Annotated in this window: 47 protein-coding genes and 1 riboswitch (1 of these 48 running past the window's edge); of the genes, 28 read left to right on the top strand and 19 right to left on the bottom strand. The window is 38.1% G+C overall.

Features of this window, described 5'->3' with window-relative positions:
- The 4 genes from MMG00_RS00235 to MMG00_RS00220 form a co-directional block, all read left to right on the top strand.
- Positions 1-342, top strand: the final stretch of a protein-coding gene (locus tag MMG00_RS00235; protein ID WP_242149768.1) for a DMT family transporter. 507 nt of this gene lie to the left of the window's left edge; 342 of the gene's 849 nt are visible here — the last part of the coding sequence; its start codon lies beyond the left edge, outside the window; its stop codon occupies positions 340-342.
- A 23-nt stretch (positions 343-365) separates the two neighbouring features.
- Entirely contained in the window at positions 366-779 is a 414-nt protein-coding gene (locus tag MMG00_RS00230; RefSeq protein ID WP_242149765.1) for a hypothetical protein, read from the top strand.
- Positions 780-936: 157 nt separating this feature from the next.
- Entirely contained in the window at positions 937-2,022 is a 1,086-nt protein-coding gene (locus MMG00_RS00225; RefSeq protein ID WP_242149762.1) for a hypothetical protein, read from the top strand.
- On the top strand, positions 2,015-3,112 hold the full coding sequence (locus MMG00_RS00220; protein ID WP_242149759.1) for a DUF1266 domain-containing protein: 1,098 nt from the start codon (positions 2,015-2,017) through the stop codon (positions 3,110-3,112). The genes MMG00_RS00225 and MMG00_RS00220 overlap by 8 nt, the downstream gene beginning before the upstream one ends.
- A 33-nt stretch (positions 3,113-3,145) precedes the next feature.
- Here the strand turns inward: MMG00_RS00220 and rhlE are convergent, their stop codons facing one another.
- Positions 3,146-4,672 carry an ATP-dependent RNA helicase RhlE gene (gene rhlE, locus MMG00_RS00215; RefSeq protein WP_242149756.1) on the bottom strand — a complete coding sequence of 509 codons (1,527 nt, stop codon included), beginning with the start codon at positions 4,670-4,672 and terminating at the stop codon, positions 3,146-3,148.
- A gap of 393 nt (positions 4,673-5,065) precedes the next feature.
- On the opposite strand from rhlE, the gene MMG00_RS00210 reads away from it, so the two are divergent.
- Positions 5,066-5,650 (top strand): YcxB family protein, encoded by a 585-nt coding sequence (locus MMG00_RS00210; protein ID WP_242149753.1) that lies wholly within the window; start codon positions 5,066-5,068, stop codon positions 5,648-5,650.
- Between the two features lie 182 nt (positions 5,651-5,832).
- Here the strand turns inward: MMG00_RS00210 and MMG00_RS00205 are convergent, their stop codons facing one another.
- Positions 5,833-6,732, bottom strand: a complete 900-nt coding sequence (locus MMG00_RS00205; RefSeq protein ID WP_270049317.1) for a LysR family transcriptional regulator — start codon at positions 6,730-6,732, stop codon at positions 5,833-5,835.
- A gap of 120 nt (positions 6,733-6,852) precedes the next feature.
- Here MMG00_RS00205 and MMG00_RS00200 point away from each other — a divergent pair, with 120 nt between their 5' ends.
- From MMG00_RS00200 to MMG00_RS00190, 3 genes are all read left to right on the top strand, one after another.
- Entirely contained in the window at positions 6,853-8,217 is a 1,365-nt protein-coding gene (locus MMG00_RS00200; protein WP_242153172.1) for an MFS transporter, read from the top strand.
- Positions 8,218-8,226: 9 nt separating this feature from the next.
- On the top strand, positions 8,227-8,631 hold the full coding sequence (locus MMG00_RS00195; protein ID WP_242149750.1) for a nuclear transport factor 2 family protein: 405 nt from the start codon (positions 8,227-8,229) through the stop codon (positions 8,629-8,631).
- Positions 8,632-8,695: 64 nt separating this feature from the next.
- Complete coding sequence (locus MMG00_RS00190; protein WP_242149747.1) at positions 8,696-9,154, top strand: GNAT family N-acetyltransferase; 459 nt, start codon at positions 8,696-8,698, stop codon at positions 9,152-9,154.
- On the opposite strand, the gene MMG00_RS00185 is transcribed toward MMG00_RS00190, so the two are convergent.
- Together MMG00_RS00185 and MMG00_RS00180 are read right to left on the bottom strand one after the other, a co-directional pair.
- Entirely contained in the window at positions 9,135-10,193 is a 1,059-nt protein-coding gene (locus tag MMG00_RS00185; RefSeq protein WP_242149745.1) for an endonuclease NucS domain-containing protein, read from the bottom strand. The genes MMG00_RS00190 and MMG00_RS00185 overlap by 20 nt on opposite strands.
- An 87-nt stretch (positions 10,194-10,280) precedes the next feature.
- Entirely contained in the window at positions 10,281-11,264 is a 984-nt protein-coding gene (locus MMG00_RS00180) for a CorA family divalent cation transporter (protein ID WP_242149743.1), read from the bottom strand.
- 253 nt (positions 11,265-11,517) lie between these two features.
- On the opposite strand from MMG00_RS00180, the gene MMG00_RS00175 reads away from it, so the two are divergent.
- The 4 genes from MMG00_RS00175 (at position 11,518) to MMG00_RS00160 (ending at position 15,849) form a co-directional block, all read left to right on the top strand.
- Positions 11,518-12,315, top strand: coding sequence for a hypothetical protein (locus MMG00_RS00175; RefSeq protein ID WP_242149740.1), 798 nt, complete (start codon positions 11,518-11,520; stop codon positions 12,313-12,315).
- 225 nt (positions 12,316-12,540) lie between these two features.
- The gene (gene brnQ / locus MMG00_RS00170; RefSeq protein WP_242149736.1) at positions 12,541-13,881 is read left to right on the top strand and encodes a branched-chain amino acid transport system II carrier protein; all 1,341 of its coding nucleotides are present in this window, start codon (positions 12,541-12,543) and stop codon (positions 13,879-13,881) included.
- A gap of 297 nt (positions 13,882-14,178) precedes the next feature.
- Positions 14,179-15,444 (top strand): NAD(P)/FAD-dependent oxidoreductase, encoded by a 1,266-nt coding sequence (locus MMG00_RS00165; protein WP_349775519.1) that lies wholly within the window; start codon positions 14,179-14,181, stop codon positions 15,442-15,444.
- Positions 15,445-15,489: 45 nt separating this feature from the next.
- Positions 15,490-15,849: a hypothetical protein gene (locus tag MMG00_RS00160; protein ID WP_242149733.1), complete on the top strand. Its 360-nt coding sequence runs from the start codon at positions 15,490-15,492 to the stop codon at positions 15,847-15,849.
- A gap of 57 nt (positions 15,850-15,906) precedes the next feature.
- Here the strand turns inward: MMG00_RS00160 and thiC are convergent, their stop codons facing one another.
- From thiC to MMG00_RS00140, 4 genes are all read right to left on the bottom strand, one after another.
- Complete coding sequence (gene thiC / locus MMG00_RS00155; protein ID WP_242149728.1) at positions 15,907-17,694, bottom strand: phosphomethylpyrimidine synthase ThiC; 1,788 nt, start codon at positions 17,692-17,694, stop codon at positions 15,907-15,909.
- Between the two features lie 156 nt (positions 17,695-17,850).
- Positions 17,851-17,962, bottom strand: a riboswitch (TPP riboswitch).
- Between the two features lie 96 nt (positions 17,963-18,058).
- A complete protein-coding gene (locus MMG00_RS00150) occupies positions 18,059-18,679 on the bottom strand; it encodes a glutathione S-transferase family protein (RefSeq protein WP_242149726.1) in 621 nt (206 codons plus the stop codon).
- Positions 18,680-18,726: 47 nt separating this feature from the next.
- Positions 18,727-19,557 carry a dihydrodipicolinate synthase family protein gene (locus MMG00_RS00145; RefSeq protein ID WP_242149721.1) on the bottom strand — a complete coding sequence of 277 codons (831 nt, stop codon included), beginning with the start codon at positions 19,555-19,557 and terminating at the stop codon, positions 18,727-18,729.
- Positions 19,558-19,729: 172 nt separating this feature from the next.
- Positions 19,730-20,149, bottom strand: a complete 420-nt coding sequence (locus MMG00_RS00140) for a DoxX family protein (protein WP_242149718.1) — start codon at positions 20,147-20,149, stop codon at positions 19,730-19,732.
- A gap of 206 nt (positions 20,150-20,355) precedes the next feature.
- Between MMG00_RS00140 and MMG00_RS00135 the strand changes: the two genes are divergently transcribed.
- The 3 genes from MMG00_RS00135 to MMG00_RS00125 all read left to right on the top strand — a co-directional run bounded on the left by MMG00_RS00135 (position 20,356) and on the right by MMG00_RS00125 (position 22,886).
- Positions 20,356-21,267 (top strand): LysR family transcriptional regulator, encoded by a 912-nt coding sequence (locus MMG00_RS00135; protein ID WP_242149715.1) that lies wholly within the window; start codon positions 20,356-20,358, stop codon positions 21,265-21,267.
- Positions 21,268-21,548: 281 nt separating this feature from the next.
- On the top strand, positions 21,549-22,022 hold the full coding sequence (locus tag MMG00_RS00130; RefSeq protein ID WP_242149712.1) for a Rid family hydrolase: 474 nt from the start codon (positions 21,549-21,551) through the stop codon (positions 22,020-22,022).
- A 480-nt stretch (positions 22,023-22,502) separates the two neighbouring features.
- Positions 22,503-22,886: a pyrimidine dimer DNA glycosylase/endonuclease V gene (locus MMG00_RS00125; protein WP_242149709.1), complete on the top strand. Its 384-nt coding sequence runs from the start codon at positions 22,503-22,505 to the stop codon at positions 22,884-22,886.
- 729 nt (positions 22,887-23,615) lie between these two features.
- On the opposite strand, the gene MMG00_RS00120 is transcribed toward MMG00_RS00125, so the two are convergent.
- Positions 23,616-26,447, bottom strand: a complete 2,832-nt coding sequence (locus tag MMG00_RS00120; RefSeq protein ID WP_242149706.1) for an FAD-binding and (Fe-S)-binding domain-containing protein — start codon at positions 26,445-26,447, stop codon at positions 23,616-23,618.
- Positions 26,448-27,261: 814 nt separating this feature from the next.
- On the opposite strand from MMG00_RS00120, the gene lon reads away from it, so the two are divergent.
- Positions 27,262-29,649 carry an endopeptidase La gene (gene lon / locus MMG00_RS00115; RefSeq protein WP_242149702.1) on the top strand — a complete coding sequence of 796 codons (2,388 nt, stop codon included), beginning with the start codon at positions 27,262-27,264 and terminating at the stop codon, positions 29,647-29,649.
- 393 nt (positions 29,650-30,042) lie between these two features.
- Here the strand turns inward: lon and MMG00_RS00110 are convergent, their stop codons facing one another.
- Positions 30,043-31,173, bottom strand: coding sequence for a YkvI family membrane protein (locus MMG00_RS00110; RefSeq protein ID WP_242149699.1), 1,131 nt, complete (start codon positions 31,171-31,173; stop codon positions 30,043-30,045).
- Between the two features lie 495 nt (positions 31,174-31,668).
- Here MMG00_RS00110 and amaB point away from each other — a divergent pair, with 495 nt between their 5' ends.
- The 3 genes from amaB (at position 31,669) to amaA (ending at position 35,833) form a co-directional block, all read left to right on the top strand.
- Positions 31,669-33,177 carry an L-piperidine-6-carboxylate dehydrogenase gene (gene amaB / locus MMG00_RS00105; RefSeq protein ID WP_242149696.1) on the top strand — a complete coding sequence of 503 codons (1,509 nt, stop codon included), beginning with the start codon at positions 31,669-31,671 and terminating at the stop codon, positions 33,175-33,177.
- Between the two features lie 290 nt (positions 33,178-33,467).
- A complete protein-coding gene (locus MMG00_RS00100) occupies positions 33,468-34,478 on the top strand; it encodes an Ldh family oxidoreductase (protein WP_242149692.1) in 1,011 nt (336 codons plus the stop codon).
- Positions 34,479-34,525: 47 nt separating this feature from the next.
- The gene (amaA, locus tag MMG00_RS00095) at positions 34,526-35,833 is read left to right on the top strand and encodes an L-pipecolate oxidase (RefSeq protein WP_242149689.1); all 1,308 of its coding nucleotides are present in this window, start codon (positions 34,526-34,528) and stop codon (positions 35,831-35,833) included.
- Positions 35,834-36,008: 175 nt separating this feature from the next.
- Here the strand turns inward: amaA and sodC are convergent, their stop codons facing one another.
- The 3 genes from sodC to MMG00_RS00080 form a co-directional block, all read right to left on the bottom strand.
- A complete protein-coding gene (gene sodC, locus MMG00_RS00090; protein WP_270049315.1) occupies positions 36,009-36,530 on the bottom strand; it encodes a superoxide dismutase [Cu-Zn] SodC in 522 nt (173 codons plus the stop codon).
- A gap of 463 nt (positions 36,531-36,993) precedes the next feature.
- Positions 36,994-38,658 (bottom strand): thiamine pyrophosphate-binding protein, encoded by a 1,665-nt coding sequence (locus MMG00_RS00085; RefSeq protein ID WP_242149685.1) that lies wholly within the window; start codon positions 38,656-38,658, stop codon positions 36,994-36,996.
- A 219-nt stretch (positions 38,659-38,877) separates the two neighbouring features.
- A complete protein-coding gene (locus tag MMG00_RS00080; RefSeq protein WP_242149681.1) occupies positions 38,878-39,786 on the bottom strand; it encodes a LysR substrate-binding domain-containing protein in 909 nt (302 codons plus the stop codon).
- A gap of 647 nt (positions 39,787-40,433) precedes the next feature.
- Between MMG00_RS00080 and MMG00_RS00075 the strand changes: the two genes are divergently transcribed.
- From MMG00_RS00075 to MMG00_RS00055, 5 genes are all read left to right on the top strand, one after another.
- Positions 40,434-41,510: a porin gene (locus MMG00_RS00075; protein ID WP_242149678.1), complete on the top strand. Its 1,077-nt coding sequence runs from the start codon at positions 40,434-40,436 to the stop codon at positions 41,508-41,510.
- A gap of 410 nt (positions 41,511-41,920) precedes the next feature.
- The gene (locus MMG00_RS00070; protein ID WP_242149675.1) at positions 41,921-43,057 is read left to right on the top strand and encodes a porin; all 1,137 of its coding nucleotides are present in this window, start codon (positions 41,921-41,923) and stop codon (positions 43,055-43,057) included.
- Between the two features lie 147 nt (positions 43,058-43,204).
- Entirely contained in the window at positions 43,205-43,561 is a 357-nt protein-coding gene (locus tag MMG00_RS00065) for a hypothetical protein (protein ID WP_242149671.1), read from the top strand.
- A gap of 437 nt (positions 43,562-43,998) precedes the next feature.
- Positions 43,999-45,270, top strand: a complete 1,272-nt coding sequence (locus MMG00_RS00060; protein WP_242149667.1) for a porin — start codon at positions 43,999-44,001, stop codon at positions 45,268-45,270.
- Positions 45,271-45,555: 285 nt separating this feature from the next.
- Entirely contained in the window at positions 45,556-46,548 is a 993-nt protein-coding gene (locus MMG00_RS00055; RefSeq protein ID WP_242149664.1) for an NAD(P)H-dependent glycerol-3-phosphate dehydrogenase, read from the top strand.
- 112 nt (positions 46,549-46,660) lie between these two features.
- On the opposite strand, the gene MMG00_RS00050 is transcribed toward MMG00_RS00055, so the two are convergent.
- Positions 46,661-46,843, bottom strand: coding sequence for a hypothetical protein (locus MMG00_RS00050; RefSeq protein ID WP_242149660.1), 183 nt, complete (start codon positions 46,841-46,843; stop codon positions 46,661-46,663).
- A gap of 266 nt (positions 46,844-47,109) precedes the next feature.
- On the opposite strand from MMG00_RS00050, the gene MMG00_RS00045 reads away from it, so the two are divergent.
- From MMG00_RS00045 to MMG00_RS00035, 3 genes are all read left to right on the top strand, one after another.
- A complete protein-coding gene (locus MMG00_RS00045; RefSeq protein ID WP_242149657.1) occupies positions 47,110-48,567 on the top strand; it encodes a potassium transporter TrkG in 1,458 nt (485 codons plus the stop codon).
- 287 nt (positions 48,568-48,854) lie between these two features.
- A complete protein-coding gene (locus tag MMG00_RS00040) occupies positions 48,855-49,562 on the top strand; it encodes a response regulator (protein ID WP_242149653.1) in 708 nt (235 codons plus the stop codon).
- 83 nt (positions 49,563-49,645) lie between these two features.
- A complete protein-coding gene (locus MMG00_RS00035) occupies positions 49,646-51,013 on the top strand; it encodes an ATP-binding protein (protein ID WP_242149650.1) in 1,368 nt (455 codons plus the stop codon).
- Positions 51,014-51,227: 214 nt separating this feature from the next.
- Here MMG00_RS00035 and MMG00_RS00030 read toward each other — a convergent pair whose 3' ends face one another.
- From MMG00_RS00030 to rsmI, 4 genes are all read right to left on the bottom strand, one after another.
- Positions 51,228-52,124, bottom strand: coding sequence for a phosphodiester glycosidase family protein (locus MMG00_RS00030; protein ID WP_242149647.1), 897 nt, complete (start codon positions 52,122-52,124; stop codon positions 51,228-51,230).
- 38 nt (positions 52,125-52,162) lie between these two features.
- Positions 52,163-52,933 (bottom strand): inositol monophosphatase family protein, encoded by a 771-nt coding sequence (locus MMG00_RS00025; protein ID WP_242149644.1) that lies wholly within the window; start codon positions 52,931-52,933, stop codon positions 52,163-52,165.
- A 224-nt stretch (positions 52,934-53,157) separates the two neighbouring features.
- Entirely contained in the window at positions 53,158-54,489 is a 1,332-nt protein-coding gene (locus MMG00_RS00020) for an MFS transporter (protein WP_242149641.1), read from the bottom strand.
- Between the two features lie 5 nt (positions 54,490-54,494).
- Positions 54,495-55,340 (bottom strand): 16S rRNA (cytidine(1402)-2'-O)-methyltransferase, encoded by an 846-nt coding sequence (gene rsmI / locus MMG00_RS00015; RefSeq protein WP_242149637.1) that lies wholly within the window; start codon positions 55,338-55,340, stop codon positions 54,495-54,497.
- Between the two features lie 54 nt (positions 55,341-55,394).
- Between rsmI and MMG00_RS00010 the strand changes: the two genes are divergently transcribed.
- The gene (locus MMG00_RS00010; protein WP_242149634.1) at positions 55,395-55,742 is read left to right on the top strand and encodes a YraN family protein; all 348 of its coding nucleotides are present in this window, start codon (positions 55,395-55,397) and stop codon (positions 55,740-55,742) included.
- 525 nt (positions 55,743-56,267) lie between these two features.
- On the opposite strand, the gene dnaA is transcribed toward MMG00_RS00010, so the two are convergent.
- A complete protein-coding gene (gene dnaA / locus MMG00_RS00005; RefSeq protein ID WP_242149630.1) occupies positions 56,268-57,632 on the bottom strand; it encodes a chromosomal replication initiator protein DnaA in 1,365 nt (454 codons plus the stop codon).
- Positions 57,633-57,671 lie beyond the last annotated feature (39 nt).

Raw genomic sequence — 57,671 nt, 5'->3', positions numbered from 1 at the left:
AGTAGAGTCGCTGGTGGCGCTGAAATTGTATTTTATTTCTCTATCACAGGAATTATCTTCTCATTTGGGATGGCGCCTTTTACCGGTTTTTCACTTCCAAGTGATCTCACCATTTGGGGTGTGGTACTGTTAATGGGATTATTTGGCTCTATTGGCCAGGTTTGGATTACCAAAGCCAATCAACTCACCGATGCTTCCGTACTTGCGCCTTTTTACTATCTTAATGCTGTCTTTGGCGCCATTCTCTCTCATTTCTTCTGGAATGAAACACTCGGTATTTGGGGATGGTTTGGAGCAGCCTTAGTCATCGGTGCGGGTCTTTTCTTAATTGTGAAAAAGTAATATTTCAAGGAGGAAATTAATTCATGAATTCTACACAAAAATATCAGATAACAGATCGCTTTATACGTCCTTTGCTCTTTTTAATCCTCTTAATAGGATCTATAGCTCAACTAATAAAAGCTGAAACAGAAGAAGTGCTGTTAATTAATTATTATGAAACGCCCCTACAAGCGGTATTAACAGAAAATGCCTTTGCCGAGCACCTAGAGCTTGCAACGATCTCTCTTTCACAAATATTAAACCGTGTTGAAAGCCCAGATGAAGCCACAATTACCCTTATCCAATCTGGTTTTCTAGATGACTCTATTGAAGGAACTAAAGAGATCTACCAATTGAAATTAATGCCAGAAGGCTGGGTCATTCATAGCAAAGAGATCTATATTAAATGCTATCGAGGTCCTAATACAGAGGATTATGTCGAACAGATCTGCCTGTAATGGTTAAAAAAACCTATCGAAAAAGATTAACGCAACAGGCTCCTAAAACATCTTGACCATAATCATTATGGGATAATTTATTCAATAATATTGACACTTTTAAAGGCTATAATGCCGCCATTTTATCAGTCATATATTTATAGCTACGGGGGCTTTCTTGAGTTATCTCTATAAAATTATTCGATTACAGAGTATTCGCTTTATCATCCTTGGCGCTATCTGTTTGCTCTTATTTGGTGCTGTAGCTATTTATGTAAGCCCTGCTATTATTGCAAAGTTTTTCAAGGTGCCTGAGATAAGTCTTAGTGATCTTAAAATAGATGAAAAATACCAGCTCAACTTCGATAGCCAAAATAGCAATCGCCCCTATCAGCTTCAATTTTCAAACATTCAACCGATCGGGAAAAACGAAGCGCTAGCAATTCAATATTGGCTGGGAGAAATAGAGACTTCACCCAATCAAGATCTTAAGGCAAACGCCTCAAGCGCGATTATTATTCAGGCAGATCTCTCAGAAACATTGCATCAAAACACGCCATTTATTGGCTATATTCAGCCTAAAGATTTCATGCTGATAACAAGTAACGAAGAACAATCACTGACAGAACTTACCAAGCAATTAACACAACAAGCAATACCATTTAACCCCAACTGGATTATCATCACTGAAAATCAATCTGATGCTTTTGGCTTTGCCATTTTTGTGCTTATCCTTGCCCTAATCCCACTCCTATTACTCCTTCATGGCGGTAAACTCTTTTTAATGCCGGATCGAGCACGAGAACTTCGTTATCAGCGAAAGCATTACTATGAGGATATCAGAGCGCTATCACAAGATTTTGATTTTGAGATTGCGCACAAAATGGCGATTAAGCTCAAAAACGCTGTGATTTTTCAAGATTTTATTGTGGTTGAGGAAGCCTTTCGTTTTTATCTTATCCCCTTACAATCTCTTTGCATGCTCTACCCTACTCGTAAATTTGTATTCTATAGCCTACTTTGGTTTATTCCTAAAACAGGAATTAATGTTTATGAAGAGGAACGCGCTTACTTTGTAAAATTGCCGGCAAAGAGCATTCAAAAAATCATGGCTCATCTACAAAGGGAATATCCCTATATTGAGCGGCAAAAAAGCAAGCAACACTTACGCCATGCCAAAAACCCAGAAGCCGTTTGGCAAGCCTTAAAAACTCGCAAAGCAGAATATGAAAAATCTGAGAAAAAGGATCACTACTATGCATAAACAACGATATGGTAATCCCGTTTTTCTCCAAAATCATCCCAAACAACTAGAATTCCCGATTAAAAAGCTCAATACCCAAGAGGATTATAAAACCACTAGTCCACTCTCAATGCTTTTAGTCGGCGCTTTTCTCATCACCGTGATTGCTTCGATCATCATGCTGATCTTTTGGGGGATATTAAAATTCACAGATCTTTTAGAATGGGAGATACTCAGCTTTTATACCATTGCAAAACCCATCTGGTGGGCCGCTCTCATCTCCTTTATTTTACTATTTATTCAAGTTGCAATAAGCCCAGATCAAGCCGTGAAAGAGCAGAAGCGATATTATAAGCTCACCAATACCACGTGGCTTCCTAGAGAGAAACGCGAAGGTCTTCGCCTTGATCTTTTCCCGATCTATGATGATGCCTTTTGGAGTGAAACCTTAGAATATTTTCCCCTTAAATCTCGCATTGAAGCGATAGATCCTAAAGCGCTCTCACACTTTAAAGTCTTAAAACTTGCAAAGACAGAGACGTATATCAATCATCTAAAAGAGTGGTGGGATGTTACCAATGCCAGTTCGCTTAAATTTACGCTCGAAAAACTCCTTAAAGGCTTACACGCACCTGAATTTGCCAATAGTGCCCATCACTATCCTTATCTATTACAAGGGCTTGCAAATCAAACGGGTTTTTCACTAACAGGCATTGAGCAAACCTTACAACCTCAAGGAGATTACCCGCCAGAGCTTCTATGGGGATTTGATCTATCACGAGCAGTCTCCGTGGCTAGACATGGCTATATGGCACAATATTTAACAGAGGAAGAAGCGTGGCACTATATCTTAAGAGCTAAAGATAAAGCTTATGAGATCTTCCAAAGTGAGCAGGATTTCTTTAATAACTATCTATTAGGTTATGCCTATTGGCAATCTAATGCCGAGCTGATTAAAGAGCAAGTAACGGCTTTACACCGATATCAATCTGAATGTGATTGGCCCATGAAAAGGCTTCGCTGGAATCATCGTTACTATCTCAAGCCCGATGCACTTTCTCACGCTATCGCTAATACAAAAAGCACCCATATTTCGGACTTGGTTCGTTAACATTAGCGCCAATCATGCTCTTATGAAGATCCATTATCCACGATCACGTGGCGCTCTTTGACGGCGACGCTTTGGCTTTTCTGAAGCGCCTTCATTACTTGGTCGATTAGTTGTTTGATTGCCGGTAGCTTTTACTTGTCCACCTTTGCCCTCATGACGTTTAGGTTTATTACTTGCAGATTGATCATTTTTAGACTGCGAATTTCTTGGTTTTTTATGGCTAGATCCTTCTGGCGATTTTCCGGCATCTGTATTATTACCAGCGCGAGAACTTCTTCTGCTTCTGTTGCTACTATTGCCGGCTCCTTCACTATTTCGAGGGGACGATTGCCCACGACTATGACTATTACGGCTATTACGACTATTGCCTCTACCTCGACTATTACGGCCATTTTCAATCGGCTCTGCTTTGATCGATGGATCAGGTTCAAATCCTGCCATCTCAACCCTTGGAATCTCCGTTTTCAATAAGCGCTCGATATCTTTTAAGAGCTTGTGCTCATCAACACAGACAAGTGAAACCGCCTTTCCTGTTGATTCAGCTCGTCCTGTTCGCCCAATTCTATGAACATAATCTTCAGGAACACTTGGAAGATCAAAGTTCACCACAAAAGGTAATTCCGCAATATCAATCCCACGCGCAGCGATATCGGTCGCCACTAAAACACGGATATCCCCTGTTTTAAAATCCGCTAAGGCGCGAGTTCTTGCCCCTTGACTTTTATTGCCATGAATGGCAGAGGCGCTAATCCCTCGCTCATTTAAATATTCCGTTAAACGGTTTGCCCCATGTTTTGTCCGACAAAAGACTAATACCTGTTGCCAATTCTCGCCTTCAATCAGATGCGATAGCAATTCACGCTTACGATTTTTATCAACAAAATAGAGCGCTTGCGTCACTTGTGCCGATGAGGTTTGATGTCTTTCAATCTCCACACTTGCAGGATTATGAAGGAGCTTTGTTGCAAGCTCTGTAATCTCTTTAGAAAAAGTTGCTGAGAATAGAAGATTTTGACGTTTTGCCGGAATTTTGGCAATCACGCGGCGAATATCATGAATAAAGCCCATGTCTAACATGCGATCTGCTTCATCTAAGACAAGATACTCCACTTGTGAAAGATCTACCGCATTTTGCTTCTCTAAATCGAGTAATCGACCAGGCGTTGCCACTAAAATATCAACGCCTCCACGAAGCTTCATCATTTGTGGGTTAATACTGACGCCACCAAAAATGACTAAGGTACGAAGCTTTAGATATTTATTGTAAGCCACTAAATTCTCATGAATTTGCGCAGCTAATTCTCTTGTTGGTGAGAGGATTAAGGCTCTTACTGGTCGGCGACCTGTTTTTTTACTACTTTGTTTTTGACTTAAAAGTTGTAAAAGCGGCAAGGTAAAACCAGCCGTTTTCCCCGTTCCTGTTTGCGCACAAGCCATTAAATCTCGGCCTTGTAATACAACGGGAATCGCTTGCTGCTGAATGGGGGTTGGCTCAGTATATCCAGCTTCACTAATCGCCGTTAAAATTTCATCACGCAAACCAAGAGTATTAAAAGACATCAAAAGCTATACCTATTCAAAAGAAAGAAGCACTATACACGAATTTTGAAGAAGTTATCGTAATCTATAATCAATCGCTATGATCTTTTTATTGATCTTTTCTTTTTGAATTAAGACCCTATTTATGATCGTAAGCAACCGTTTAATATTACAAAACCTATATAATGATATCATGATCACTCTTTACGACTTGAAAGATCAAACGCTTCTCACTAATCAATAATGATGATTGCTTGGTAAATCCGCTCAAAGGTTTTATTGATGCCTATTATGTAGCTATTATGGCATAGGCTAAGCTTTCAATTCGGACAATGACTTTTGATTATCCTCTATACTGTATTCTAACTTTTGCATAACTTCCTCATAGATATCGTTTATTAGGAAAAGGCTAAAATGAAAATCGAATATCAACTAACAGAAACACAGCTTTTAAAGTCAATGGATTTCGTCTCTCGAAAACTTTCAAAGCGAGGTAGGCGATTTATTCTTTTAAATAATATTGTTGCGACAATTTTTATACTTCTCATAATATTTATGTTCATTGAAGCAAAACCCAGTAATGTAACGCTTTTTTCTAGCATTTATTGGCACTATTTTTTCCAAGACCTTCTCATTCCATTATCCATTTTGATATTCGCAGTTATTAGTGCCGCACTATTTCGTAATGCTTATAGATATCCCGGTGACTTTCTGAAAAAATGGATTAAAACTCCCATTAATCAAATCATCTTACTTAAGAAAACAATGACATTGGATAATAACGGGATTCACACAATAGATACGCTAGGTAATGAATCAACACTTAGCTGGCTAACTTTTGGGCGCGTGCTACAAACCGATGACTTTTTCCTCTTAGAGACTCAAGAGGATCGTTTTGTCACAATACCTAAAGAACAATTATCTACTAAAGAGATCGATTATATTGATAACATCTTACTTAAATACCTACCAACCTCTTATATCGCCGATTCGGTTTAAGAAACTCTATTTTAAAAGTAAAATAGTGCAGCGTGTGAATCAAACCCGCTTGCATAATACCGAATAGAACTATTCTTGCGCTTCTCATAACCGATGTGCCGGCAATCTGATTCAGTCTCTTTTAAATCGATTTTACGATATTAGATAGTAGAAACCCTCATAACTTATAGCGTCTAGCAAGGCTATATCTTAAAATGATCCTTCAACCAATCTATCGCTAATCTAATCTTTTGCGGCAAGGGGTTTTGATCTAAAAAAAGGAGATGGATATCTTGCGGCGGTAGATGATACTGCGGCAATACCTCTACTAATCGTCCTCTCTTCAAATCTTCTTGTACTAGCCATAAAGGGCAAATCGTGAGCCCTAATCCTGCTAATGCCATCTGCCTTGTTAATTCTGCAGCATTACTTTGATATTTACCAAGGGGAACTAAAAAGAGAAACTCTTGCCCTTCTCTTTGATGCTTCACCGCTTTCTTACTCAAAACAAAGCTCTTTTGCTCCCATTGATTTTGAGTAATCCATGGAATATTCATAATATCGCTAGGTTGAGTTATAGGATGTTTAGCTAAAAAAGCAGGTGCTGCAATTAATCCAATCTCATATTGTCCAAGCTTTCGGCTCTTTAAAGCACTATCTGGTAGATTTCCCAAACGAATCACAAGATCTAAGCGATCAGCAATTAGATCATTAATGGAGGAGTTTACGTCATATTGCATGACTAAGTTTGGATGCTGTTGACAAAATGGCATCATTAAAGGGGCGATAAATATCATCCCAAATTCATAAGTGAAACCTAAGCGTAAAGTCCCACTTAACATCGTTTCACTTTGCTGAATTTTCTCTACTGCTTCCTCATAACTTTGTTTGATTTTCCGGCAATCTTGATAAAAGGACTTGCCGGCATCTGTTAATGCCACTTGCCGAGTATTTCGATTAAATAAAATAACACCTAATTGTGCTTCAAGCTGCTTAATATGAATACTCACCATAGATCGACTCAAAGAGAGGATCTCCGCAGCTTTAGTAAAAGAACCAACTTCTGCTACCTGCAAAAAAGTCTGTATCTGTTTAAAATCCATCAAAATATCACACCTATGTTTAATATTATTCAACAATAAGTTTAATCCTGTTATATCGACAGTACAAGCTTCTCCCCTTAAGCTATGCCTCTTTTACTCCATTGCACGAATCTATTTATGATCTCTTATCGTTATCGCTTAGCCACGATTTTTCTTTTAGCCTTTTTTCTAGATTGCTTAAATATCTTTATGTCCACAATGGCATTGCCGGCAATCTCGCTAGAAATGGGATTATCTACCAATGAAACGACGTGGATTAGCCATGCCTATATCTTAGGATTAACACTGATCATGCCACTAAGCTTATGGTTTGGGGAGCTTTTAGGCGCTCGCAAGTTATTAACCCTTTCCATGGCTTTATTTGCGCTCGCAAGCCTTCTTAGTGGATTCTCAACACAATTTTCGGCATTAGTGATGGCCCGCTTATTTCAAGGTATTACCGGAGGATTGATGATTCCTGTGGGGCAAGCTATTGTATTTGCTGAATTCCCCAAAACAGAGCGCAGTAAAATCTCCACAATGATCATGGTCATAGCTCTTATTGCCCCGGCATTTTCCCCAAGCTTAGGCGGCATTATTTTAGATTATGCCTCTTGGCAGTGGATCTATTTCTCCAATATTCCTCTCGCCCTTATCACCAGCTTTCTTGCTTGGGCTTGGATTAAAAATGCCTCTTTCTCCAAGCAGAAATCTATCGCACAAAAACCTGATTGGATTGGCTTAACCCTTATTTCCTTCAGCTTATTCTTACTCTTAACTGCCCTTACTCAATATGGGCAAGCGCATCAAAATATCTGGCTCTCTCATCTCTATTTTGGGATAGGTATTCTACTTTTTGTCAGCTATTACCGCTATTCAAAAAAACAGAGTAATGTACTAGTTGATCTATCACTTCTTACTAATATTCGTTTACGGGCTTCTATTGCTGTCTATTACGCTGTTCCCGGCATTTTTACCGGCATTAATTTTTTAATGATCTTTTATCTACAAAAAATACTAGGATTCACCGCAACCCAAACGGGTCAACTGATGATGCTCTATGCTTTTGGTGCATTTATCACCATGATGGTCAGTGGTTATTTTTATAATCGTATTGGCCCTAAATATTTACTCTTTTTAGGCGTTATTCTACATAGCTTCGGCATTGCGCTTCTTTATAGTGTTGATGAATCATTAACATATCTTCTCTTAATACCGGCATATCTCTTAATGGGGATTGGTGGGGGATTAGCTGCGAATGTCGCTCAAACCAATGCCATGATTGATTTTCAAAATGAAACTCTTTTAAAAAGCAGCGTTCTCTGGAATATTAACCGCCAAATCACCTTTTGTGTCGGAATTGCGGTGCTAACGTTAATCTTCTCCCTTTACCAAGCTTTCCTACCATTAATGCAAGCGTATCAAGTCACTTTTATCACAGCATCTCTATTAGGACTGTTAAGCCTCTTCTTTATCCAAAAATTACCCGTTCACACTATCTCTTGAGGAATTTTTATGACACAGAAACAAACAGCGATTCAAAGCGTGATCGACATTCATGATTTAATCGAACAAGTATTTACAACCAATCACTCTCAAGCGCTACAATCCCTAATAGCTTCTTTTCATCCCGATTTTAAAATGATTGCGATGAATGGCACAAAGGTTTCTCTTACCGATGTAGCGCAACTATTCACCCAAAAACAGGACTCAAGACCCTCTCTTAAAATCACGATTCAAGATATTGAGGTCATCTCTAAGTGCGAAAATATCGTTTGGCTTCGCTATCAAGAGAATCACTATGAAAATGGCGATCTAAAAAGCGCTCCACATCAGCGTCTATCAACTGCCGGCATTATTGTTGAAGGCACAAAATGGCAATGGCTCTACTTACATGAAACAGAGATTCAAAAATGTTAATCATTGCGCCATTTCTAAGCCTCTTCTATGATGGTTTTATTGTTTCTATTTAAAGATATGGAAGATGAAATTAATACTATTTAACCCATCTCATGAAGTCGCTATTAAAAATTATCAGTTAGATGATTTAACATTCTCAAGCTTACCTGAAACGGTGATTATGAACCGCCAAGCGCATTACAATCCAATTCTAGGAATGGTTGAGGGAAAGCTCGTCTGCTTTTTTATACTAGATGAAGGTGAAGATAGGCAGTACTATTCCCAAACCCCCAACAGCTTACTACTTAGAGCCTTCTCCTCCGATTCACGAGAAGTTAGAAAAGGATATGCGCTTCAAAGCCTACAGCTATTACCTGACTTCATCAAAGTTCACTTTCCGCATATTGATAAGGTTGTACTTGGCGTTAACGAGCGAAATGAACCTGCCGCTAATCTCTATCTAAAGGCAGGTTTTATAGATACGAAAAGAAAATATTTAGGCCCGAAAGGTTATCAAAGAATTTTTAGCCTTTCGTTAAGTTAAGCCCTGACTTACTCTTATTACGGATTGTAATAACTTCAGACTTATACAAGTCATGGACTTTATCAATAAAATTATCAATGTTTCCTATTCCCCATTGACTGCAAACTAATCCTATCTCACCACTACCTAAATGGATCAGGTCATCTTCTTGATTAAAATAACGTTTATAGCCTTTATTATTAATTTCAGTAGCAGAATCTAAATCAACAATGACATCTAAAGAGCTTTGTAAGGAGCTAGGAAAAAGCTGTTGCAACTCAATTAAAGAAAGATGAGGATGCTGTTGAATATAATCTTTCATTACTTCAAGCACTAATCTTCCTTTTCCGTACTCTTGCCCTTTAAATTCATACTTAGTGTAATCTTTCTGGCTATTGACAGATCTTATGAAGTCTTGTTGAGTATCTTCTTTCTTCTGCGTTGAAATTAAATAATCTTCCGCTTCTTTTAATGGAATAATGACATCACTATCTATATAGGTTGATGATGTATTCTTATCGTAATAATGCTCTAACTTGACACATTTAATATCAATATTCTTTGACCGTAACCACAAGGAGACCGCTGTGATTTCCTTAGAAAACTCATTACTAACTAAGATAATCCGAATATCTTTTGCAAACTCTGTTATTTCTTCATTAAATCCTGTAATAAACTTATTAATCTCATCTCTTGCGTCTCTTTCTAGCGCTGTTTTTTGTAAAAATGCCTGATAAGTTGCTACGGCATCTTCATAACTCATCTGAGATAACATTGCGGCATAACGGATTGCTTGTAGATCCATGTGAAACCCATGATCACGTTTTATTTCAATAACAACTAGATTCCCTGCCCTATCTAATGCTAAGAGATCTATGCGCTTTCGACTCTCATTCCACTCACAATACTCTTCTGAAAAAATCAAAAGATCTTCGCCTAAAATTTCTGGCTTATGCAAAATAAGCTTCTGTAAATCCTGCTCTAAAATTTGATTACTAGAAAAGGCTGTTGCTTTAATCTCTTCTAGAGAATGATCTGATTGTAATTTATATAACGCCATAAATAATCCTTTTCAATATTCAAATCACTATTAATAATAGTGAGAATAAGCTATTTCTAAATGTATTTTGCTCACTTTAAATACTACTTAATCCCAAAATCCCCGCTTCTTAATATAGAGCAGAGATCCTATTAAGATCGTGAGTGATAAGCCTATGACATAGAGATAACCGTGCTTAAAGCTAAGCTCCGGCATTCCTTCAAAGTTCATGCCGTACCAACCAACGATTAAGGTGAGCGGTAAGAAGATTGCCGAGAGAATGGTGAAGGTTTTCATCGTTTTATTGAGGTTTAAATCTATCTGAGCCCTGTAGCGATCATTCACTTGCGAGACATATTCACTAAGCATCACACTATATTTATAGAGCCGATTGAGCTTATTGGTGAGTCGATGGTAATTAAGGTCTGCATCTTTAGGGAGAAGATCTTCGTAATCTTCTGTCATATCTTCAAAGAGATCAATCAAGGTGGAATAGTAATGCTTATAGTTAGAGAGCGTTTTGCGTAAGCTTAAAATAGTATTTTGAGGATTCTTTAACTGCGTTGTAAAAGATATCTCTAAATCTAATGTGGTATTTTCAATAGTTCGTAAGAAACTCCGATCGGTTAAAAGATCATAACGAATAAGCGCGTAAGGAATTAAGAGGTTAGGAAGAGATATCTCTGAGAGCTGGCTAAAAATCGTATTAATATTGGTGATATGCGTTTCTACGGTAGAACGCGCATCATCATAAAAGAGTAATGAATAATCTTGATATAAAATCATTACGATCGATTCATTTTTTGCAGAATCCTCATGATTAATAAGGGTTAAACTTAAAAGCGTGTAATCTGAGTAATGTCCGATATAGGGATCATTTTGTGAATTTAAAATCTTATCGGCAAGTAGCGCTAAATGGATCTCTTTTTTAAAATATTGCGAAAGCTCTGTTTGCAAATCCTCAGCAATCAAATCACCGTTATTTAACCGACTTTTCCATGCTCTAACATCAGAAAAAGAGAGGCAATGCAAAGATGCTTTCTCTTTAGTCGATGGGATAAATTTTTTATTTTCAAAACAGTAACTCGCCATTTCTTCCTCTTACCAAGCTCAAAATAGCACTTCTATAATTGTACTGATCCTTTTAATAAAAACCTAAAAGAATCCTATCCTCTTTTAGAGCTTCCCAAATAATGATCTATCTCGCTTATAAAGAGATCTTATGCGGAATAAATTTTAAGTAATCTATTCTCCAGATATACTATCTATCATTATGATTAACTAGAGATATTTGTTTTCATTATTAATAATGAAATATTATTATGATAACCGGATAAAAGGCCTGATGAACTATAAGAAAATTGTAAAACTTACCAATATCATTGGGATATTTGCCGTATTTTGTCTTATCTACTGGATATTTATCTCTATTGCGATTACAGCCTTTGATCTGAAAGTCTTTAGGCAAGGGATTACTGATCTCTTCTTTATGAGTATTGGTGCGATTATCGTCTTAATGGCAAGTGCGCTCATGCTCAATATTATGATTAACCTCACGCGCATTGCCGAGCGGGATCATCAATTTTCAAAAACGACCCAAAGCCTTAAAAAGCAGCGTCTTAAATTCATTGCATTTATCGCAAGCTTCCCAATTATTCTAGCGGGTCTTGGTCTTGGGCATTTTTATACGATAGAAAAACGCCGGGATTACTTAGAAACAACCGCAGCACAAATTCTCGCCAAGAATCAACAAATATTTAATCACTTTGTGCAATACCAATTTGATGAAACATGGATCAAAAATACCGCTGATGCATTACAGATCTTATCGAAATATGATTCAAATATGCCAACGGTAAAGATCATTTTACAAGACGCAATTAATGATCAAAATGTCTATCTTGCATTTAGCAACTATTCTAAGCTTAATGAGAACGATAAAGCACTTAATAAAATCAATTACCTTTTTGATACCACGAAAAACCAACGTGAATATTTAGATCAAGTCTTTCATCAACAAACCCAGCAGAACTTATATGAAAAAGAGGGTAGCCGATATCGCCTCTTTGTTCCGTATGAATATCAAGGTCAGAAAATTATTCTCTATATCAGCGACTATTACGCTTATGGTAAATCCTCATAGAATATCTCGTAAGGCAATCCCAAAAATAGATTAAGCTACTGAATTTAAATAAAAATACCCTAACATTAATTCTTCCACAATTAAAAGACAGACCATTGATCCCACGCTCTTTACAAAAAGATCAGCAAAACCTGCTCATTTCTAGTAAAGTCAGAAACGTTTAAGTGAATACCTACAGGTATATTTTTGTCCCCAAAAGGGACTAAAGCAATTTACGAGATATCAATGAACAACAAGCTCTCTCTATCAGCCTATATCACCATTGGCTCGATGTTATTTGGATTATTTTTTGGTGCCGGCAACCTTATTTTTCCGGTTCATATGGGGCAAGAAGCAGGAAGCAGTGTTTCACTTGCCACTTTAGGCTTTATTATTACCGGCGTTGGTTTACCCTTTTTAGGGATTGTCGCCATCGGTTTCTCTAAAAGTAATGGATTATATGATCTAGCGAGCCGAATTTCTCCCAAATATGGGCTGATCTTCACCATGATGCTCTACTTAACCATTGGCCCTTTCTTCGCCCTTCCTAGAACGGCAACGGTCTCTTTTGAAATTGGTTTAACGCCTTTTGTCACTGCTGAATATCTCACCATCAGCTTATTGGCTTTTACCCTCCTCTTCTTCTTTCTGGCATGGGTTTTATCGCTCAATCCTTCTAAGATTATGGTGTGGATTGGAAAAGTCTTAAACCCGCTCTTCCTTCTCTTTTTAGCTTTCCTCATCATCAGCGCCTTTATCAAACCGATGGGCGAGATTAGCGATCTTGCAATTCAAGAGAGCTATCAAGTAGGTCCTGTCTTTAAGGGGTTTACTGAAGGCTATAACACAATGGATGTGCTTGCTTCCCTTGCGTTTGGGATTATTGTTGTCAATACCATCAAAAGCCTTGGTGTTAAAAATACTACCGATATCGCCAAAGATACCTTTAAAGCAGGGTTTATCAGCTTAATATTAATGAGTATTATCTACGGTAGCCTTGCTTATCTTGGGGCAACTAGTCTTAATCAATTCCCCCTTTCTGAAAATGGCGGCATCGCGCTAGCGCAGATCTCGACCTACTACTTTGGCTCACTTGGATCGATTTTATTAGCTATTATCGTCACGCTTGCCTGCTTAAAAACAGCAATCGGCTTAATTTGCGCTTGCTCTGAGATGTTTAACGAGCTTTTCCCAAAGATCTCTTACAGAAATTTTGTTCACATCTTTAGCCTAATTAGCATGCTTATTGCGAATGTGGGCTTAACCTCGATTATTCAGATCTCCATTCCGGTCTTAATGTTCCTCTATCCGCTAGCTATAACGCTTGTGATCTTAGCGTTTTTATCACCTCTTTTTCATCACAAAAAAATCGTCTATCAATTTACGACAGGATTTACGCTCATTATTGCTATTGTTGAAGGCTTCAAATCAAGCGCCGATATTGTCAGTAAAAATCCGGTAATCTATCAAATTACCTCCTTTTTTGATCAGATCTTACCGCTCTCAAGTGTAAATATGGGCTGGATTGTGCCGGCAATTATGGGATTAGTTATTGGCTGGGCATTGAGCTTAAAAAAGGCATTATAAAAAGATGAATATCTACTTATAATCTAATCTTCAAAAAAGAAGTTCAAAACCAACAAAAGGCTGCAGTAAATTGATTGCAGCCTTTTATTTACCCCACTATAAAAATGTTTTTTCATTAAAAAGGTAAAGTTTCTGATTTTTTTTACCCTAATTGAATAATCGCTCAAATCCCAACAATTCGCTCTCCTCATGCCTATACGAACACTCACAAATCATAAAAATTAAATTATTTCAATATGTTACTAAAAATACCATAAAGTATAATGAGTGAATAAATATCGCAAAAGGAGATAAACGATAACTCTCAATAAACAAGATGTAATTGTATTAGGTGGAGGGGTTGCAGGTATTGAATTTATCACAAGAGCTGCGCGTAAAGATAAAAACAAACAGTTTAACTTTATCTTGATAGATAAAAATCCTTTACACATTTGGAAGCCGATGCTTCATACTTTTGCTGCCGGTAGTCAATTCCCATCAGAACAGAGTATTCCTCTACTTACACAAGCTAAACGCTACGGCTATCTCTACCAGCCGGGGGAAGTAAATGATATTAATCCATTAGAAAAAAAGATCACACTTGCACCCTATCGTGATGCACAAAATACGGAGATTCTTCCTGAGCGCACATTACATTATGATTACTTAGTAGTCGCCATTGGTAGTAAAAGTAATGATTTTAATACCAAAGGAGTAAAAGAGTTCTCATATACGATTGACGATCTTCCTGCGGCAATGAGGTTTAATCGTGAATTCACAGATAGCATCATCCAATCTGCTATTTTACAAAAAAAGCATCATCTAGTCATTGTCGGTGCCGGAGCTGCTGGAGTTGAATTAAGCGGAGAAATTATCAATCAAATACTCACCGCCTCTAACTATAGCAATGATAATTTTATGGATTACATTGATGTCACTATCATTCAAGCAGATGATCGAGTCGTTCCTACTTTTAAAGATTCTATTAGCGAAGCTGTAAAACATGCCATGGAAAAAATTGGAATACGGATTCGCCTCTCAACTCGAGTTTCAGAAGTCACTAAAGATAGTGTTATTCTAGAAAATGGAGAAACCCTTAAAGCCGATCAAGTCGTTTGGACGGCGGGAGTAAAAGCTCCCGAAGTATTGAGCAAAATTAAAGATTTAGCACTTTCACCAACATCTCAATTGATTGTCAATGAGCATTTTCAAGCTATCGATGACCCTTCAATTTTTGCCATAGGTGATTGTGCTTATGTACAAGATTCCCCTCTATCAACAACAGCACAAGCAGCATCTCAACAAGCTATCTATTTAGGGAATCATTTCTTTAAAATGATGATACAACAAACCAATATCCCCTCCTTTAAATATGTAGACAAAGGATCTCTTGTAAGTATTGGAACATACGCATCTTTTGGTATGTTTGGTCGCAACACTATATTTAGAGGCTTGGAGTTTAGAGGTCTATCGGCAAAAATCGCACATATTTCCCTTTACAGGCAACATCAAATGCGACTCTTAGGTTTCTTTAAAGGGTTATCTGCCTGGATCTCTGACCGCTTTAGAAAATGGTCTAGATAAAAATACAACAACTATCAAAAAATAATCTCTCCTGAGGATAAGTTCATGAAAAAATTACAAATGCTATTATTTAGTACTATTTTTTTAGCAGCAGGATTAAGCTTTGCACAAGATTCACCAGAAGGAAGCTGGTTAAAAGTATCTCCGGATCAAAGTTGGGTTATCTACAGCTTTGCACAAGATGGCACATTTAGCCGAGCCAATAATAAAGCACCGAACGCGCAAGCATTAGGTCGCTACATTATCAAAAAAGATATGATCTCTTTTATCGATAACCCCGATGATTATCAACCTGTTGGTTTTGAGATTAAAACAGGGGAGTGCAACGGCTATGAAGGCCCGCATCTAACCTTATATAACCCTGTCTCTAAAGTTGATTTTGGCTGCTTTGTTAAAATCAATTAACATCTCCCATAAAAACTCTCCTGTCGATAAGACAAGAGAGCTCTTTAAAATAGAGAATTAGCTATAAATCTGCTGTCCTTGCTCTTTAAACTCTGCAGATTTTTGTTGCATACCTTCTAAGGCAACTCTAACCTCTTTTGGAGCATCTGCGAGATTTTGGGCTTGCGCTTCTCTACGAATATCTTGAGAGATACGCATTGAGCAGAACTTTGGTCCACACATAGAGCAAAAGTGCGCAACTTTAGCAGCTTCTTGCGGCAATGTTTCATCGTGATACTCACGCGCAAGCTCTGGATCTAAACCTAGATTAAACTGATCTTCCCAGCGGAACTCAAAACGAGCTTTAGAAAGCGCATTGTCACGCTCTTGCGCTCTTGGATGTCCTTTAGCGATATCAGCTGCGTGCGCTGCAAGCTTATAGGTAATCACGCCAGCTCGAACATCATCACGATTTGGCAGACCTAAATGCTCTTTCGGCGTGACATAACAGAGCATTGCCGTGCCATACCAAGCGATCTGCGCTGCGCCAATTGCCGAGGTAATATGATCATATCCCGGTGCGATATCTGTCGTTAATGGGCCAAGCGTGTAGAAAGGTGCATCATGACAATGCTTCTCTTGCATCACCATATTCTCTTTAATCTTATTCATTGGTACATGACCTGGGCCTTCGATCATTGTTTGAACGTCATGCTTCCACGCAATTTTTGTCAGCTCGCCTAATGTTTTAAGCTCTGCAAACTGCGCTTCATCATTCGCATCAGCAATTGACCCCGGGCGAAGTCCATCACCAAGTGAGAAAGAGATATCATACTGCTTCATGATCTTGCAGATCTCTTCGAAGTTCTCATAGATAAAGTTCTCTTTATGATGCGCTAAGCACCACTGCGCCATGATTGAACCCCCACGAGAAACAATGCCAGTGACACGATTTGCTGTTAAAGGAATATATCGGAGCAAAACGCCGGCGTGAATCGTAAAGTAATCAACCCCCTGCTCTGCTTGCTCAATTAAGGTATCTCGAAAGACTTCCCAGTTAAGATCTTCGGCAATGCCGTTCACTTTTTCAAGGGCTTGATAAATCGGTACAGTTCCGATCGGCACAGCAGAATTTCGAATAATCCATTCACGAGTTTTATGAATATCTTTACCTGTGGAGAGATCCATAACGTTATCAGCCCCCCAACGAGTTGCCCAAGTCATCTTCTCCACTTCTTCTTCGATATTAGACGTGATTGCCGAATTCCCGATATTGGCATTAATCTTCACTTGGAAGTTTTTCCCAATAATCATCGGCTCAGCTTCTGGGTGGTTGATGTTTGAAGGAATGATCGCGCGCCCAATTGCTACCTCATCACGCACAAATTCAGGATCAAAACCTTCACGAATCGCAATAAATTCCATCTCCGGCGTAATAATGCCTTTACGAGCGTAATGCATCTGCGTGACATTCATGCCATATTTCGCACGAAGAGGTTGACGTTTTAATCCCGGAAATACCCCTTCATTAATGCGAGGATCATCTTCTCGCTTATAACCATCGTCACGGGCATTTTTAATGCGCCCCTCATATTCCTCAACATCGCCGCGCTCTATCACCCAATTGCGCTTTAATGCTGGTAAACCTTGTTTTAAATTGACCGTGTAATTCTCATCAGTGTAAGGGCCACTCGTATCATAAACCCGAAACGGGGCATTTTTCTCGATCACTTCTCCCTTTGGGCCGAGTGTATCTGAAAGCTCAATTTCACGAAATGGCACTAAGAGATCCGGACGACTTCCTTCCACATAAACCTTACGGCTCTTAGGAAACTGCTTCATTAACGTGATTGATTGTTGTGACATAAAAACCTCTCCTTTATTATCCTAAAAATAAAAGACGAGATTCTGGCATGGGCGTAAATAGGTACAAAAAAGCCCGAGCATCCGCGATTCATATCACGTTTAACTCAGGCCTAATCGACACGATAAATATCAAGATTCATCCATCAAATTGATATTTAACATAGATTTTTACTTCCCTACGCTGGTACTAGCCAGATCAGGTCCTGAGGGTTTAAGCATATTCATGCTAATCTCAGCCCAACTCTATTGGGCACCCCTAGTGAAAATAGACACCTTTGGTATCAGAGGATAGTTATAGCGTGTTTACTCGCAGAAAGCAAAACCACTGACAAATTTTGACAAGACAATTCCCTATTTTTAAGGCTTATATGATCTCAAGCTTAGCGCCTACAAGCCACTCTTTCATTGCTGGCAAGGATAATATTAAATCAATCCAATCTTGGCATCTTTGATTTACCGGCAAGCTATAACGACTGATACGAATAGCAATAGGCGCAAAAAAGGCATCCACAATCGTAAATTGATCCCCTGCTAAAAAAGGCCCTGAAAACTTGTAAAAGCCTGTTTCCCATAATTGATTAATACGCTCTAAATCCTTTGCTAAGGCTGAATCAATCTCTGTAAGTGGTGATTGCATCTCACAATTCATCGGGCATTGACTTCTTAAAGCTAAAAATCCTGAATGCATTTCAGAAGTTGCAGATCGCGCCCAAGCTCTTGCGGCCTTGTCTTTAGGCCACGCTTTGGAATGGCTCTCTGCAATATATTCACAAATAGCTAAAGAATCCCAAATCGTAATATCCCCATCTTGTAAACAAGGGACTAACCCTGTGGGTGAAAACTTTTGAAATTTTTTAAAAGTACTCCCATCTTTCTCGAAGCGCTCTAACCTCTCCTCAAAAGGAATATTGAGCATTTTGAGTAAAAGCCAAGGTCGAAGTGACCAAGATGATAGATTTTTATCAGCAATATAGAGCGTTAACATAATGATCCCTTTTTTAAAATGATAATCTGGTCAATTAATACCTAAAACTAGTTTCCTAAAGGCGTACGACAAATCCCAATATCAATACCCTGCTCATTTAAATATTTTTTAATCTCTACTAAAAGTGTTCCTTGAGAAAAGGGTTCCATTAAGACTAGAAGCTTTTGGTACTCCGCTTCTGCACTCGAATGATCTTTTGCCATTACTGCATTTAGTATTGCCGTCACTGTTTTAGGAAAAAGATTCCCGCGAACTGAAGAGAGCCCATTATAGCCCCAGTTAAACTTAGGTAACATATCGACCTCACCGCCAGCTAAATAGAGAAAAGGTCGCTCAATCTGACTTGTTAGAATCTTCATTTTCGCTTCATCGCCGGCATCTTTAATTCCTTCAACTAAAGGATGCTTACTAAGTGCAATAATATTATCAATAGAGAGATCAAATCCCGTTCTTAATGGATTGTTATAAAGGATCGTGGGTTTTCCGGCAGTTTCGATAATATCGATGGCGTAACGGTAGGCTTCCTCTTGAGATGGGCGAATGTAAGGAGAAAAGGCTAATAAGATTCCGTTAATTGAAGCGCTCTTTGCAACCTTTTCCGCTAAAGTAACGGCTTCTTTTTGGCGAATGGAAGCAACACCAAATTGAATTTGAGGCTGGTCCAATACCTCTAAAGCATCGAGCAATTCCATCTTTTCACTTAAAGAGAGAGAATGTTGCTCCCCTGTGGATCCACAAACCAAAAATGAATCACATGCTTGCCCCATTAAATGATGAATATGCGCTAAAGTGCCAGCAATGTTAAGGCTTTCATCCCAATAAAATGCCGTAGGAACAGCAATATTAAAGTTTTTTAATCGTAAAGGTGGGGTTTTCATGATCTTCTCTCTTTTAGATACTACGCTATTTTTAGCGTCACACTATAAGTGTGTAACACGTTGAACCCCTTTGGTAAACCACTTTTAAAGACATTTTTTTAAATAAAGAAAGACCACTTATCTTTCACAGACAAGTGGTCAAAAACCATTCGCTAATAGTTAATTTTAGAAATTACTTTTTTTCTAAAAAATGATCTAAACTCAAGCGCCCAGCACCATAAACAACGAGATAAATAAATCCGCCAGCAAGACCGATATTTTTCATAAAATTTGTCGCATCATCAGCAGCGCCATGAAACATAAAGGCTGTCAAAATATTAAATAACACTAAAAAGAGCGCCACAACTCGCGTTTGAAAACCTAATAAAATAGCAAGTCCGCCCCCGAGTTCTAATAAAATAACGAGGATTAATAAATTCCCCGGCAATCCTTTAGATTCCATATAAGCAGCAGTTCCAGCATATCCCCCAATTTTACCCCAACCCGCTATAATAAAGAGATACGAGAGGAAGGCTCTTCCTACTAAGGAGAAAGTGGCTTGTGAACCTGCTTGTGAAAATATATTTTTAACCCAAAGATTGGGATTGATCATGATAACTGACTCCTACTTGTAATAATAAAAAACGCCCTTAAAAACAATTCATACATGTTTTAAATGCTTTGAAAATCTAAAAGTAGTATAAAATAGATCACTAACTCGTTAATATAGAATGAAAGAAAATCTTTATTTCCAAATTAGAAATAAGCCTTTCAAAAACAGAAGTATTACCCAAATTCCCCCAGCAATAGAAGTAGATTATGAGCCCATTTGAAAAAGTTGATTTAGAAGATATCCATGTTTTTTGCAAAACTGCTGAATGTAAAAGTTTTACTGAAGCTGCAATCTTAATAGGCACAACGCCACCTTCAATCAGTAAAGCCATTGCTCGTCTTGAAAAAAAACTCTCCTTAAAGCTTTTCATCCGCTCCACTCGCGCGATGAGATTAACAGAAGATGGTCTTAGCTACTATGAAGTCTGTAAGGAAGCTATTAGGAATATTCAAAATATTGAAAGACAACTAACTAAAAGTGAAAAGCCTCGCGGTATTTTAAAAATCACAGCTCCAGATAGCTATGGCATGACTATTTTACAGCCCCATCTTAAAAAGTTTTATGAACAGCATAAACAGACATTACAACTAGAAATTGCGCTTGGAAATCATTTTGTAAATTTCACAAAAGAAGCCTTTGACCTTGCCATTAGAATCGGTGATTTAGAGGACTCTCGTGTTGTCGCTAAATACTTACACGATGTTCATATGAAACTTGTGGCATCACCACAATATATTAAAGAGCATGGAATGCCAAAAACGCCAGAGGATCTGCATAATCACCAATGTATCGCGATTAAATTTCCTAATAAAAATATGATAAGCCCATGGGAATTTGGGCCAAACAGAACAGAGATCCCTCTCAATTTTGCAGTCGTACATAGCCATTCTCTAGGAGCTTTAGATCTTGCCGTAAAAGGTTATGGTATTGCACGGATGCTTGATTGCACAATGCAATCAGAAATCGATAAAGGGAGTGTTATTGAGGTATTACCAAACACAGCGCCACCACCAATGCCGGTGCACCTTGTCTACCCAAGTGGGCGTTACATTCCTTCTAGGATTCGTCTTTTTATAGAGTACTTTCAAAAAGAGATTCTTCCTACGATTCAACGATAATTTCAAAGCGAAAAACTGTATAAAATATTATCAATCAACCGTAAGAATTAAGTTCTTCTACCTCTTTTTAATAAGATAAAAGATCCATAAAACTAAATGAAAAACAAGAACTTCAAAACATAAACCGTTGATATTTATTATGAATTGATCAGGAAAATAATTCATGCAGAAGATGAGGAGTTTCTAGGCGCAACACAAAAATCTCTTTCAACAAAGCTTCTTTCCTCATATAATGACTTAAATCAATTTGTTAAATCATGATAAAACAGAAGGAAAGATTTATGAAAAAATTAACCGCTATCTTACTCGCAGCTGGTATTTCAATGAGTGGCGCTATGGCTGCTGAAATCGAAAGAACGCCTGCAGGAAACGGCTTCCCAATCTCAACTGTTGTATCAGTACCAAGCGATGCTAAAACTGTTTACTTAAGCGGTGTTGTTCCACCAGCATTAGAAGATGGAACATTTGCAAAAACAACAGAAGAGCAAACTGTTGGAATCCTTAATACCATCAAAGCAACGCTTGAATCACAAGGTCTTACAATGGCTGACGTTGTGAAAATGCAAGTATACTTAGTAGCAGATCCTGAACTTGGTAAAATGGACTTTGCAGGCTTCATGAAAGGCTATACACAGTTTTACGGTGAAGCAGAAGGCGCTGAAAAAATCGTACCTGCTCGCTCAGCATTTGAAGTAAAAGGACTTGCATTCCCAGAGTGGTTAATTGAAATTGAAGTAATTGCTGCTAAAAAATAATATTTTAGTCAGGCTTCATTCAATAGATATCAAAGCTAAAAGTGATCATCACTTTTAGCTTTTTTATTATAAAAATATTCTCAAAAAATGATCTTACCCGAAGAATCCTATACTTATAATAAAATCAGTTTAAAAGTGACTCCATCAGATTGCCGGCGCATCGGCTATTAATAATAAGAAAGATGTTCTATTTAGCATCTTGCAAACAGTGTTTAATACGTATCTTTATAGATTTATGCAAGGCTCAAGGGAATGTTTCGTATTCTTTCTAAAACCGCGAGCCAGCTGTTTAAGACTTGCCCTCCCTCAGATAGACTCTGTTAAACCCAAGATGCTCTAAAATCTCCTATTGTAATAAGTATTACTAATCCTCCCCATCTTAAAGACCACTTAGATTACACTCCTTAAAATTGTTATCATGGGTCTTGTTATCATGAGTAAAGATGTGGACCTTTTAATTTTTAATAAGATTTTACGATCATGACTCGAATCAATATTATTGACCCTCGCGATCTTTGCGATCAACACCTATTAGCAGAACATCGAGAGCTAACTAGAATCCCTAATGATATTGTTAAAAGAGAGGGAAATGTTCCTCTTTCAAAGGAAAAAGCGTATCTACTCGGTCAAGGGCATGTGACTTTTTTTCGCGATAAGCTCCTGTTTCTCAAAAATCGTTACGATGCGTTACATGAAGAATGTTTAAAAAGAGGGTTTAATGTGAGTTATCGTTGGCCTGAGGATGCGATTAACTTTCCTAAGCTCTGGAATGATTATGATGTCACGGATCAAGATATTGCCCTCAACCAAGAAAGAATCAATGAGAGAATGCCGGTTAATCCAAGGTTTACCAAGCATCTTTAAAATCTCATTTTTTAACAATAAAAAGATGACTTACAAAAAGCAACATTAAGAAAACTACAAATAACTTTTATAAAAAAAGAAAAGCCACCCATGAGGCAACATGGATGGCTTTATAACGATCAGAGGAAGCCCTGATTTCTCAGGTGAATACCCCATCACGCAGAGTTATAATGCCGTAAATAAGACAACTTCTCAAATATTTTTAAAAAACCAACAAATGATCTTTTTTTAACACTTTAAATTTATTTTTAACATCTCGATTTTTGTTGTTTTTTTATTATTCATATTGAAAACCTTATCTAAATTTCTTAAAGCGGTTCAATAACAATTAGCTTAACAAAACACAATACAACAAGCGCATCAAACTCGCTTGCATGACACAGGATAATAACGCTTTTGCGCTACTTATAGCTGATATTGCCGTAATCTAATTGCCATAATCTAATTGCCAACACATCGATTATGAAAAGCACAAGCCTAATTCTATCCGGCAGCGTGCAAGCTAATTTGACACACTCCATACCCTTAAATACTTTTAAAATAGCGTTTCTCAAACTAAATCGTCTATAAATTGGGGATACAAGATAGGTCTTTTTAAACCGAAGATCCTATAAGCATCCTTCATAATTTAAAATCTGTTAGCTCATAAAAAAACGCAATTCAAAAGAATTGCGTTTCATCAATATTAAATAATGCCGGAGTAATTAACAAAAAAGGCTTTAGCGAGCGCTATAATGCACACTCATCTAACAATGCTTCAATACTCTTAAACTGTAGACCTGTGTGAGTTGTTAAACCTAACTGACAAGTCTTACTCATTGAAACGCCCATCTCATAACGTTGCTTACTATCTTTGGGTAATCTTTTAAGACTATTTTCGTTAATCTCAGGAACCGTAAATCCTTTTACCCCACCAAAACCACAACATTCAATATTTGTCGATTCCACATGGGTTGCACATTTTTCTGCAAGCTTTAAAAGCATCTCTGCCCCACCATCTTTGGCAACAGAACAAGGAGTATGCAGTAAAAGCTTCTCAATTTTACTCTTCATCGTTAAACGAGGAACTACTTCATTTAAGAGAAATTCAGAAGCGTTATAGAGAATAAGGCGCTCATCAAGCAATCCTTTTTTCTGTAACTCATGAACCTGTAATGTACAAGGAGCATTATCAACATAAATCGGAATCTCCCCATAACGAGAGGCTTTAAGCAGCGTATCATTAAGATTTTTTGCTGTGCTTTCTGCTTCCATCGACGCTTTTGCCGAAACAAAGGGTTGCCCACAACAAGCGCCGGCTAATTTATCTGGGAAAAATGGCGTAAATCCTGCTTTATGTAAAAGGCTAATCACATGGTCAAAGGTATTTTTAGTAGCTTTATCCCGCCCATTTTTGAGCTCTTGTAAATTACGATTCACACAAGTTGAGAAATAAACCACTGAGTTTTCAATCTTACTTGGCACCGGCAAACTAGGAAGCGGTGTTGCAACCTCCGGCATTGCTGTTGGAATGACAGGAATCCCTTTAAATGTTTTATGCAGAGAATGGGTGAGTTTATTCATTCGTTCAATACCAAGCTTATGCGCCGTATTTACTGAAAATCTAATCCCTTTTTCTGCAAAAATAAAGTGATTGCCGGCAAGCTTCATCATCGATTTAGTATTTACAGGACGAATAGACTTAATAAATTCCCCCGTGTTAATCCCTACAGGACAACGCAATGCACACATGCCTGTCTCAGCACATGTCTCAATCCCGGCATATTGATACGCTTTATTGAGCTTAGCGAAAAGCTTACCACTCTCCCCTGTTCTTGGAAGTGCTTGCATATTACGGTAAACCGCAATTCGTTGTCTTGGTGTTAATGAGAGCCCATCCGATGGACAAGCAGGCTCACAAAAGCCACACTCAATACAATCATGTATTAATTTGTCGGCAACAGGAATGCTCTTAAACGAAGTAATATGTAAGGCTTTATTATCGGTAATAATGACATCTGGGTTAAAAATCTTATGCGGATCAAATAGCGATTTAATATCTCGCATCACCTGATAGATCTCAGCGCCCCACTCAGCTTCTACAAAGGGAGCGATATTTCGCCCTGTGCCATGCTCACCTTTTAAAGACCCACCATATTTAACGGCAACCACTTCTGCAAGTTCATCCATAAACTTATCAAACTGCTTTACCTTCTTTTTAGAAGTCATATCAGGCGCTAATAGGAAGTGAAGATTTCCTTCTAAGGCATGCCCCATAATAGTAGCTTCCGGAAATTTATGTTTATCAAAAAGATCCGTTAAAGCTTGCACCCCTTCCACTAGATGCTCCATTGGGAAAACCACATCTTCAGGAATAATACTCGCACCACTTTTTCGCCCTTTTGCCACGATGGGCAATAAGCCTTTTCGAGTGTCCCAATAGCTCTTCGTAATCACAGGATCTGTCTGAAATCCAGTTTGCTCAACGATATCAAAACGCTGAAAAACACTCTCTATCTTGGTGATTTTTGCTTGTAATTCTTCTGCGGTTTCACCCATTGTTTCAATCAGCAAACAAGCACTATCACGATTTAATGGACGATAGAAAAATGCCGGCAAATGCGCAATCGCTTCCCCAACTAAGTGTAATGTACGACCATCAAATAACTCAACAGCTTCAACAGGCGCTTCTTTACGAAGAGCCTTCACTGTTTCACAACACTCTGCTAATGAGGTGAAGTAGATAAATGCCGATGCTTTATGTTCATATTCTGGGACCGTTTTGTACACAACCTCACTAACAAAACCGAGCGTACCTTCTGAACCCACAATGAGATGTTTTAAAATCTCAATGGGATCTTCAAAATCAATCAAAGCATTAACACCATAACCGGTCGTATTTTTAAGACGATACTTTACAGCAACCTTCTCTTTTAAAATCGGGTTTGAAATAATGCGCTCTCGAAGATCTGTCAATTCTTTTAAAAACTGGGCATGACTTTGGCGAAAAGCCATCACATTCTCTTCATCACGCGTATCTAGAACGGTACCATCATTTAAAACAAGGCGAATATCTTCTATGGTGTGATAGCTATTATTTTTAGTCCCACAACACATGCCGCTACTATTATTAGCAACAATTCCGCCAATACGCGCCACACTTATAGAAGCAGGATCGGGTCCAATTTTACGGTTAAATGGCTTTAAGGCTTTATTAACACTTGCGCCAATCACCATTGGCCCAACGGTGACTTGATCGCCTTGTGCTTGAATTTTAAGATTTAAAAACTTCTGACCCAACATCACAAGTACCGATTCACTAGAAGTTTGCCCAGAAAGAGAGGTTCCTGATGCTCTAAATGTCAGCGCAACACCGCACTCTTTGGCAGCTTTAATCAATGAAATCACTTCCGCTTCACAGTTTGCCCTAACAACGACCTGAGGAATATAGCGATATAGACTTGCATCGGTACCATAGGCAAATCTATAAAAATAATCAGTATAGACTGATTTTTTTCCAACAATCTCATTTGCTATTTGGGCAAATTTTTGATGCGCAGCATCTAACGGCATCTCTTTCATATGACTTCTTTCTCCAGTTTCAAGCTCTGCTCAAGCTCACATAAGACAATGCTTTAACACTGTCTTTTAATCTTTGAAAATCCAATCAGGGTTGGTTTCTATTTTTTTATATACGGTCATCACGCTTCAAAATTTGATCTAAAATCTCAATTGCCCCTCAATAATCATGGCGCATTCGAGGGTTTCCGACATTAAAGAGGATCATTTCATCGCTGATATGCCATCAAACCCCTGATTATATGATATTTTATTTGTAGGATGATACCGATAGTTTCCCACAACAGACAACATAATATTTTTAAGATATTTCTAATAAATAGATATTAAATCCTAAATCCATTATGTAGATTAATTCCCCTGTCGTTCTTTATGCCACTTTTTCGCTAAAATTTCAATAGAAATCCCCATTCTTACGGCATTTTTCATAACATCCCCAAAAACAGTAAACTTAAATTTCAGTGCCGACTATTCTCTATAAAATAATCAATCCTCATCATTATCTAGCCCTATTTTAAAATAGCCCCCCCCAATTATCCCAAACTTTTAACATCGTTACACACATAGTTATCCACAGGATAGAACGCTTTAAACCCTCTCTTTTTTATACGCTTTTATCTCTGTTTTTTAACGCGCTTTCTTTTAGTCAAAATCTGAAGATAAATCCCTAAAAAGGTTGATATTATAAAAAAGAACCCCATTGTCCTATCAGTTTCCTAAGATACTCCATCAATGTCATGAGAAAGTCTTAGTAAAAAAATGATAAAAGCCACCTACAGTTCGCTGTAGCGTTGCATAAAATTGATTAAGGAATCCTATGAGTGAGAATAAAAAAACGACACTGCCAGCCGTTGACAGCGATGTTAAAGGGCATAACGAGGTCATTATCGAAGGAGATACGGTTTCAAATATCATCCATATCCTTCCACTCAGTGACCGACCATTTTTTCCACCACAAATTGCGCCTCTTCTTTTAAATGAAGAGCCATGGCTGACAACCCTCGATTCCATTATGGATAATCGAACACGAGTCATTGGGCTTGTTTTAACCAAAAAAGAGCGCCATAGCGATCTAAAAACTGATGATTTCTATGAATACGGGACGCTAGTTCACATTCATCATCCTCATAGAGAAGATGGGAAAGTGCAATTTATTGCCCAAGGAACACAGCGCTTTCGTATTAAAAAATGGATCTCTAAAGAGATCCCCTTTGTCGCACAAGTTGAATATTTTGATGAGTCTATGGTTGATAAATCAGAAGAAGTGCGGGCTTATTCAATGGCGGTTGTTAATGCGCTTAAAGAGCTTATTCCGTTTAATCCTCTTTTCTCTGAAGAGCTAAAGCACTTCTTAACACGCTTTAATAGTAATGATCCATCGCCATTTGCCGACTTTTCAGCAAGTATGACAACCGGCTCAAAAGAGGAACTGCAAGATGTTCTCTCAACGGTTCCGCTCGTTCCAAGATTACGCAAAGTCCTTGCGATCGTCCAAAAAGAGATTCAAATTGCGAAACTTCACAACTCTATTCGTGAAGAGGTTGATGATCAATTATCAGATCAGCAAAGACAATACTTCTTGCGTGAGCAGCTTAAAGTCATTCAACAAGAGCTTGGGCTTGCGAAAGATGATAAAGCGGCCGATATTGATAAGTTTGTAGAGCGTTTATTTGATAAAACCATTCCAATTGCGGCCCAAGAGCGTATTGATGATGAGTTTGAAAAACTCCAAGTATTAGAAACAGGATCTCCTGAATATGGCGTTACTCGTAACTATCTTGATATCATCACCGATCTTCCTTGGGGTAATAAGACAGAGGATAACTTTAACCTTAAAAATGCCCGCCGTATTTTAGATCGAGATCACTTTGGATTAGAAGATGTGAAAGATCGTATTATTGAAACGCTTGCGGTGGGTAAACGTAAAGGAGAGATCAAAGGTACGATCATTCTTTTAGTAGGTCCTCCGGGCGTGGGTAAAACATCAATTGGGCGCTCCGTTGCCGATAGCCTTGGCCGTAAATTTTATCGCTTTAGCTTAGGTGGCGCTCGTGATGAAGCGGAGATTAAAGGGCATCGCCGTACCTATATTGGAGCAATGCCGGGTAAACTGATCCAAGCACTAAAAGAGACAAAGGCAGATAACCCTGTCATCATGCTCGATGAGATCGATAAAATGGGGCAATCCTTCCAAGGAGACCCAGGATCTGCTTTACTTGAAGTATTAGATCCCGCGCAAAATGGGGAGTTCTTAGATCACTATTTAGATGTTCGCTATGATCTCTCAAATGTTCTCTTTATCTGTACCGCAAATACGCTCGATTCTATTCCGCCGGCGCTTTTAGACCGAATGGATGTAATTAGACTTTCTGGCTATATTTTAGAAGAAAAAAGTAAAATTGCCCGTCAATACCTCTGGCCTCGTCAATTAGAAAAGGCAGGTTTTGATAAGAAAGAACTTCGTATCACAGCGGGAGCGATCGAAAAGATTATTGATGATTATGCGCGAGAAGCAGGTGTTCGCCAACTTGAAAAGCAACTAGCAAAAATTGTTCGTAAAGCGGCTGTTAAATTTGAAACAGAAGCGCTAGAAAACTTCTCTGTTGGCGTTAATGATATTGTGCCATTCCTTGGTAATCCATACTTTAACAGGGATAAACCTGTGAAAAATGTTGGCGTTATCACAGGACTTGCCTGGACATCGCTCGGCGGCGTGACTCTTCCTGTGGAAGCTGTAAAAATCCATGATCTACAGCGGGGGATTAAAATTACAGGGCAGCTTGGAGAAGTAATGCAAGAATCTGCCAATATTGCCTATAGCTATATTATGGCAAATGCAGCGACGCTTGGATTACAAGAGAGTTTCTTTGAAAAAGCCTTTATTCATATTCACGCGCCAGAAGGAGCAACGCCTAAAGATGGACCAAGTGCCGGCATTACACTGGCCTCTTGCTTAATGTCACTAGCACTTAATAAGGCACCCAAAAATATTGCCATGACAGGAGAACTCACCCTTATTGGACAAGTACTACCTATCGGTGGTGTTAAAGAGAAGCTAATTGCGGCAAAACGTGTGGGAATTAAAGAAATTATCTTCCCTAAAGGCAATAAAAAAGATGCCGATGAATTGCCTGATTATCTGCGTGATGGCTTAACACTGCACTTTGTCGAAGACTTTAAGGAAGTAGCAAAACTGCTCTTTTAATCTCAAAAAATACTATCACTAATAGTAATAGAGGGATAACCCCATAAGCAAAAAGAGATACCATTTAGGTATCTCTTTTTTATTCCGGCAATTTAAAATTTAAGCCGAAAGAAATGTAATCGATGTAAACGCTATAAATAGTAGCGATAATGCCAGCTTTTTAACAAGTATCTTGTTAAGTTTTATGGCCATATATCCTCCTCAGGAATATCCACTTTTTTATCTAAGGCCTTTAATTAAAAGCCTCTTTGTCAATAATGACCCACTCCTTATGATCTGGTCAAGCAATATCTCTCAATTTCTAGAATCATTGTCGTGACGTTTTAAACTTTATTATTAAAAAAGCCATGAATAATCATGGCTCCCTTACTGATAATTATGATCTTTTAATCTCTATCGAAAACTAGGCACTACAGGAATTGGCGCAAGTTCCCCTGATTTTTCTAACTTACGAATCTTAAAAGGACCATAGAAAATCATACCAATCAATACAATACCGATATAGCCTGCGATCGGGTAAAAGTATCCCATCAGCTGAACAAACCCGATAAAGCTAATGCCAAAACCAACCCCTAAAGTGATTAAGATATAGATTCTTGATTTCGGCGTTTCCATCTCTACATAGCGAGAGATAAAAACATAGAACATACTCACCGCTGTACTATAAATCATCGCTAATGCTGTTAATGTTAATAAAGGACTTAAGCTAGGCGCATAAGTATTCATAATCTGTAAAGATGGCATTGAAGCGAGCGTTTCCACGGTTGGCGCAATAACTTTAATCTGCGCAAAAAGTGCAAAGTGCCCCATCGATAAAACGCCTCCAATAATTAAACCTCCAAGCGCTCCGCCCCATTTAGCAACTTTTGGATCCTTCTCTTCACCTCCAATCACAAGCGACATTCCAACACCCGCCACTGTCATCATCGCAACATGATTAAGCGCGGCAACCCACCAATTAGGTAAGGTATCAGGAAGCGTATTTCCAACTGCAATCACATAATCATTTACTGCAGAAAAACTCTCTGTCTGATTAGAAAGAGATTGATACACCATAATTGATAATAGACCGATTAAGATAGGGGTAATCATCCCAATTACCAGAATAATTTTACGAAGACGAAGCATCAACGTAATCACAACCAGCACTGTCATCAAAAGCCCACCTTGCCAAAGTGGCATACCATATTGCTGCTTAAAGAGCGCGGCACTTCCCGAGAGCATAATGATGCCTGTTCCTAACATCATAAAGATAATTAGATAATCAATAAAACGCCCAACAACCTTCCCTCCCACAAGATAGGTTGCTTCCTTATAATTTTTAGATTTTAAACGTTGCCCTAAACCTGTAACAAAATAACCTACTATTCCATAAAGTACTGTGGCTAAAAGCACACCTATAGTGCCATCCATACCAAATGATGTGTAATAAAAAAACGGTTCCATCCCTGATGCATTGCCGGCACCAACAACGACGCTGGCATAGGCAAATGCAATAATTAAAACTTCTAAGACCTTCTTCATATAATCCTCCTGAGTGATTAAATCTCCCAGATATTTTTAAGCTTACTTCTTATTATTTTGGTAAATAGGGAGATAGACAGCCTATTTAGATTGATCTTTTCTATTTCAAAATCCCTTTAAAAACAGATAGTTTGAAATGTTTTTTATCGACAAATAAATATCCGAGGTTCTTTCGATACTCTCTGTTTTCAGCAAGAAGTGTCAAAAGATATGAATTCAGTAGTTGATGAATTTTTTTCGTGACAGGCAGACAACAAGCATTATCAAGGCTTAGCACACTTATTCCTTAAAGGAATGAAGCTGTGCATTTAGTTCGTTTGTATCACTACGTATGCAACATGTAGGATCAAATTATCCCTTAGCAATAAAAGCTCCCGAGCAAACTTATTGCGATAAGGTTTCCATTTAATAACTCTAATAACAAAAATCACAACGTGAGTAAGCAATCTAGATACCTTTAGCTTCTCCCCAATTTATTTAACGAGGATTACGAAGATGAGCATTTCTGTATTACAAAAATTAGGACTCTCTAATGAAACATTATTAGCTGGCAATAATGAGATCTATAGCCCTATTGACGGAGCTGTTATTGCAAAACTTCACTTTGTGGGGGAAGCAGAAACTAAGGCTATTGTAGATAAAGCACATCAAGCATTTTTAGATTGGAGAACCGTGCCGGCGCCTATTCGTGGCGAACTTGTTCGTGTTTTAGGAGAATTACTTCGTGAACACAAAGAAGATCTTGCAACGGTTATTACCTTAGAAGCTGGAAAAATCCAATCAGAGGCCCTCGGCGAAGTCCAAGAGATGATTGATATCTGTGATTTCGCGGTGGGTCTTTCACGTCAACTTTATGGATTAACGATCGCATCAGAACGACCGGGTCACCATATGCGTGAAACATGGCATCCTCTTGGGGTTGTGGGTGTTATTACAGCATTTAACTTCCCAATGGCTGTTTGGTCATGGAATACTGCGCTAGCACTAATCTGTGGTAATAGTGTTGTCTGGAAACCTTCAGAAAAAACACCATTAACAGCGCTTGCATGCCAGGCTGTTTTTGAAAAAGCACTCGTTCGCTTTGCACAAAACAATCCTCACACTGCGCCTGAAAACCTATCACAAGTAGTCATTGGGGAGAGGGATGCCGGCAATGCATTAGTTGAAAATAGTAAAGTTCCCCTCATCAGCGCAACAGGCAGTACACGCATGGGCCGTGAAGTTGGGCCTAAAGTCGCTGCCCGTTTTGGACGTTCAATCCTTGAACTAGGCGGAAATAACGCCATGATTCTTACTGAATCTGCAGATCTTGAACTTGCTGTTCGTGCCATTCTCTTTAGTGCCGTTGGAACAGCAGGACAAAGATGCACCACTCTTCGCCGCTTAATCATTCATAAATCAGTCAAAGCGCAAGTCTTAGAGCGCCTTAAAGCTTCTTATAAAACAATCCCTGTTGGCTCACCACTTGATACAAATAATCTTGTAGGACCGCTCATTGATAAAGATTCCTTTGATGCAATGCAAGCCTCTCTCAATGCCGCAAAAGCAAGTGGTGGAATCATCACTGGTGGCGAGCGAGTCCTTGCAGATAAAAATCCTAATGCTTATTACGTCAAACCTGCCATTGTTGAGATGCCTGTTCAAAATGAAGTGGTTGAACATGAAACCTTTGCACCTATTCTTTATGTCATGGAGTATGAGGATTTTGCAGATGCAATGGCGATGAATAACGATGTGCCACAAGGTTTATCATCATGCATCTTCACAAATGATGTTCGTGAAGCTGAGTTTTTCCAAAGTGCAGCAGGCAGTGATTGCGGAATTGCTAACGTCAATATTGGTACAAGTGGCGCTGAAATCGGCGGTGCCTTTGGTGGCGAAAAAGAAACTGGTGGCGGCCGTGAATCTGGATCTGATTCCTGGAAAGGTTATATGCGCCGTCAAACCAATACAATCAACTACTCGCGTGAATTACCACTTGCGCAAGGCGTGAAGTTCGATTAAATCAAGTAAGAGGAGATGATAGAGCGTAACGGCCTACTGTCTCCTCTTTATGAATAAGCTTAAAAGTATTGTCTATTGCCATGCGTCAATACCTAAAGCTAAATTGCCACATAGTAATTACTCAATAATAGATAGGTTGATTTCTACTAACATCAACCTAACAAACTAGAAAACCTCGTTACCTGTAATAAAAATTAAAAAGTTTCCCAATATATTGGGAATTTCTCAAAGCTAGTAACGAATATAAAAAATAAAGAACGGCAAATGACCATTCAAATGAGGAGGGAGAGATGAAAATCTCAATCGATCAATTACAAAATCTGATTGAAAAGATTTTAGATCACTATGGCTTTAGCAAGCCACATCGGGATGCTGTTGTTAAAAACTTGATGACAGCCCAAATCGCAGATTGCCAATCACATGGCATTTGGCGCATTTTAGAACTGATCAAAAACTTAGATAAAGGGATGCTCAATCCCAAAGCAACTCCAAAAGTTACAGAAAGTCGTGGTGCGATTATTCGCCTTGACTGCCAAATGACCTCCGCACAATATGGTCATGATATTGGCATGCCACTACTAATTAACAAAGCAAAAGAGCTCGGGATTGCACTTCTTGCGATTAATCACTCTATTCATTTCTCAGCACTTTGGGTTGAGCTTGAAACTCTTGTTAAGCAAGGACTTGTAGGTTTATGTATGACCACAAGCCATTCATGGGTTGCGCCTTGCGGCGGAAAAGCGCCTTTACTTGGGACCAATCCTTTTGCCTTTGCTTGGCCAAGAGTTGATCCCTCACGCCCTTATATTTTTGACTTTGCGACAAGCGCAACCGCTCGCGGGGAGATCCAGCTTCATGCTCGTGAGCATAAAATACTCCCCGAAGGATTAGCCATTGATGCAAAAGGTAATCCAACTACAGATCCTGAAAAAGCCTTACAAGGCGCAATGCTGACATTTGGTGGTTATAAAGGTACGGCTATCTCCACCATGATTGAGCTATTAGCAGGGCCCTTAATCAATGATCTCACCAGCCAAGAATCCCAAATTGCCGCTAAAGATGGGGCATCGTTGCCTTATGGTGGAGAACTGATTATTGCCATTGATCCAAAGATGATTTTAGGGGATAGCTTTGATGAAGCGCAGATTCGCGCTGAAAACTATCTTCATCAATTTAGCAAGATGGGCGTCAGACTTCCTTCAGAGCGAAGGTTTAATGCAAGAGATGAAAACTTAAAAAATGGTGAGCTTACTATTTCAGAGTCTCTCATTGCAGATCTTAACGCATTAATAGATCTATAAAACTTTCCCTTTAATTACCTAAAATAGCCCGATGAAGGATCTCTATTATGTCCAATACAACGTTAAAATATGAAAACCTTTGGCACTCACTTGTTGCTGATAAAGTAAAATTTTCAGCAATAGACCAAGACCAAATTTGTGATGTTTGCATAGTTGGCGCTGGATTTACCGGTTTATCCGCTGCAATCCACCTAGCTGAGCAAGGAAAATCTGTAGTATTGCTAGAAGCGCACCATATCGCTTATGGGGGAAGTGGCCGAAATGTAGGGCTTGTTAATGCTGGGACTTGGAATAAGCCTGACTTTATGGTGGATATCTTAGGAAAAGAGATGGGAGAAAGCCTGATCTCTGCATTAGGAGAGGCTCCGGCGCTAGTTTTCTCCTTAATTCATAAATATCAAATAGATGCCCAACAAATGCAAGTAGGCACACTCCATATGGCGCATAGTGAAAAAGGGATCCCTGAATTAGAAGATCGCTACGAACAGCTCACAAGACGAGGCGTTAATGTTGAGCTCCTCAAGGGGGCGGAAATAGAGGAATACTCGGGAAGTAAACAGATTCCCGCAGCGCTACTAGATCATCGTGCTGGGACTGTTAATCCGTATGCATATGCAACAGGTTTAGCGAAAGCCGCGGCTACGCTTGGCGTTAAAGTTTATGAAAAAAGTCCTGTCTCCTCAGTCAATTGTCTTAAAAAAGGAGAGTGGGAAATATCAGTACTACAGCATAAAATTAAAGCTGAAAAAGTTATTATTGCGACAAATGCTTATGCAGAAGGTGATTTAGAGAGCTATCGCCAATCTGTTTATAGTGGCGGATATTATCAGGTGGCCTCTAAACCATTAACAGATGATGCTGGGAAAACCGTTCTCCCTTATAAACAAGGATCTTGGGATACACGCATGGTCTTAAGTAGTATTCGTCTTGATAAAGAAAATCGCTTAGTTTTGGGAAGCATGGGATTTGCTCACAATAAACCTGCTTGGTATCTAAAATCATGGGCTGATCGCATTCAGCAGCATTACTTTCCGCAACTAGGCAAAAAAGTCGAGTGGGAATATAGTTGGTGTGGGCGAATTGGCTTTACTGATAATCATACCCCAAAAATCATCGAGCCTGCTGAAGGTCTGATTGCCGCAATTGGCTATAATGGTAGAGGTATCACGACAGGAACAATGATTGGCAAGCTCTTTGCAGATTATTTTACAGCAGACACGCCACCTGAAATTCCAATTCCTTTCTTCTCATCCATTGATGCATCGAAATGTAACTATCGCCAAGGAAAATCCCTCTTTATAGAAACAGGATTTACCCTCTACCATTTAGGGCAATGCTTAAAAGTAATTCGTTAGCCCTATTTGATAATAATCTTCATTGAAAACCATCTCTTAACAAGTAGTGGGCAATCTTCTTTCAAGAAAAAAATTAAAGCATCGGTACCGTTCAATTCACCGATGCTTTTTTTATTTCTATTTATTCACTTATTAACTTTTGGTGAAGGGATTAACGTCCCTTCCTAAAATATTGCTATTGAATAATACCACAAGCCATTCGAGCACCACCGCCCCCAAGCGCTGCTGGGGTATCAGAATGATTATCGCCTCCAACATGAATCATTAAAGCACGACCTTTAATCTCATCGAGTTGCTTAATTTTTGGAGCTAATACAGGCTGAGTGACATTCCCGTCTTGATCGACATAAAGTGCCGGAAGATCCCCTAAATGCCCATCATCACTCCAAGGTGTTCCGTGATTACCACTGCCCTTAGGATCAAAATGCCCACCAGCTTTCATCGCAGCGCCTTTTTCTGTCATATCGCAATCAGGATTTTCATGAACATGAAAGCCATGAATTCCGGGTGTAAGACCTGTTAATTTAGGGGTAAAAACTAACCCATAAGTACTTTCGGTAATTTCGATCACTCCCAAAGAGTTTCCTACTCCTTCAGCACTAACCGCATTTACTTCTATTTCCATAGTGTTTGCTGTTGCGATAGATGTTGCGATAGATGTTGCTAATAATGCTGCAATACTTAATGTTTTGATCATTTGATTTTTCTCCAATCATTTTTCATAAAAACTTCTCACTCACTTTAAGATAACTCATTTCTAATGATAAACTAAATAGTTGTTTTATAATGTAATTATTATAATGATTTTATTTAAAAAATTACTATATGCCACAATGATATAAGTCATTATGAATAATATGTATATCTAGAACGAAAAGATAAGCAAAAATCCAAGAGAAGCATCTGGTAAAAAAGGAATCATAAAATCCTTAATCCTCTAGATAAAAAAATGCCGAAAAGATCTCTTTATCTCTTCGGCAAAATAACAACTTTTAAAAACAAGAAACCAACATAGGCAAGTTAGGAGCCAAACCTATATTGATAAACAACCGGTTACAACTAATAAATCACCTCCTTTTATCTGATCAAAACATTGTGAAGTTGCTAGGAATCACATCATAAATTGCTCGTTATAATCATTGACGCAAATAACGCTTTAATCACAATTTTTGAGAAATCTCTGTTAAGGTTTTATTGGGCGTCATTGCTTCTGGATCTAAAATACAATGAATAATGGTAGGTTTTTCTTGAGCTATAGCCTGCTCCCATGCATTAAAAAACTCACCTGTTGTTTCAACATGAAAACCAAGACCGCCAAAGGCTTTTGCATAAGCTGCAAAATCTGGGTTATTTAAGGAAGTTCCGATAGCTCGCTTCGGATAATGCATCTCTTGATGCATTCGAATCGTTCCAAACATCGAGTTATCTAAGATAATCACGATAATCGGAATCTCATATTGCACCGCTGTTGCAAATTCTTCTCCTGTCATCATAAAATCACCATCTCCGGCAAAACAGATCACCATTTTATCGGGATAAAGCTGTTTTGCCGCAATTGCCGCCGGAACGCCATATCCCATCGTCCCGGATGTCGGTGCTAATTGAGTGCCAAACGCTCTAAAATGATAAAAACGATGTACCCAAGTTGCAAAGTTTCCAGCACCATTTGTTAAAATAGCGTCAGATGATAATGATTGACTTAAAAATGCCATCACTTCCCCAAGCTGTAATTTCCCTGGAAGCTTAATATCCCGAGTATCACGCCATGCTAAATAGGCCGCTCGATCTTTTTGAACAATGCAGGGCCAAGTATTTTTCACCTTCAAGAGTAAAAGCGCTTTCGTGAATGCCTCAGGATCGGCATTAATGGCTAAATCCGGTTGATAAACGCGATTTAGCTCATTAATATCGGCATGAATATGAATTAAAGTTTGCTTAGAGACAGGCACATTCAGTAATTGATATCCTTGAGAGGGGGTTTCAGAAAAGCGCCCTCCTAATAAGATCACTAGATCGGCCTTTTTAATGCGATCTTCTAAGTAAGGGTTAATTCCTAACCCAACATCTCCCACAAAGGTCTCATGTTCGGTCGAAAAAAGCATTTGCCGGCGGAGCTCAACGGCTACTGGCAACATATTTTTCGCCGCAAACTTTTCAACTCTAGAGACACTCTCAGCGCTCCAATTCCCTCCTCCTAAAATCATAATAGGATTACTAGCACTACTTAATAGATGCTCAAAGCGCACCATATCATTTAGGGAGGGAGAAATTGCAACGGGTAAAATTTTATTAGCATCCAATACCTGAGCGTTGGTAATTAACATATCCTCAGGTAACGCTATTACAACAGGACCTGGTCTTCCTGACATGGCGATATGAAATGCTCGCCCTATTATTTCAGGAATACGTTCTGCATTATCAATTTCCGTGACCCATTTCACATGATCACTTAATAACGCTCTATAATTAATCTCCTGAAATGCTTCTCTCTCTCGCATTTGCGTATTAATTTGCCCAACAAAAACAATCAAGGGCGTAGAATCTTGCATCGCAATATGAATACCACTCATCGCATTGACAAGACCTGGGCCTCTTGTGACAAAACAGATCCCTGGCTTATTCATTAACTTGCCATAGGCTTCTGCCATCATAGATGCCCCACCTTCATGCCTGCAGGTAATTAATTCAATACCTGTATCAAAAAGTGCATCTAAAACTGCTAAATAACTTTCACCAGGTACACAATAACCTCGATCAACTCCCTGCAAAACAAGCTGATCTACCAATATTTGTCCACCGGTTCTCATTTTTTTCTCATCTACCATAGACGCTCCATGATTTATCACTGCGATAACAGCGATCATCGCTCTTTATTACATGTTTCTAGTAAAAGATGGTGCATGATTCTACTTTCTTACTAACAACAGATAATCCCTTCAATTTCAGTATGAATTGAGCGGCTTAGAAAGAAAAACGAAATTAATCGATGAGTTGATGAGTTATTTTCGCAAAGCGCTTATAAGCTTAAAGAGATCTAAAGCAACCTAGCTCACGACATACTCTTTGTTTAAGTATGAGAGAATCCAATCTCGCACCATTTTTACTTTTGGCTCTGCTGAATGGCTCTTTAGATAGGTCATATAATATGATCCTAACCCATTTAGCCGGTGACTAGATGCAGGCACTAAAGTTCCATTTGCAAGTTCAGCCTCTACTAAAATCTTGGGAACCAATGCCAAACCACAACCTGTTTTTGCAGCGCTAATACATGAAGACCAACGCTCAAAGAGTAAAGAGCGATACCCATCGGGGTAGATTTGATTAAATCGCTCAAAAAACTGATCCCAAGTATTTAATCTCGACCGACACTCTATTAACCTTGTTGTAAAATAGATATCGATCTCTTCCTGACAAGCATTTTCCGCTAAAATATCAGGATGACAAACAGGAATCATCTCTTCATCAAAGAGTTCTACAGCCTCCATATCATGCCATCCTCCGTAGCCATAGACAAAAGCGACATCAACATCCACTTCTGTAGGATCATACGGCATAATCTGTTCATAAAAGGCGAGCTGAATATCTCCATAATGAGCGGTAAAACCTTTTAACGCTTGTACTAACCAAGAAGAGCATAAAGAAGGATGAGAAGCGATTTTTATCACCTCTTCAAATGCACCATAAGAGAGCATCTCCTTTGATGTCTCTTCTATTTTTCGTAAAATTAAATTCACATGCGATAAATAAGTGCTTCCCGCAGGAGATAACTCTAACTTTTGCCGATGCCGGACAAATAATTGCACTTGTAGGCTATTTTCTAAAAGTGCGACCTGCTTACTAATGGCACTTTGAGTTAAATTAAGTTCTTCAGCGGCTAAGGTAAAACTCAAATGCTTTGCCGAAATCTGAAAACAACGCATCGTATGCGTCGTTGGTAAATACAAACGACTCATTATTATATTCCTCTTTGTGTGATTGAATGACTCAATTCTTTTTATTATGGGTGGTACTACTCATGATTATAGAAAAAGCATCATCTCTAATTCCTATAAATAGCTGATTTCAAAAGAGATACACCATTAACTACTTATAACAAAGTGTAGCCATGAAATCTCTATAGAAAATATTGCTCCTTCTAGTTATATATTAAATATAGCGTTTTTTGCAGAAAATTATTGATTTCTAGCCTCTCTCTTAACACATCATCAAGGAACCAAAATTCTGTTGTTTTTTTCATACACTCCTCATTTATGACCCTGTAATTCCTTTTTATAAGGGCCTCCGTAACAGTTTTTGCATAAAAAGACCTTGATTATTAAAAATACAACAGAATTAATCGTCAAAAACCGACAATCTCTATCACAAACAGAAATATCAAAAAATAAAAATAGAATCAATGAGATAAAAACAATCCATTAAACAAAACAAGATATACAAATACCTATTTTGTTGTATTTTTAATAAGAATTTTCTTTATTTGTATTATTTTTGTAAATTTAATTTGATTATTGTAATTTTCTAAGCTTTAATATGAAGCGTAGATGGGAGACATCTAAATTATTTTAAACGTGGCGCAAGCCATTCAATGGAGATTTTCATTATGATGAAGAAAAGCATTTTCGCAGTAGCAGTAGCTTCTGTTTTAACTTTAGGTGCAGCGCAAGCTGAAACTGTTCTTTACGGTTCTATTCGTTACGACTACGAAAACAAGAAAAATGAATTCGGCGACACAACTTTAGATGCTAACGGTAAAGCAAAACGCGTATCTAACCTTTCAGATGCTGGTTCACGTATCGGTATCAAAGGTTCTGAAGATTTAGGTAACGGCAACGCAGTTATCTATAACCTTGAGTGGGGCTTTGATGGCATGACTCAAGACGAGAGCAAAGGTGCTAAAACTCGTAAAGCAATGTTAGGTTTAACTGGTGACTGGGGTACATTCGTAGCAGGTCGTCAAAACAACCCATTCTACGATACACTCGTTGATGGTTCAGTAGTTGATGACTTTAACGGTTCTAACGTTATCAAATCAGCAGCACAACGTGCAATGACTACTACTTTAAACCCAGGTGCAAATCCATACGACGCGTCATTCACACGTGTTGGTAAAGTAGCAGCATACATCACTCCAGAATTTGCAGGCTTCCAAGCAAGCGCAGCAATCATGATGGATGATTCACTTTATGCAATCAACGATGAGAAAAACCTCGACCTTTGGACTATCAATGCTAAATATGCATATGACTTCGGTGCAAACGGTACACTTACTGCAAAAGCTGGTTATATCCAAGGTAAACTTGCTGATACTAACAAGTCTAAAGCATGGGGTCTTTTCTTAGGTTACTCACAAGATTCATTTGGTGTAACTGCAGCATACGCTGATGGTAACCACAAAAATGTTGGTGCAGACCATAAAGAAAAATCAAAAGGTTGGGACTTAGGTGCTAGCTTCTCATTTGGTCCTAACTACTTCAGCACAGTGCGCGCTAACTATGGTGAGAACCAAGTTAAACTTGAAGGCAACAAAGAGAAAGTTAAATCATGGGCGGTTGGTTTTGAGCAAAAACTCTCTACACGTACACGTGCATGGGTTGAGTATGGTCAAGAGAAATATCATGACAACGCTGACAAACCAAAAAACAACGTTATCTCAGTGGGTATGCGTCACGATTTCTAATTCATGCTTAACAGCATAAAATTAGTGATCTAAAATAAATTACTAAAAAGCCTATTCATTTATCTGAATAGGCTTTTTTTATAACATTCAAATTCTCATACCTAAAATATCTGGAGTTTTAAATAAATAGAAAACATCGCTAAATCAATTAGCTAACACGCTATTTAACCAGTAAAAATCTAGGATCTCCCTGCCCCTAAGCACCTCCCCAAAAATAAAGTCATTCCCGGCTCACGTATCATATAAACAACAACATGGTTTGCTTTTATTATTTATGACAATAAAAGTTGTACAAATAATAATAAATCTGTATCATGTTTTCATAAATTGATATAAACAATATTGTTTATATGTAAATTATGATGTTTAGAAACTTTTTGATCACCCCAAACTATTTGGAGATATTAATTATGATGAAGAAAAGCATTTTTGCAGTAGCAGTAGCTTCTGCGTTAACTTTAGGTGCAGCGCAAGCTGAAACTGTTCTTTACGGTTCTATCCGTTATGACTACGAAAGCAAAAAAGACAATGCTATCGAGAAAGATCATTCAGGCAATGCTCTTAAAAAATTCAATAGCAACCGTGTATCTAATCTTAATGACGCTGGTTCACGTATTGGTCTTAAAGGCTCTGAAGATTTAGGTAACAACTTTGCAGTTATCTATAATCTTGAGTGGGGCTTTGATGGTATGACTCAAGACGAGTCAAAAGGCTTCAAAACACGTTTAGCATATATGGGAATTACCAGTGACTACGGTACATTCACAGCGGGTCGTCAAGACAACCCATTCAAAGTAACAATCGTTGATGACACAATTGCTGATGATTTCAATGGTGGAAACGTCATTACAACTGCGACACAACGCGCAATGACTTCAACATTAAAATCAGCAAAACCTGGTTTTGGTAATAAATATGACGTTGATTTTGATCGAGTAGGTAAAGTAATTGCTTACACAACTCCTGAGTTTGCTGGTTTCCAAGCAAATGCAGCTGTAATGATGGATGCAGATCTTTATCCAACAAACAGCCGTAAAAATGATGACCTTTGGACTGTTAATGCGAAATACGCATATGACTTAGGTGCAGATAACCAAATTCTTGCGAAACTTGGTTATATCCAAGGTAAAGTATCTGGCGCTGAAGTTGGCCATGTAATGAAGAAATCATCAAAAGTATGGGGTCTTTATATCGGTTACTTATCTGATTCAATCAAAGTATCTGCATCATACGCTGATGGTAACCAATCGAATATTAACGGTCAATCGGGTCCTAAAGCAAAATCAAAAGGTTGGGACTTAGGTGCTAGCTATTCATTTGGTCCTAACTACTTCAGCACAGTACGTGCAACTTACGGTCAAAGTGAGTTAAAAGTTGATGGCGACAAAGATAAAGTTAAATCATGGGCGGTTGGTTTTGAGCAAAAACTCTCTACTCGTACACGTGCATGGGTTGAGTATGGTAACGAAGAGACTAAATACGCAGAAGACCATTCAGATAAGAAAAAAGACAACGTTATCTCAATCGGTATGCGTCACGACTTCTAATCAGTGCTTTACGGCATAAATTAGAATTCAAAGTCTAAAAATAAAAATCCTATTCAATTTGAATAGGATTTTTTTATTATAGGGATAATAAAGCTATACTGAGCGCTACCCTTCTTATATTCCAGCTTTATTAAAATCATCTCTATCATGAAATATCATTATTATTCCTTAAGATCCAAAGCGTTCCTTATTTTTTCCTCAATAAAAATATTGGGTTTAATCCTAGCGATTCTGCTGCCACAACACGTTTATGCGGAATCTGAAATTTATAGGTCTATTAATTATAATTATCAACAATCATCTAAAAACACCCCTCAAAATCCCCCATACACTCCTTCTTTTAATATAGAAGCCCCACCTCAAGGTAGTGATACCCCATCTTCAAAATCGAGATCCCAATCAAGTATTCAAAACAACGATTCTCATATTGGCATAAAAGGTAAAAAAGATATTGGTAATGGCACGGCGATTATTTATCAATTAGAACTAGGCAATGAAAAATGATAGACATTAAAAGGTTAACTTGTATGAAAAAAACAACAACCCTCTATTCTTTCCTCTTTTTTCTACTAAAACTTCCTTTTTCATTCACATTTATTAGAAATAATTTCGTGAAATTTTCCATTTTTCAAAAAAATGAGACATTTTAGATGATTATTTTTTATACACTCTTTTCTTTATAGAGATTTGCAATTGACAATTTTTACATTCACTTAATAGCCGACAAAAAGAGAGCCAATAAGAATTTATAAAAAATAAATAAAAACCACCGCCATCAAATAAAAATAAAAATAAAAATATATTTACATAAAATGTATCATTAATACAAAGACTTAGTTGCAGAAATGATAAAAACTCGCTTTAATACACTTCATGAATGACGCCTTGTCATATCAAGTTTTATTTCACGTGAATACCATTCACACTTAGGAGAAATTATTATGATGAAGAAAAGTATTTTTGCAGTAGCAGTTGCTTCAGCACTTACTTTCGGTGCAGCGCAAGCTGAAACAGTTCTCTACGGTTCTATCCGTTACGACTACGAAAACGCAAAAACAAGCCATGTAGTAAGAAATGACTATACATATGATGGCAAAGCATACACAAGCTATGATTTCAGAAGCAAACGTCTTTCAAACCTAGAAGATGCTGGTTCACGTATCGGTATCACAGGTTCTGAAGACTTAGGTAACAATAATGCTGTAATCTATAACATTGAAATTGGTTTCAATGGTATGTCACAAAGTGGAACTGGTGGCAACCATATCCGTAAATCAATGCTTGGCCTTACAGGTGATTGGGGTACGTTTGCAGCAGGTCGTATGGACAACCCATTCTGGCAAACAATAGTAGAACATACAGTACTTGATGACTTTAATGGTTCAAATGTAATTTCAGCTGCGACACAACGTGCAATGACTTCAGCTCTTAACGGTTTATCATTAGCAAGCACAAAAGTAAATGCTAAAACAGGTCTTTATGATGACTTAGAAGGTGATATGACAATTAATACTGCAGCACACACTCGTGTTGGTAAAGTAATTGCTTATATTACTCCTGAATTTGCGGGCTTCCAAGCAAGTGCAGCGCTTATGATGGATAAAAACCTCTACAATGATTTAGGATATCGCTATACTTCTTCAAATTTTGTAGTAGGTAAAAACCAACAAAAAACGATCGACCTTTGGACAATCAACGCAAGCTATAACTATGATTTAGGCGCTAACGGTGCAATCATTGCTAAAGCAGGTTACATCAATGGTAAATTAGCAGATAACAACTCATCAAAAATGTGGGGTCTTTCTTTAGGTTACTACTCTGATGCATTCAAAGTAACTGCTGCATATGCAAACGGTAACCATACTCCACAAAATAGCTCATGGAACCAAACTGTAGGTTATAGCAAAGATAAGTACAACGGTTGGGATATCGGTGCAAGCTTCTCATTCGGACCTAACTACTTCAGCACAATCCGTGCAGCGTATGGTCAGAACGAAATCAAGCAAAACTCACGCGGTAACTACTGGGCTGGTAACTACTACGAAGGTGGTAAAGATAAAGTTAAATCATGGGCAGTTGGTTTTGAACAAAAACTTTCAACTCGTACACGTGCTTGGGTTGAGTATGGTTCAGAAGAAACTACTTACAACCAACGTAACATCAACAAGAAGAAAGATGATGTATTCTCAATCGGTATGCGTCACGACTTCTAATTTAAAACTAGATCTTGATCTAGTCTAAAAGTTAGTAAGTAATAAAAAGCTTAGTTAAATTTTAACTAAGCTTTTTTTATACCTGTAAAATAGATATCTAATAATCAATACTATATCAATAAGCGATATCAATCTCCTACCTCAAGAAGATATTGAAATTCCTCCCTAGAACCCCTATGTTATAATTCATAAAACTAAAAATATCACTTCAAGTTTTTTTATAAATCCATTTCACAATTAAATGCTTCTATTAAATACCTATAGATTAAATGCAGGAGAGATTGAATGAACAAAACAATTGCTGTTATTGGTGCCGGATCATGGGGAACAGCACTCGCTATTCATCTTGCGGCAAAACACTCGGTCAATCTTTGGAGTCACAACAAAGAACACGTTGCAGAAATGCGCGCCTTAAGATTAAACGAACGCTTTTTACCGGAGACCCCCTTTCCTGATTCTATCTCACTTTTTGAAGACTTTAATGAAACGGTGATAAACGCAGATATTATTTTAATCGCAACACCTTCTACGGCTTTTAACGAGATGCTGCAAAAGCTCCAAAAACTTCAACTCCCTAAACTTCCACCAGTTGTCTCTGCAACAAAGGGTTTAGATCATTCAACTAATGGTTTCTTAAGTGATACCTTTTACCAAACATTCCCTAATGCTAACTTTACGGTTTTATCAGGTCCAAGCTTTGCCAAAGAGGTCGCTAAACTTTATCCGACAGCTATCGCAATTGCTGGAAAAAATGAACTGGAATTAGAAGCGGTCATTCCCTATTTTCATCACGATAATATGAGAGTTTATGGCAATCTTGATATCAAAGGAGTTCAGTTAGCTGGCGCTTATAAAAATGTCATTGCAATAGCGACAGGGATTTCAGATGGATTAGGATTTGGTGCTAATGCCCGGGCTGCACTTATCACCCGAGGGCTAGCAGAGATGACTCGCCTTGGAATTGCTTTACAAGGCGATCCTGAGACATTTAAGGGGCTTGCAGGGCTTGGAGATCTTGTTTTAACAGCAACCGACAACCAATCTCGTAATAGACGCTTTGGGCTCTATCTAGGACAAGGTCTTAAAACTAATGAAGCCTTTGAAGAAGTTGGACAAGTAGTAGAAGGCGCAAATATTGTCAAAAATATTTATGAGCTTGGAGAAACGATGGGGATTGATCTCCCTATAGCCCAGCAAGTTTATAAAATCCTTCATAAAAATGTTTTACCGAACACCTCTTTAAGACAACTATTATCGCGAGAGCAAAAAATAGAATAAACGAAAATATTCATTAGACTAAAAAAGCCCCATAAAAAAAGCGTATCTTATTAAAGACACGCTTTTTATTTTTTATACCGTGAAGAGATCTATACCTTCACTAAAAAACACCTTATTTATAACGTGTTTTTGTAAAATATTTGTCAAATTGTGCTTGAGTTGCAAGAGCGATGCTTTTTGCTTCATTTGCAGTTCTTAATGCTTCATCTGCTTTTGCTTCGATATTTTGTGTTGAGCAACCTACTGCGATTGAACCAAGCACAACTAATGCTGAAACTTTTACTAAGTTTTTCATTATATTATTCCTTAAAAATAAATTAAAATAGTTAGAGATTTTTTTATACTAACTAACCTATTAATTAGTTAGTCTCGCTTATTTTGTACTTTTTATCAGCAAAAAGCAAGATCCCTCCACGAGTATAGTTAATCTTCTATCCCCTATAAAATAATTATCAACTAACTGTTTTTAAATTATTTTTATAATAGTTCGCAATTTTAGTATTGCTTATGCCAAAAAATGGTTATAATTATCTCTTTGTTTGCATTGAGAGATTAAGCGCCATGCGCAATCAACTTACACTTGTTTTCAAGGTCATTGGGATTTTTGTCACAAGTTTTAGCTTTACCTATTTAATTCCCATCGTTATCTCTTATATCTATAATGATGGACAAGCAAAGTATTTCTTTATCACCTTCCTAATTACCCTTATTCTAGGGCTATCTCTTTGGCTTCCCTTTCGTAAAACCCACGGGAATCTTAAAACTCGAGATGGCTTTTTAATTGTCTCTCTATTCTGGACAAGTTTAAGTTGCATTAGCTCTTTACCCCTCATCATCTCTCCGGCAGTTGAGCTCCCTATCATTCATGCTTTTTTTGAAGCAACATCAGGGTTTACCACAACTGGCGCAACAGTTTTAAAAAATCTTCAAGATCTTCCTAAATCAATTCTCTGGTATCGAACCCAACTGCATTTCTTTGGTGGGATGGGAATCATTATCTTGGCCGTTGCCATCATGCCTCTTTTAGGAATGGGGGGAATGGCGCTCTTTAAAGTAGAAGTATCTGGCCCTATTAAAGAGGATAAACTCACCCCCCGGATCGCACAAACCGCTAGAAATCTCTGGTCTGTCTATCTACTTCTTTTAATGGCATGTATCTTCGTTTATTATATGGGCGGAATGGATCTATTTGATGCAATTACTCACGGATTTACCACTGTAGCAACGGCAGGTTTCTCAAATTATGATGATAGCCTTGGTCATTTTAATAGTAAATTTATAGATATTGCGGCTATTATTTTTATGTTCATTAGCTCTATCAACTTTACGACCCACTTTCTAGCATTTAGACAAAAAAATGCCAAGCTCTACTTTGAAAGTACTGAGCTAAAAGCATTCTTTGCAATTTGTCTTTCTGCCATTATTCTTGTTGCTATCGGACTTTATCACTTCAATGTATTTGATTCGATCGGAGATATTATTTTAGAGGCTAGTTTTGCCGTTATTTCGATGATAACAACCACAGGACTCACGATTTCTAACTTTAGTGAATGGCCGAGCTATATCCCTATTCTTATCGTCTTTATTACCTTTATTGGCGGATGCTCGGGATCTACTGCTGGTGGGATGAAAGTTATCCGAATTATCCTTTTAACAAAACAAGCCATGCGTGAGGTTAAATTATTAATTCACCCGCATGGCAAGTTCCCTATTCGCCTCAATAAACGAGTTGTACATAACGATATATTAGGAAGCGTTTGGGCATTTTTAGGGATTTATGCCTTTTCCACAGCAATCTTAACGCTTATTATGACGGCCTTTGACCTCTCCCCATTAGATGCGTTTTCTGCAGTTGCAGCTTGCTTAAATATCACAGGTCCTGGGCTTGGCGTTGTCGCTAGTAACTATGGCGAGCTCCCATCTGGCGCACTCTCTATGCTAATGTTTACAATGATCCTAGGCAGATTGGAGATTTTTACACTCTTCGTCTTAATCACCCCTAGTTTTTGGCGAAACTAAAACTCCCTTTTTACAAAAAAAATTAACAATTTTTATAGGTTGCTATATAAATCAATCTTCTTTACAATTATTTTACAGTAAATTTCTCATCATTTACAATAGACGTCATATAATTTTAAACATCTTAAGCAAATTTATATAAAAAGTATTAAAATCATAAAGTAATATATAAGTATTATATTAATACTTTATAAGTAAAATACTTTATTGTTTAATTAAAGAGATAACTAGTTGAATTTTATGACATAGATAGATTTCACTAACAACAATTAACGAGGCTTTAAAATATGACATCAGCTAAAGTTCTATTTATTGATGATGATGCGGAATTACAAACGCTTATTCCTGAAATTTTAAAATATGAAGGTTTTGATATTAGTGTGGGTGCTAATGGAATCGAATGTTTAGAGTTTCTAGAACATACAACACCAGACCTCATTATTTTAGATGTAATGATGCCTAAAATGAATGGTTGGGATACGCTTAAAGAGATTCGTAAAATTCACCCAAACCTCCCTGTGATTATGCTCTCAGCAAAAGGTGATAGCATTGATCGAGTTCTAGGATTAGAACTAGGTGCCGATGACTATATCTCTAAACCTTTTGATGATAGAGAATTAGTTGCTCGTATCCGCACTCGTTTGCGTCTACAAAACCAAGTTCCAGAATCAACAGGCGATGAGCAAGAAAAATCGACCTTAATTGAAATGCATGGTTTATCATTAAATCAGGCACAATTTCAGGCGAATTTTAAAGGTATGCCCATCAACCTCACAAGTACTGAGTTTGCAATCCTTTACTACATGGCTGCGCGTAGTGGAGAAACCATTAGTCGTGATGAGCTTAGTAAGAATGTCTTAGGAAAACGTCACCAAACATTTGACCGTGTTATAGACATGCACCTTAGTAATATTCGTAAAAAATTACCACCTAGAGAAGATGACTTGCCTTGGTTTAAAACCGTTCATGGCTTAGGTTATCTCTTCTTAGAGTAATGCTATTATTTCATGATATGATGAGCTATTAATATAATACTCTCATATCATGAATCAATCATAGTGCTAAGACTAAGGACCCTATGAAGAAGCGAATCCAATTATTTAACAGATTAAGTGTTCGAGTCTTTATTACCATTTGGATTAGCATGGCTTTAATGATCTCCTTAACACTCTTAATCCCAAGATTTGATCAAAGAAGAATTCTCCCTACCCCAGAAAAAGAGCGTGTATTCTATACGACGAAAGTCAGCAATATGCTCTTTAGCATGCCGACTAATCGATATTTAGATTATAAAGATGATACCGAGCTTATCGTGATTCCCGATGATATCTCTGAGCGCTATAATGCCATTCATCAACTCTCTGATGAAGCTATCATCAACTTTATAGTTAGCACGTTACCTTCAGATAAAGTCTACCAACAAGAACTTGATAATCGTGAGATTATTGGCCCTGTACGCTTTAATCTTGACCCGAGTGCTTACTATCTTAGCGTCAAAGCACTGCCACAATCCTACTATCTCAATCGATTTTATGATGCACCAACACTCATTTTTATCTTAATGCTACTTATTAGCCTCCCTTTTGCAGGAGTTTTAAGTTGGTCACTCTCCATTCCGATGAAAAATCTTCGTAAAGCGACCGAACGCATTAGTAAAGGAGATTGGAGTACGGATAAATATTTAGAGTCTAGAGGTCCTATCGAATATCGCTATCTTGCTAGAAGTTTAAATCATATGATTGACTCATTAAATGCCGCTCGTAATGAAAAAAACCGACTCTTTGCCAATCTTTCGCACGAATTAAGAACGCCTTTAACCCGTATTCAATTGGCCAATAGCCTGATCCGAATTAAAAATATTTCAGAAGTTGAAAATGAAGTAAAACGCATTAATGATAATTTACTGTTGGTTGAAGATCGTATTCAAGCTATGCTCGCACTTTCTAAACAGACAATGCTTAATCAAGATCTTGTAGAGACCTTTGAATTAAGCGATCTACTCTCCCCTTTACTGAGCGATGCAGCTTTTGAAGCAATTGAAAATAACAAAGAACTGATCTTTGATACGATCCCAAATGTTACAATTGAGGTGAATGCAGAACTATTTCATAGTGGCTTAGAAAATATTATTCGTAATGCTATTCATTACGCTAAATCTAAAATTGTCGTTAGCACAGAGATCATCAACCAAAGACTCTCAATTAATGTCCACGATGATGGCCCTGGTGTATTAGAAAAAGACCTTCCTCAAATTTTTGAACCCTTCTACCGAGGAGATCGCCCTGAAGGTTTCCAAGATTATGGTGGTTCAGGCCTTGGGCTCGCCATTGTGAGTCAAATGGTACAATCTCATCGAGGTACTGTTAACGCCAAAAATGATAACGGGCTTTCGATCACGATAGAGATCCCTCTCACGCAAATTCATCTAGATGCCGCAGACCACTAAGTCAAAGCATTAAGTCAACATTAATTGATCACCATTCATTTAAATCAAAAAGGGACTTCTTTAATAAGAAGTCCCTTTTTAAATCCATAATTACTTCTACATCCCACAATATCTTCGCTAAGCAATGGAAAGTGAAATAGCTTTATCCAATCAATAGAACCAGATCTTTTTGTCACCCGCATTAGCTCTCGATTAATAAGTGTTTCTCTTTATTTTACGGATTTTTCTCAATAACTGACCATATCCCGACTAAAGGCTTTGCCTGCCAAAATGAAGCTCCATAAAGCTGATCATTGATATACATTCTAGCGAGCGTTCCATCTAAATAGAGCGCATTTTGACACTGTAACTGCTCTTTAAAATAACTTGCAAACTCATAAAAGTTCACACGATCTTCTGTGACAACAAAGATGACTTTCTTACCATTTTCAATGGTACAAACCCCACTTCGAATCCGAAGACTATCAGATTTTGGAAGAAAATGCGGATTATACTCCCCATCAATTAAGAGCATAGGGCCTGATTGTACAGCGTCCTGAATCGTTTGATAATCCCCTTGATATCGCAGGTGAAATGTATCGGTATCAGCAATATATGCGCGATTGTCTGTTGTTAAATAAAAAACACCATTAGGCAACAAGGCAAAGTTTCCCTGCCCTTTATTAAACTTCACCAAATTAAGAGGATTTAATACTTTTCTATTTTCAATATAAAGACCTAGCGGCGTATACTCTTTCGTATAAATGCCGGAGTTAATAGCAAATATTAGTGATTGATCACGCTGACGGATCTTGCTATTAAAATTATTAATTGACCCATAACGCACCTTATTTTCAGCATCTAACCAATGCTGTGAAAGCGTTAACTGCTCTAAAGACAACCTAGCTTCCACATAGCGATGATGCTGATAACGCCGCTCAATAAGCTCTAATCCTTGATGAACTTCTTTTGCCGAGGCGCTCCCTAAGATAGATAGTAAAAGAGAGATTAAAACCATTGAATATAGAAAAATCAGAGTCACTTGCGATCTACAAGTGCTCTGATTTTTTAACGTTTGATTGCCTTTAAATTGCAAACAGCTTTTCATCAATGTCATCTCAATAGTATTCATAATGATCATATTATACTACTGACAAAGTTGAGGTTCATCTAAATCTGAAGCGTACGAAGCAATTCTTTCATAAGTTTTGGATGAGCAATCACAATATTACCGCTAGATTCCACATCTTCACTACCACGATAATCAGTCACTAAAAAACCCGCTTCTTTCGCGATTAACTGTACCGCTTTTAGCGTGCAAACATCAAAACCTGCCGCATAATAAGCCGAGTATTGCCCCTTAATTACTAATGCACTATCTTTAGCAAAATCCCCTAAAATACGCTGCACTTTAGTCGCACGAATCATCTTTGTAAAACGTGTGATCTCATCTTCTTTCGCTGTAACGGCTGTTAAAACAGAAGCATTTTCGATTTTACCATCACTTTTACCAATACGAACACGCTGCTCCTCATCTTCAGAAAGGACGCCTAAGCCTTTTGACGCCTCAGCAACGATTTTATCAGCCACACCATCATAAATAACAGCAGACTGAAGCTCTCCATCCATCTCTAAAGCAATTGTGATAGAAAAATGAGGGCTACCAATACGGAAGTTTTCAGCACCACTAACACCTATAAACCAAGAGAAACGCTGACTATTTACTAAACCAGAGTGGTAATTTGCATAAAAAGAATGATCCGGATAGAGTTTTAAAAGGTTTTCGATTAACTCCCCTTCGATCTTCTCGTAAAACTGCACAAACAAATCATCATCGGCACGCTGTTCAGGGCTCAAACGATCTAAACGATAATAGATTGAACGAATAGTACGACCAGACTCGATCGCAACTTGCTTTGCAACTTGGGTAAATGAACTCATGAATCTCTCTTCAGTTTTTAAAGATATAAGGATAGCGATCCATCGCTACCACAGAAAAACGGCATTGCCTGATGCGGCGTTGCATAAATAGAACCATATTGTACCGCATCATCCTTCAAAATCGTATGCATAAATATTTTTTCTTCAAAAGAAAAACGCCCGATTGCTGAAAACCCCCAGCAATCGGGCATTTTTATATAATATCATCACTTAAATATAAAGATTTATCGATCTGGCGATCCTAACAGCTCTTCTTCCCTTTGATCTGTTGGTGCAGCTATATTCTCTTCAGAATTTTTTTCCTCACGTTTTTTAGGGTTCTTCATGGGAAAAGCGATAATAAACCATAAAACTAATAATCCAGCACCAAGTAATAATACTGGCATTGAAGTGAAGTAACCAAAAATCACACTAGCCAACATTCCACCAATTGAAGCGCCTAAGAACTGACTTGAAGAGAAGAACCCCATAACCATTCCTCTATTATGAGTAGGCGCAAGGCGGCTCATCAAAGAGGGCTGCATTGCTTCCATGGTATTAAATCCCCAAAAGAAAATTGTCATATAAAGTAGTAATGCCCAATAACCATTAACAAAAACTAGCGCTATTAAAGCGATTACTAGTGCTGCAATTGCCGCTAAAAAGAAGATTCTAAATTGTCTAAATCGCTCTGCAATCCCCACCCCTGGAAACATTAAAAAAATAGCCAGAAGAAAACTTGGCACATAAATTTTCCAAGACTCTTTCGGTAAATATCCTTGCGCTTCTAATATCCACGGGAAAATTGTAAATCCTAAAGTTAAAATAAGATGCAACATAAAAGCCCCTAAATAGAGACGATTAATATCGCTATCTGACCAAGCTTCTTTAATCGCGACCTTTAAAGGTAAACGGCTACTTTTATTGGCTTTATGCTGATCACTCTTAGGAAGCTGCATTAACGTCACATAAATCGCAATGACACCCAAAATTGCACATAGCAAGAAGATTCCAGTTCCTCCAAAAAAACCAAAAATTACCGGAGAAATAAAGATCGCAATACCAAAGGTTAAACCAATACTAACACCAATAAGTGCCATCGTTTTCCCACGAATCTCTTCCCTGACAACATCACTTGTAAAGGCTAATACCACCGCAGAAACGGCGCCAGCGCCTTGAATGACTCGCCCTAAAATTGCAATATAGATACTGTCGGTGAAGGCGATCATTAAACTTCCAACTACAAAAAGCCCCATTCCTATCGTAATGGTAATTTTCCGCCCAAAATAGTCAGAAAGTGAGCCAAAAAGAGGCTGAAGAATAATCTGAGTCAATGCATAACTACTAATAAACAGCCCCGCCAAAATCGGTGTTGAGCCTAATAATTCTTTAGTATAAAGAGAGTAGATCGGTAAGATAATAAAAATACCTAGCATCCGAATTGAGAATAGCCCTGCTAATCTCGCACTTAATCCCCAATCTGATTTTGACATTTTATGCAGCGCTTTCGCATCCTGCATCGTTTTATCCCCAAGATCATTGGGGGATTCGTGAGACTGTTTAACACTTTCTTGCATGATGATTACTCCGCATCTTTTAACGCTAATAACTCTTGATAAAGCTCGTTCTTAGCTCTGCCCGTCACTTTATGAAGGATCAAAGAGATCTGCTTTAATGGTAATTTTTCTGCTATTAATACTTGTAATAATTGTGAAAAGTCTAATCCTGATGAATCTTCTTCTTCTCTCTTTTCAACACCCGATGTCACAACCACAAACTCTCCCCGAACTTCCCCCTCGTTCGCTTGATAATGTTCGTGTAACTCTTTTGCGGTGCCGTAACGATAATCTTCAAACCGTTTTGTCATTTCTCGTCCCACAAAAATCGCTCGAGATTCTCCAAAAATCTCTTGCAAGTCCTCTAACATCGCCACAATTCGATGGCTAGACTCATAAAATATTTGTGTATGTGTCACATGACTTAATTTTGATAGCTCTGTTCGTCTTTGCCCTTTTTTGGAAGGTAAAAACCCAATAAAGGTAAAACGATCAGTCGGAATACCGGCCACAGATAGCGCCGTAATAATAGCGCTAACCCCTGGTATAGGAACCACAGAAAATCCTTCTTCTCGCAAAGAGCGCACTACCGTAAATCCGGGATCTGAAATTAAAGGCGTCCCCGCATCTGAGATAATCGCAACCGACTCTCCTTTTGCGAGAAAGTCTTTAATCTTTTCTACACGGCTCATCTCATTATGTTCATGAAGAGAGATTAAAGGAGATGAAATACCAAAGTGGACTAATAACCGAGCAGATACTCTTGTATCTTCAGCAAATATTGCACTAACCGATCCTAAGACTTCCACCGCTCGCGGCGTCATATCTTGAAGGTTTCCTATAGGGGTTGCGATAACGTAACAAGTTGACATCAATCTACTCTTCATCCATCTTGAAAGGAGTCAGTATAACAAGAGAATGCTCAAATGACGAACCACAAAATGATCGGTAATATTGGGGAAGAAATTGCTTGTAACTATCTTCAAAAGCAAGGATGCACAATCCTTCAACAAAACGTCTACTCCCGCTTTGGCGAGATTGATATCATTGCTGAAAAAGAGAATATTTTACTCTTTATTGAAGTGAAATATCGTAAAAATGAATATTTCGCCCTAGCTGCCGAATCTATCACCCCACAAAAGCAAAAAAAAATGCGTTTAACAATTGAAACCTATCTGCAAAAGCACCCCACCAATAAAGCTTTACGTATTGATCTTGTAACAGTAGTCGGCAATAGCCCTTACAAAATTGAATGGATTAAAAATATCTTTTAAATCTCTCATAAAGGGAAATAGAAGGAGGAGAAAAACCTTTCATTTAATTTGTGAGCACAAGATTGTAGAGTGAAATAGTTTCAAAACAGAGTGATTTAAATGCCGGCGCATCCGCTATTAACAATAAGAAATAGGCTCTATCCGGCATCCTGCAAACACTGTTTAAGACGTACCTTTATAGGTTTATATAGCTATTACGCATTAAATTCCAATACAAGCCGAAAAAGGTTTAAAACTGCTGGCACGTAATTTCAAAAAATATGCAAGCGTTCGACCCAGCTGCTCATCAACCTTTTTAGGAGAATGACTCACTAATAAATTTTGACCTCTGATTTTATTTGAAAATAGCGATACAAAGCGGGAGGGAATGTTTCGCCTACTTTCTAAAATTCTGCTTCAGCTGTTTAAAACTTGCCTTTCTTAAACCGATTTTACTATAAAAGAAAAAAGAGAAACGATCGTTTCTCTTTTTGAATCCTCTTTTTACTAATCCATTAAAGCTAATTGGCAATAACCCCAAACAGACTAAACTAATAAGGAAGCTTTGATCGCTTCAAAATCTCGTTTTAAACGGATATTAGTCTCTAACTCTTCAGAGATCTTATCAAATGCATGCATAACCGTTGAGTGATCTCGTGAAAACTCTCGCCCAATCTCTGGTAAGCTATGATCTGTCAGTACCCGCGCAATATACATTGCAAGCTGGCGCGGTCTAACAATATTGGCCTTACGGGATTTACCTAAAATCTCACTCATATCAAGATCAAAATAACTTGCCACCGTTCGCTGAATATTCGCTAAAGTGATCTGACGATCTTGTATCTCCACTAAGTGACGAAGTGCTTCTTGCGCAATATCTAATGTTAATGGCAATCCTTTAAATGACGCCATTGCATTAACCTGCTTTAAAGCCCCTTCAAGCTCACGAACGTTCGCGCGGACAGTCTCCCCAATAAAGAATTTTGTATCTTTTGGAAGATCAACTCCCCAAGCCTCTGCTTTTTGCTCCAAAATCGCAACACGATGCTCAAAATCAGGTGGCTTAATATCTACCGTTAATCCTGAAGCAAAACGTGATTTTAAACGCTCTTCCATCGCTTCAAGCTCTTTAGGATATCTATCACAGGTTAAAATCACCTGATGCCCACCATCTAAAAGCGTATTAAAAGTATGGAAGAAGACCTCTTGTGATCCGCCTTTACCTGATAATAACTGAATATCATCAATCAACAATGCATCAAGCGTGCGATAGAAATGTCGCAGTTCATTAATTGTATTATTACGCATACTACGAACAATATCTTCAATAAACCCATCACAATGTTGGTAAATTAAGCGTGCATCTGGGTATTGCTCTTTGATGGCATTACCCACTGCGTGCATTAAATGCGTTTTACCAAGACCTGTATTTCCGTAGATAAAGAGTGGATTATGAGATGTCCCTGGATTTTTTGATACTTGCGCACAAGCAGCTAACGCAAACTGGTTTGATTTCCCTTCAACGAAATTATCAAAGCTAAAATCAGGATTTAAATTACTCGTTTCAATTGATTGCTCTCGAATTGAATCTTTAGTAATCGTTCTTGCACGACCGGTCTTACGGCTCGTACGCTTGATTTGTTTTTTAACTTGATGATCTTCATAGTCTGATTCAGTTCCTAAACCATAGCGAACCTCAAGATCTAAACCACTTTCATCAATAATCGTATTTTCTAATAATGTCTTAAACTTAGTTTGAACGCCTCTAAGAACAATCTCATTTGCCGCCAGAACCATGACATGATCTTCTTTAAAGACCACCTCAAGCGGCGAAATCCACATACTGAACTCTTCTTCTGACATCTCAGCAGCAAGTATTTCCAGGCAATTTTCCCAACTAAATTTCATCATAAATGTAAGACTCTAAATTCTAAAAATCGGTAAAGGTTC

Source organism: Ignatzschineria rhizosphaerae, assembly GCF_022655595.1.
GTDB classification, from domain to species: Bacteria; Pseudomonadota; Gammaproteobacteria; order Cardiobacteriales; family Wohlfahrtiimonadaceae; genus Ignatzschineria; species Ignatzschineria rhizosphaerae.
Note: the sequence above shows the minus strand (reverse complement) of the source record. Positions and strands in the feature narration are given on the sequence as shown.

Excerpts from the sequence above, each read along its gene's own strand:
- MMG00_RS00230 (WP_242149765.1), top strand. The coding sequence starts at position 366 with ATGAATTCTACACAAAAATATCAGATAACAGATCGCTTTATACGTCCT.
- MMG00_RS00220 (WP_242149759.1), top strand. The coding sequence starts at position 2,015 with ATGCATAAACAACGATATGGTAATCCCGTTTTTCTCCAAAATCATCCC.
- rhlE (WP_242149756.1), bottom strand. The coding sequence starts at position 4,672 with ATGTCTTTTAATACTCTTGGTTTGCGTGATGAAATTTTAACGGCGATT.
- MMG00_RS00210 (WP_242149753.1), top strand. The coding sequence starts at position 5,066 with ATGAAAATCGAATATCAACTAACAGAAACACAGCTTTTAAAGTCAATG.
- MMG00_RS00205 (WP_270049317.1), bottom strand. The coding sequence starts at position 6,732 with ATGGATTTTAAACAGATACAGACTTTTTTGCAGGTAGCAGAAGTTGGT.
- MMG00_RS00195 (WP_242149750.1), top strand. The coding sequence starts at position 8,227 with ATGACACAGAAACAAACAGCGATTCAAAGCGTGATCGACATTCATGAT.
- MMG00_RS00190 (WP_242149747.1), top strand. The coding sequence starts at position 8,696 with ATGAAATTAATACTATTTAACCCATCTCATGAAGTCGCTATTAAAAAT.
- MMG00_RS00185 (WP_242149745.1), bottom strand. The coding sequence starts at position 10,193 with ATGGCGTTATATAAATTACAATCAGATCATTCTCTAGAAGAGATTAAA.
- MMG00_RS00180 (WP_242149743.1), bottom strand. The coding sequence starts at position 11,264 with ATGGCGAGTTACTGTTTTGAAAATAAAAAATTTATCCCATCGACTAAA.
- MMG00_RS00175 (WP_242149740.1), top strand. The coding sequence starts at position 11,518 with ATGAACTATAAGAAAATTGTAAAACTTACCAATATCATTGGGATATTT.
- brnQ (WP_242149736.1), top strand. The coding sequence starts at position 12,541 with ATGAACAACAAGCTCTCTCTATCAGCCTATATCACCATTGGCTCGATG.
- MMG00_RS00160 (WP_242149733.1), top strand. The coding sequence starts at position 15,490 with ATGAAAAAATTACAAATGCTATTATTTAGTACTATTTTTTTAGCAGCA.
- thiC (WP_242149728.1), bottom strand. The coding sequence starts at position 17,694 with ATGTCACAACAATCAATCACGTTAATGAAGCAGTTTCCTAAGAGCCGT.
- MMG00_RS00150 (WP_242149726.1), bottom strand. The coding sequence starts at position 18,679 with ATGTTAACGCTCTATATTGCTGATAAAAATCTATCATCTTGGTCACTT.
- MMG00_RS00145 (WP_242149721.1), bottom strand. The coding sequence starts at position 19,557 with ATGAAAACCCCACCTTTACGATTAAAAAACTTTAATATTGCTGTTCCT.
- MMG00_RS00140 (WP_242149718.1), bottom strand. The coding sequence starts at position 20,149 with ATGATCAATCCCAATCTTTGGGTTAAAAATATATTTTCACAAGCAGGT.
- MMG00_RS00135 (WP_242149715.1), top strand. The coding sequence starts at position 20,356 with ATGAGCCCATTTGAAAAAGTTGATTTAGAAGATATCCATGTTTTTTGC.
- MMG00_RS00130 (WP_242149712.1), top strand. The coding sequence starts at position 21,549 with ATGAAAAAATTAACCGCTATCTTACTCGCAGCTGGTATTTCAATGAGT.
- MMG00_RS00125 (WP_242149709.1), top strand. The coding sequence starts at position 22,503 with ATGACTCGAATCAATATTATTGACCCTCGCGATCTTTGCGATCAACAC.
- MMG00_RS00120 (WP_242149706.1), bottom strand. The coding sequence starts at position 26,447 with ATGAAAGAGATGCCGTTAGATGCTGCGCATCAAAAATTTGCCCAAATA.
- lon (WP_242149702.1), top strand. The coding sequence starts at position 27,262 with ATGAGTGAGAATAAAAAAACGACACTGCCAGCCGTTGACAGCGATGTT.
- MMG00_RS00110 (WP_242149699.1), bottom strand. The coding sequence starts at position 31,173 with ATGAAGAAGGTCTTAGAAGTTTTAATTATTGCATTTGCCTATGCCAGC.
- amaB (WP_242149696.1), top strand. The coding sequence starts at position 31,669 with ATGAGCATTTCTGTATTACAAAAATTAGGACTCTCTAATGAAACATTA.
- MMG00_RS00100 (WP_242149692.1), top strand. The coding sequence starts at position 33,468 with ATGAAAATCTCAATCGATCAATTACAAAATCTGATTGAAAAGATTTTA.
- amaA (WP_242149689.1), top strand. The coding sequence starts at position 34,526 with ATGTCCAATACAACGTTAAAATATGAAAACCTTTGGCACTCACTTGTT.
- sodC (WP_270049315.1), bottom strand. The coding sequence starts at position 36,530 with ATGATCAAAACATTAAGTATTGCAGCATTATTAGCAACATCTATCGCA.
- MMG00_RS00085 (WP_242149685.1), bottom strand. The coding sequence starts at position 38,658 with ATGGTAGATGAGAAAAAAATGAGAACCGGTGGACAAATATTGGTAGAT.
- MMG00_RS00080 (WP_242149681.1), bottom strand. The coding sequence starts at position 39,786 with ATGAGTCGTTTGTATTTACCAACGACGCATACGATGCGTTGTTTTCAG.
- MMG00_RS00075 (WP_242149678.1), top strand. The coding sequence starts at position 40,434 with ATGATGAAGAAAAGCATTTTCGCAGTAGCAGTAGCTTCTGTTTTAACT.
- MMG00_RS00070 (WP_242149675.1), top strand. The coding sequence starts at position 41,921 with ATGATGAAGAAAAGCATTTTTGCAGTAGCAGTAGCTTCTGCGTTAACT.
- MMG00_RS00065 (WP_242149671.1), top strand. The coding sequence starts at position 43,205 with ATGAAATATCATTATTATTCCTTAAGATCCAAAGCGTTCCTTATTTTT.
- MMG00_RS00060 (WP_242149667.1), top strand. The coding sequence starts at position 43,999 with ATGATGAAGAAAAGTATTTTTGCAGTAGCAGTTGCTTCAGCACTTACT.
- MMG00_RS00055 (WP_242149664.1), top strand. The coding sequence starts at position 45,556 with ATGAACAAAACAATTGCTGTTATTGGTGCCGGATCATGGGGAACAGCA.
- MMG00_RS00050 (WP_242149660.1), bottom strand. The coding sequence starts at position 46,843 with ATGAAAAACTTAGTAAAAGTTTCAGCATTAGTTGTGCTTGGTTCAATC.
- MMG00_RS00045 (WP_242149657.1), top strand. The coding sequence starts at position 47,110 with ATGCGCAATCAACTTACACTTGTTTTCAAGGTCATTGGGATTTTTGTC.
- MMG00_RS00040 (WP_242149653.1), top strand. The coding sequence starts at position 48,855 with ATGACATCAGCTAAAGTTCTATTTATTGATGATGATGCGGAATTACAA.
- MMG00_RS00035 (WP_242149650.1), top strand. The coding sequence starts at position 49,646 with ATGAAGAAGCGAATCCAATTATTTAACAGATTAAGTGTTCGAGTCTTT.
- MMG00_RS00030 (WP_242149647.1), bottom strand. The coding sequence starts at position 52,124 with ATGAATACTATTGAGATGACATTGATGAAAAGCTGTTTGCAATTTAAA.
- MMG00_RS00025 (WP_242149644.1), bottom strand. The coding sequence starts at position 52,933 with ATGAGTTCATTTACCCAAGTTGCAAAGCAAGTTGCGATCGAGTCTGGT.
- MMG00_RS00020 (WP_242149641.1), bottom strand. The coding sequence starts at position 54,489 with ATGCAAGAAAGTGTTAAACAGTCTCACGAATCCCCCAATGATCTTGGG.
- rsmI (WP_242149637.1), bottom strand. The coding sequence starts at position 55,340 with ATGTCAACTTGTTACGTTATCGCAACCCCTATAGGAAACCTTCAAGAT.
- MMG00_RS00010 (WP_242149634.1), top strand. The coding sequence starts at position 55,395 with ATGACGAACCACAAAATGATCGGTAATATTGGGGAAGAAATTGCTTGT.
- dnaA (WP_242149630.1), bottom strand. The coding sequence starts at position 57,632 with ATGATGAAATTTAGTTGGGAAAATTGCCTGGAAATACTTGCTGCTGAG.